Raw genomic sequence first — 56225 nt, forward strand, 5'->3', positions numbered from 1 at the left:
CTGTCCCATTCATGCTTTCAGTTTAGAACCTGCAACAGCTAACTCCGACAGCGCCTTTTTTAAGGGGAAGGCCAGGACTTACTGAACGGCGCCGAGGCGCGCGGCAAACAGGGACCCAGAGTCCGCAGGGAACTGATAGCGGGCAAATGCGCCATTGATCTGATCCAGATCGCGCTCGCCAGTACGCTCCTGGAAGCTGATCCCGAGTGGCCTGCCATGCAGGGCCAGGGTCATGAAGGCAAAGCGCCAGCGCTGTGTTTCAGCCAGCCGCTCACGCAATGCAAGTTCGTTGGTGATTTCGATGCCGGCGGCCTTGATCGATTCCAGGAACTCGGAATAGGTTTCGTCGCAGATCTTACCCATGGTCTCATCCTTAGTTTAGTCGCCCCTTGATCGGGGTCTCCGTGCAGCAATTAACGCGGCAATCCGCATCGGGTTGACAGCTTCTCCTGGCTTTCAGACGGCGCTCGGGGCCAGCCTGCGGCGCAGCAAGGAGAGCCATGCCCCAGCCCCTCCAAGCAATGCCCCGCCGTAAGCATCCAACGCCACATGCTGACGCGTGGCCAGCGTGGACCACACGATCAGCCCGCACCAGAGCAGGTTTACCCAGACCAGATAGCGTGGTGCCCCACTTTCGCACAACAGTCGCTGCAGCCAGACGGCAGAAAAAACAGCCGTGGCCACATGCAGTGAAGGACAGGCATTACCTGCAGCATCTACCCCCTTGAGGAACGCCACGCCGGGATAGCGCGCCCAGTCAATGTCGGCAGGCGGCACCGCAGTCGGCCAGAAATGGAAGATCAACAGCCCAAGCAGGCAAACCGCCCCAATTCTCAAACCATAGCTGATCAGTTCGCTTGCGTTGACCAAGAAGAGCGGCGGTAGGGAAACATAGGCCCATAACGACAAGTAGGGCACCAGCGCCAGGGGGCTGAACGGCACGACCCTGTCCAGCCAGGTCAGCGGCACCTCGGTCACGGGATAGGCAGGATTCTTCAGCAGGTAGATGTAGGCCACGAAGAACGCAGCGGTGAACCCCATGGTTCCCAGACTCTTGAGCCAGAACTGCTTGCAGAGCACGGACATGAAACGCGACCACCACTGGTCGCCAGAGCGGGGTTCGTTGCGCAAGCGTGACCTCCAGGACAGGATAATTCCGGAACGGGTACCCGGTGGCGAGCGACCACGGCAGGGCGCGCGCATTGTGCCAAGGCTTCACGCCGATCACCAGCATCCGCAGACGACCGATTCAAGCCTATTGCTGCCGCAGCCGTAGACGGTGATAGTCACGAGACGCGCACAAGCGAGCAGCATGCGCGGGTGACCGCTGGATGCTGCCGCAAAAAACGCCACTCTGGAAGGAGACCCAGGTTTGGCACACCCCGGAAGCATCATGGTCGGCAGCATTGTGATCGCCATCGGCGCCGCGGCACTGGGCAGCTGGTTTGCGGACGCAGGCCTGTTGATCCCGCTGGCAGTCGCCGGTGCGGCCTTGCCACTGCCACTCCATGCCTGGTGGCGAGCCTACCATCACGGCAGGAATCAGCGGGCTACCAGTGAAGCCCTGATACAAACCTTGCTTGAGGTCATTCCGGAACCGGCCTATCTGAAGGACGCGCAAGGCCGCTATCTCATGGTAAACACGGCCTTTACGCGACAACGCCAGCAATCGCCCGAGCAGATCCTGGGACGCACGGCGTTCGAACTGGCGCCTGACGAAGACACCGCACGCTTCGTGCAGGCAGAGGACGAAGCCGTGCTGGCCGGCCAGATCGTCTACAACGAGGATCTCACCCGCAACGCCTACAGCGGTGATGAATGTCTGCGGCTGATTTCCAAACGCAGCAGCCTGTGGCTGGACGGCCAGCGCGTGATCGTCGGCGCCAGCTTCGACATCAGTCAGGTCAGGCATACGGAGACACGCCTGCAGCAAGCGCTGGACCGGCAGACCGAGATCGCCATCAATACGGTCAATTTCGTCCAGCGCCTGCTGAACGTGATCCCGGAGCCGGTCTACATCAAGGATGCACAGGGGCATTACGTCTTCATCAACGAAGCCTTCGCCCGCCAGCGCAATCAGACCGCCAGCGAGATCCTCGGCCGCACGGCCACCGAGCTGGCGCCCGATGGCGCGACCGCAGCACTGGTGGCCCACGAGGATGCCGAGGTGCTGTCTGGACACAGTATCCACAAGGAAGACCAGAAGCCCCACCCCGTCACCGACGACATCATCCATCGCATCGTGACCAAGGGTGCATGCCTGGATGCCGAAGGTCGCCCCGTGATCATCGGCGCAAACTTCGACATCACCGATCTCCGCCGTGCGCAGGCGGACCTCCAGGAAGCCCTGGCACGCGAGCGCGAGTAGCACAGGCTGAGCCTGGAGTTTGTCCAGCGCGTGCTCGACCAGCTCCCCTACCCCGTCTACGTCAAGGATGCCCATAGCCGCTATCTAACGGTCAATCAGGCCATGGCCGACGAGCACGGCGCGAGTCGCGAAACCTTGCTGCAACAGACAGGGATCAGCTCCCAGGAAGGCTCTGCCGGTCTGCGCGTCATGCTCGACGAGGACGCCCGGGTCATCGATGGCGAACGCATCCGGCGCGAGGAACATGGCCCGCATCCTCTCACCGGCCAGGAACGCTTCCGTATCGCGACCAAGAGCACTTGCCTGAACGCACTCGGCGAGCCGGTCATCGTAGGTACGATGGTTGATCTGACCGAACTGCGCCAGGCCGAGCGCGAGATCCGCGAGGCGCTGGCGCGCGAAGTGAAGCTGCGGGAGCGTACGGAAGAATTCATCCAGCGCCTGATCGACGTGATTCCCGATCCGGTCTACGTCAAACGTGCCGACGGCCGATATCTGATCATCAACGACGCATTCGCCGAGTACCAGGCACGCAGCCGGCAGGCACTGCTCGACGATCCGGCCTATTTTCCGCACCTCTCGGAAGAGTCCCAGCAGCTATCCAACGCCGAAGATCAGGCCGTACTCGGCGGCAGCGAAGTCTTCAAGGAAGAGCACACCATCCGCCGCGCCACGGGTGAAGAGATCTTCCGAATCGTCACCAAGCGGCGCAGTGCCTATGTGGATGGCGAACCGGTAGTGATCGGCGTGGACCGCCATACCACCAAATGGCGTCTGGCCGAGCGCGAACTCAAGGCCGCGCTTGATCGCGAGGTCAACCTGCGCGAGCGCACCCAGGCCTTCGTGCAACGACTGATCGACGTGATTCCCGACCCGGTGTACGTCAAGAAAGCGGACAACCACTATGTGATGGTCAATGAAGCCTTCCTCCAATTCCATCGCAGAGCGCGTGGAGAGGTACTCAACAACCCGAGGATCATGCTCTGGGGGCGGGAAGAAGACCGCCTGAACGCCTTGAGTGAAGACAGGACGGTCCTGGACGGTGGAGAGGTCATCAAGGAAGAACACACCGTCCGCGTCGGCACCGATGAGGAAGTATTCCGCATCGTCACCAAACGGCTCAGCTCCTATTTCGACGGCGTGCCGGTGATCATCGGCATCGACCACCACATCACACGCTGGCGCGTGGCCGAACGCGAATTGTTGCGCCTGGCCCAGCAGGATACGCTCACGGGCCTATCCAACCGCCGCCATTTCCGCGATCTGGCGGAATCCGCGATCGCACGCGCGACACGATACGAAGAAGCGCTGTCACTGCTGATGCTGGACATCGACCACTTCAAGACCATCAATGATCGCTGGGGACACGGCATTGGCGACGAAGTCCTGATCCAGACCGTGCACATCTGTCAGACAGTGCTGCGAGCGACGGACCTCTTCGCACGCTGGGGTGGCGAGGAATTCATCGCTCTGCTCCCTCACACCCGGCTGGAAAACGCTCAGCAAGTCGCCAACCGGCTGGCACAGGAACTGGCTGGAACTCCCGTTCCGACCAGCCAGGGCATGCTGAAGGTCACCCTCAGTGGCGGCGTGACGCAGTGGCAACCGGGCGAAAATCTGGACCAATTGGTCTCGCGCACCGATGCTGCGCTCTATCGCGCCAAGGAGGCCGGCCGCAACCGGGTGCTGTCGGCCACCTGCTGAAGGCTTCAGGACAAAAGCATGGCTTGCGACAACTCGCGTGCCTTGGGCGCCCCGACCAGCAGGGTCACCAGCTCCAGCGCGAACACCGCGCTGGTGCCGGGGCCGCGCGACGTGGTGACCAGGCCATCGGTCACCACGTTGTAGGCCGCGATTTCCGCGCCGCCCTCGCGCAGCGCATCTTCGCACCCTGGAAAACAGCAGGCCCGGCGCCCCTGCAGAACCCCCGCCGCAGCCAATGCAGTAGGCGCCGCACAGATTGCAGCCACACGCCCGCCAGCATCGATTTGCGCGCGCAAACGCTGAGACAATGGCTCGCTCTCACGCAAACGGCGAGTACCGGGACCGCCCCCCGGCAGCACGATCATGTCCGGCTGGGCGCCAATATCCGCGAAACCAAGATCGGCCTCAAGCACGATGTCATGCGCACCGCGCACGCTCTTCTGCCCGTCCAGCGAGACCAGCCGGGTTTCCACTCCGGCGCGACGCAAGACGTCTGCCACCGTCACCAGTTCGGTTTCCTCGAAGCCTTCGGCCATGTAGATATCAACGCTCGGCATGTCTGATCTCCGGATGAAAAGAAAAAGATAGCCCGTCTTCAGCGCGGGCGCGACTCCCAGATCTTCTGCAGGCGTTTCACGCTGACCGGCATCGGTGTTTTCAGCTCCTGGGCAAACAGGCCCACGCGCAATTCCTCCAGCAGCCAGCGAAAATCCTCCAATTGCGGATCGCTGACACCAGCCTTGAGCTTGGCCAGATGCTCGCGCTCCCAGGGGCCTGCCAGCGATTTCCACTCCGCCATCAGTTGTGCGTCGCGCGCTGGGTTGTTGCGCATTTTCTCAATGCGCACGTCGATGGCCTTCAGATAGCGCGGGAAAAGCGACAGCTTCTCGAACGGCCAGGCGACCAGGAAATTCTTCGGCAACAAGCGGCCCACCTGCGCCTGCACATCGGCAAGCAATTCGGGGAAACTCTTCAGACTGGCGAAACGCTTCTGCAACGAGGCATGCTCGGCCAGCAAAGTGCCTGCCAGCCGCATCAGTTCCTGGGCGATCAGGCTCACGCGGGTCTTGGCCTCCAGCGCACGCTGGTTGAAATCCGTCGGATTCACCGGCAACGGCTCCATCAGACAGCAACGCACCAAGGTAGCCTCGACAAGCTGGGCTTTCAGCTCGGCTTCGGTACCGAAGGGCATGAACTGCAAGGCCAGCGGTCGCAGACCGGGCAAACGCTCCACCGCGCGCACCTGATCCTTGAGGTTCAGTGCGAACAGACGTACCAGCCCCTTGCGATGCACGCGTACAGCCTCTTCCTCCGTATCGAAGGGACGCAGGCTGACCGAATCGCCATCATCATGAAGCGCCGGAAAGCCGATCAGGTTACGGTTGCCGATCTTCACTTCCAGCAATTCCGGCAGCGGGCCAAAGCTCCAGGTGGTGATGCCGGAAAACTGCGTGTGCAAACCGTTCTCGTCGCGCATGTCACGGGTGGCCGCATGAATGCTGCCCTGCGAGGAAGCGATTTCTGCCTTGCCTGCTCCGTTTTCGTGGACTTCATCCACGCCCGTTGCCGTCTTGCCCTGCACATTGAGCGCGGCCAATTGGGCGCCCATCGAACCTTCGATCTGCGCGGCACGGAAAGCCGCCGCCGCTGAATCCTTGAGCGAGAGGCGCAATGCGGCGAGATCGCGCGACTGATCCAGTACGCGGCCATGCTGATCGATCACGCGGAAATTCATGAAACAGTGCGGGTTCAGGTTCTCATTACGGAAGCTGGCCATGTCCAGCTTGAGGCTGACGCGCACCTCCACGAAACGCTGCAACGCGCGGATGATCGGCTCATCCTGCTTGAATTCGCCAGCCTCCACCGCCTCGATGAAGGCACGTGCGCTCTCGCCGATGGGCTGCAGGCGATGGCGATGCTTCTGCGGCACGGTCTTCAGCAAGGCCGTGACCTTTTCCTCCAGCATGCCCGGCACCAGCCACTCGCAGCGGTTGGCAGGCACCTGATTGAGCATCGCCACCGGCACGGTCAGCGTCACTCCGTCGTCAGCCTCGCGCGGTTCATGCACATAGCTGAGCTTGAGCTTCTGGCCCATCACCTCGAAGCTCGCCGGAAACTTGTCGCTGGTGACACCCGCCGCCTCATGGCGCATCAACTGCTCGCGCTCCAGGTGCAGGCATTTCGGATCCTTGCGTTCAGCCTGTTTGCGCCAGGCCTCGAAAGCACGCAGATCGGTCACTTCTGCCGGGATCTGTGCCTCGTAGAAAGCTTCGATCAGGGCTTCGTCGACCAGCAGATCCGGGCGGCGCATCTTCTGCTCCAGCCGCTCGATCTCGGCCACGAGGCGCCGGTTGTGCAGGAAGAACGGCATGTTCCTCGCGGCGGCATCCTCGATCTCACCAACCACGAGACCATCCCGGATCAGCAGTTCGCGACACAAGGCCGGATCGACCTCGGCGTAGCCGCAGGGTCGCCGTGCGTAAAGCGTGATGCCATGCAGCACGCCACGCTCCCAGGCCCGCACCACGCCCTTCGTTTTTTCCCAATGCGGTTCAAACACACTTTTCCGGACCAGATGCGCACCGACTTCTTCCAGCCATTCCGGCTCGATCCGCGCGATGCAGCGGGCGAAGAGCTTTGACGTGTCGATCAGCTCAGCAGCCATCAACCATTTGCCGACGCGCTTGGCCATGAAGAAGCCTGGATGCGGCCAGAACTTGATGCCGCGCGCGCCCTGGAAAGCGCCCACCCAAGGTCCGCTGGCGTCCTCAAGTCGCAGGCCGATATGGCCCAGCAGTCCGGTCAGCAACGCCTTGTGGATGGCTTCGTAGCTGGCTGGTTTGACATCCTTGGCCGCAGCCTCATCCTTGCCTGGCTTGTGTATCCAGCCATGCTCGGCACACAGCTCGTGCAACTGAGTATGAATGTCTCGCCATTCGCGCATGCGCAACCAGTTGAGAAAGTTCGTCCTGCACCAAACCTTCTGCTTGCTGGAGGACTCCTTTCGCCAGACTTCGTCGGCTGCTCGCCAGAGATTCCAGTACCAGAGGAATTCGCTGCGCGGCTCGCCCTTCTCGTCGGGCGCCAGGCGAAAGCGCGCATGTGCCTGGTCCGCGGTACCGGGTGACTCCGGCGGACGCTCGCGCGGATCCTGCACGGAGAGTGCTGCAGCGATCACCAGCACCTCGGCCAGCGCACCGCGATCACGCGCGGCCAGGATCATGCGACCGATCTTCGGATCCAGCGGCAATTTCGCCAGCTCACGGCCCACTGGCGTCAGTTCGTTGTCGTCATCCACGGCGCCCAGCTCGTTGAGGAGCTGGTAGCCATCGGCGATCATTTTCGGGCTCGGCGCATCGATGAAGGGGAAGGCCTCCACTGCGCCGAGCTTCAGCGACTTCATGCGCAAAATCACGCCGGCCAGTGAGCTTCTCAGCACTTCGGGGTCGGTATGCGCCGGGCGACGGTTGAAATCCTCCTCGTCGTAGAGGCGGATGCACACGCCATCCTGCACCCGCCCACAGCGCCCCGCCCGCTGCTTGGCAGCACTCTGCGCGATCTTCTCGATCTGCAGCAGCTCCACCTTGTTGCGGTGCGAGTAGCGGTTGATGCGTGCCAGGCCTGCATCCACCACATAACGGATGCCGGGTACGGTGAGCGAGGTTTCGGCAACGTTGGTGGAAAGCACCACACGGCGGCCGTTCGAGCGCGAGAACACGCGCGCCTGCTCCTGCGCCGACTGACGCGCATAGAGCGGCAGGATCTCGGTGCCCGGCAGATGATCGTGGCGCAGCGCGTCGGCGGCCTCACGGATCTCGCGCTCACCGGGCAGGAACACCAGCACGTCGCCGGGGTCTTCGCGCTGCAGCTCGCCGACGGCATCGACGATGGCTTCGTACAAATCCTTCTTGGGCTCGTGACTGCGTCTGTCGTCGCGGCGCTGCAGGCGGCGGTCGGTGGCCGAACGCTGCTGTACCGGTTCGTCTTCCTCGATCGGCCGGTAGCGGATCTCGATGGGGTATAGCCGGCCCGAAACCTCGATCACAGGTGCGGGCTTGCCATCGAGTGCAAAATGTTTCGCGAAGCGTTCGGCGTCCAACGTCGCGGAAGTAACGATCAGCTTGAGATCGGGCCGGCGCGACAACAACTGGCGCAGGTAGCCGAGCAGGAAGTCGATGTTGACGCTGCGCTCGTGTGCTTCGTCGATGATCAGCGTGTCGTAGGCGGAAAGCGCCGGGTCACCCTGTGTCTCAGCGAGCAGGATGCCATCGGTCATCAGCTTGATATAGCTTTCGGGCTTCGTGTGGTCGGTAAAACGCACCTTGAAGCCCACTGCCGTGCCCAGCTCACTGCCGAGTTCCTCGGCAATCCGGGCTGCGGTGGCGCGCGCGGCCAGCCGGCGAGGCTGGGTATGACCAATCAGACCTGCCTCGCCACGGCCGAGTTCGAGACAAATCTTGGGAAGCTGTGTGGTCTTGCCGGAGCCTGTCTCGCCACAGACGATCACGACCTGATGCGTACGGATCGTCTCGGCAATCTCCTCACGGCGCTGATTGACCGGCAATTCACCCGGAAAAGTCGGCCGGGGACGCCTTTCGCGGCGCTGAGCACGCGTGGCAATGGATTGCTCGAAACGCTTTTGCAATGCCTCTGGCAATGCGGAAAGCTGGCGCGGACGTGGTTTAAGCTGGAACAACTGACGGCGCAAGGCCGGGCGGTCACGGGTCAGTACGAGGTCGAGCAGATCCGGTTCAGGCATCAACAAGGCTTTAGGCAGGCGGAGTGAAGCGCGCCATTCTACCTGCCAGCAAGAAACCTTCAGCGTCGACGCTGGGTCGAGGCAGGGCCAGGGCCGCGCCCTTCGATATGGCGGAACGTGATACGGCCCTTGGTCAGATCATAGGGCGACAGCTCCAGCGACACTTTGTCGCCCGCCAGAATACGGATGTGATGCTTGCGCATCTTGCCGGAGGTATAGGCAATCAGCTGGTGACCATTTTCCAGGGTCACGCGATAACGGGAATCAGGCAACACTTCATCAACCGCACCATTCATCTCGATCAGTTCTTCTTTAGCCATGCGGGAATCTCCTTCTAGATCACAACAAACGAAAAAGCCCGGCAAGGCCGGGCTCTTCCGAGAACCGACGCGATGCAACAAGCGCATGCGTCTGTCAAAATCACTCGGGACGGATGTTCGAAGCTTGCTCACCCTTCGGGCCAGTCACCACATCGAAGCTCACGCGCTGGTTTTCCTGCAGGGTCTTGAAACCACCGCCTTGGATTGCGGAGAAGTGAGCGAACAGATCCTTGCCGCCACCGTCAGGGGTGATGAAACCGAAACCCTTGGAATCATTGAACCACTTCACGATACCAGTTGCCATGTCTTGAAACTCCAGAAAAAAATAGAAAGGGAAGTCCCCCAGAACTCGATCCAACGTGGACCAGAGATTCTGCGAAGCTCAAGAAGCGGGCGGTGAAGGGAGAAATTCCGGGAAAAACCTAGACTTACGCCGGACAACAGACAGCAGAACTTGAAAATCGCGCAGGCACTTTGCCCCATTCCAGGGCGCAACGCAAGAAAAATCGATCCATTTCTGCATAAATAGACCACATGTTCAAAAAAAGCCTGCCAGCCAGGGTGACGTAAGCAGCATCAAGATGCCTGCGATGATCATGGTCAGGCTGGAAATCACGCCCTCTTCCGGGTCACGACGATGCGCCGTGACGGTGCCTACCGCATGCGCACCGGCGCCGAACATTGCTCCACGCGCCAGGGCCGAACGCACATTGAAGCGCAGCAGCAACAACTCGCCGATGATCATGCCGCCCAGGCCCGTGATCACCACGAAAATCGCGGCCAGGTCGGCCTGCCCCCCCAACTCCGGCGCAGCAGCCAGCGCGAAAGGCGTACTGATCGAGCGCACCGCCAGACTGCGCTCGATCAGTACCGGCAGCCCGAAAAGCCGGCTCAGGATCACCGTGCTCAGCACCGCGGTGATCATGCCAGCCAGCACGCCAGCGCTCAGGCTCAGCCAGTGCCGCCGGATCACGCCACGATATTCATAGATCGGCAATGCAAAAGCGATGGTGGCCGGGCCCAGCATGGCACTGAGCCAGTGGCTCAGCGAGTTGTACTCCTTGTATGAACTCCCCGTGACCAGCAACAACACGATCAGCAGCAATGGCGCCACGATCAGGGGCGACAACCAGGTACGCGGGTAGCGGCGATACAGCATGCGTGCCCCGGCATACAGGATCACTGTGAGCAACAGCCAGACAAGGGCAGAAAGGCTCAGCATTCTTCGTCCCTCCGCCAGCGAGCCTCGAGTTTCCAGGTGAAATCGACTACCCAGGCTGTCACCAGCATCACGCAGAGAGTGCTCAACAGGATCACCGTCAGGACAGCTGGCAGATTGCTGCGCAGCAGATCGAGGTACTGCACCACGGCCACCACGACGGGGATGAAGAAAAGCAGCATTTCGCGCAGCAGGAAGCCGGCGCCAGCGGCAAGCCAGTCAGTAGGGAGAACGCGCAGCCCCAATAGTGCCAACAGCAAGGCAATGCCAAGCACCGTGGGGGGCAATTGAGGCAGGATGCTGGAAAGGCTGGAAACCAGCCACCAGACCAGGACCAGCAGCAGAATCTGCGCCAGGACTTTCAGCGCAGAGCGAAAACCCGCAGAACGAAAACCGTGTGACACGAACCACTCGATACAAAAAGCCGTCAGCCAGCTCGAACAGCACTCCCTGCAGCAATATCGCCCACCAAGCGGACTTCACGCTGCGGGAAGGGAATGTCGATACCTTCGGCACGGAAGGCGGCAAGGATAGCGCGATTGAGGTTCGAGCGCAAGCCGAGACTGCCATTGAGCGGATCCCTGATCCACATCCCCAGCTCCAGCGTGATGCCGTTGTCGTCGAAGGAAACCAGATAGGCCGCCGGCGCCGGATCCCTGAGGACACGCGCCTCCTGCAAGGCAAGCCCTTCCAGCAACTTCAGGGCGTGCTCCACGTCACTGTCGTAGCTGACCTGTACGCGCAGACCGATGCGGATATTGGGATCAGTGAAACTTTCATTGACCACCGTGGAGCCGATCAGGGTTTCGTTCGGAACCAGGCAATGCGCGCCGCCGGAGGCTTTGAGCACGGTGTAACGCGTGGTGATGCGCATCACTTCTCCGCGCTGGTCTCCCACCTGGATCAGGTTGCCGATACGGATCGAGCGATCCAGCAGGATGATAAAGCCGGAAACATAATTGCTGGCGATCTTCTGCATGCCAAAGCCCAGCCCCACGCCCAACGCGCCTCCGAAGACCGAAAGCGTGGTGATGTCCAGCCCGACCATCTCCACGCCGACCAGGATGGCAATCAGCGTGAGCACCGCATTGGCCACGCGCGAGATCACCACCTGCACGCTCGAATCCAGCCCCGAAGCACGCGCCAGCCTGCTCTCGATCACGCCGCCCAACCACAAGGCCACCACCACCGCTGCAAAGACAGAGACGACGCCCTGCAGCAGATCCCACAGACTGACCTGCGATTTGCCCAATGGCAATTTCTGGCTGTCCAGCCAGGTGATCAGGTCTGGCAACAGTCCCAGCAGATCCAATGCAACGACGCACCAGACGATGGCCGCGATGCTGCGCGAGAAACCCGCCAACCAAAGCGCGCGCGGAAAGGCCTGACTCGCCGCGACCACCACCATGCGAATGATCACCATCGCCCACAGCAGGCGCGTGGCAATGACGGCGAAATGCAAGGTCCAGTCGAAATGCTGCGCCAGGAAAATCAGCGCGCTGAGCAACAGGACGCCCAGCAAAGGAAACAACAGCGATGGCGTTCCCTTGACCGGCAGCCGCCCAGCCAGACGAGGCGCGACCATCCGCTGCTGCACGCTTCGTGCGAGCCGCCACGCCACCAGCAGCAGCAGGGCGATGACCGACAATTCCAGCCACGCCGTACCATGGGTCAACTGGGCGATCAGGCTGGAGAAGTTGTCACGCATGACGGGCTCCGCAGGAAAAGAAAAGATCAGGCCGTACGTTCGAAGGCTGCCGCGAAGAAACCGTCTGTGTTGTGCCGCAACGGATCCAGATGCAGACGTTCGCCAGTTTCCAGCGCGACGCCTGCCTGCTTGAGGATCTCCTCTGCCGCCACCGGCCGGAACTGCGGCTGTGCGGCGAGGAAGGCATCGACAATGCCGTCATTCTCCTCACGCAGCAGCGAACAAGTGGCATACACCAGGCGCCCACCCGGCTTCACAAGGCGCGCGGCGGCGGCCAGGATACTGGCCTGCTTCTGCGTCAGCGCAGCCAGGGCAGCCTCGGTCTGGCGCCATTTCAGGTCCGGATTGCGTCGCAACGTGCCGAAGCCGCTGCAAGGTGCGTCGACCAGCACGCGATCCATCTTGCCGGCCAGGCGTTTGATGCGAGCATCGTTCTCGTGATCGATGGTCACCGGATGCACATTCGATAGTCCCGCACGCGCCAGCCTCGGTTTGGCTTTCTGCAGCCGCTTTTCCGAAACATCGAAAGCATAGAGGCGCCCGGTAGAGCGCATCAGCGCACCCAGCAGCAAGGTCTTGCCACCCGCGCCGGCACAGAAATCGGCCACCATCTCGCTGCGACGGGGCGCCAGCAGCAGGCCGAGCAACTGGGAGCCTTCATCCTGTACCTCGATGCTGCCGTCGGTGAACAAAGGATGCCGCTGTAGCGCGGTGCGCGCATCCACACGGATGCCCAACGGCGAATACGGTGTGGGCTGGGCAGTGATGCCATTGGCCAACAGGCGCTCCAGTGCCGCATCACGCTCGATCTTGAGCGGATTTACGCGCAGATCCAGCAGCGCGGGGCGATTGAGCGCACTGGCCAGAGCCATCACTCGCGTTTCATCCGACTGGGCCAGCAGACGCTCGGCCAGCCAATCCGGCAGGTTGGTGCGCTCGCCCAGGCTGACGGGCTGATAGCTGGAAGCCTTGAGTTCCCCCACCCACTCGGCTTCGCCGCGCGACAACAAGGGGGCCAACTGGCGCTGCGACAGGCCCTCGACACGCAGCAACCAGGCCAGCACGAGCTTGCGCGCACGCGTGGACTCCCCCACCACGGCACGCAGTTGGCGCAGATTGCGCAACACGCCATACACGGCTTCGGCGATGAAGGCGCGATCGCGTGCGCCAGCATTGCGGTTCTTGCGGAAGAAACCGGACACGACGCTGTCGGCCGGGAACTGGAAACGCAGCACCTCGTCGAGAAGGTCGGCGGCGGCGTCGAGCTGAGCGGAAGTGATATTGGTCGTCATGGCGTGGATTATCCCATCGGTGCCGCACGCCAGATAGCGCGCAGGCCCGAAATACAGTGGTTCAAGAGTTGATCAACGAGGGCCCAGGGCTTCTAGCTGGGCCTGCGCAAAGCACAGGTCTTCCCATGCACGCGCCTTGTCGAGCGGATTGCGCAGCAGATAGGCCGGGTGATAGGTCACCACCAGCGGCGTTTCGCCGAAATGGAAAACCTTGCCGCGCGCCGCACCGATCTTGAGTTCGCGTGCCAGCAGCGCCTGCGCGGCAGGCCTGCCCATGGCCACGATCAGGCGCGGCCGCACCAGCTCGATCTGCCGCAACAGGTAAGGCTTGCAGGCATCAATCTCAGCAGCTTCCGGCGTACGGTTACCCGGCGGCCGGCACTTCACGGCATTGGCGATGTAGACGTTTTCACCACGCTGCATGCCCAGCGCCGCCAGCATGGCATCGAGCAACTTGCCCGCAGCCCCCACGAAGGGCTCGCCGCGTGCATCCTCCTCCGCGCCAGGCCCTTCCCCCACCAGCATCCAGTCGGCCTGATGATCGCCCACCCCCAGCACCGTCTGCTTGCGACGCTGACACAGGCCACAGCGCTGGCATGCCGCCACGGTAGCCGCCAGATCGTCCCAACCCATGTCCGCCAGCCCGGGCACCAGCGGCAAACCGGCATCCGCCACGGTCGGCGTACTGGCGGGCTGCCGTTCCGGCATCACCATGGCAGGACGTGGCGGACGCTCAGGCTCGGCGATACGGTGGCCAGGAGGCTCCGGCTGAACAGCGGCCTCGGCCATCGCTGGCGCCTCCGGCGCAGCCGCTTCCTCATGAGCACGCAAGCGCCACAAAGGCTTGACACCCAATTCGGCCAGAACGGAGAGGGTTTGAGATGTCATGGCACGCACCTCAACACCAGGGCATCTTCACGCAGGCCACCAGGCGCCGGGTAATAGGACTTGCGCCGGCCGACCTCCTCAAAACCACAGGTGCGATACAGCGCAATGGCGGCTTCATTGGAGGCGCGGACCTCCAGGAAAAGCTGGGCCACGCCGACTTCGCGTGCATGCGAACGCAGATGCGCCAGCAACTGACGGGCGAAGCCACGCCTGCGCCATTCCAGCGCCACGCTGATGATCAGAAGATGCGCTTCATCCAGCACATTCATCACGACAGCCTGCCCCACCAGTTCACCATCCCGGCGCATGAGCCAGCAAGCGTAGCCGGCAGCAAGGGAATCTGCAAAATGCTGCCGTGACCATGCGAAAGCCGTGGCCCGCGCTTCGCAGGCCGCCACTTCGTCCAGATCTTCTTCTTGCATCGGCAGCACCACCGACATCGGCAACGCGATCATGCGCGTCCTCCGGCGGCCAGACGCTCGGCCGTGGTGAGTGCAACACGGTCACGCACATACAAGGGCGCGAGCAAGGCTGCGTCCCGTGCTTCGACGTAGGCTGCCAGTTCCAGCAAGGCACGCGCATCGGGTACGGCCTGAGCGTCGATGCCGCTCAAGCGCTCTTGCAGACGGGCCGTCTGTTCGGCGTAAGCCTGAAAGGCCGTGCCAGCGCCGAACCAGCCGGCCTCGACCCCGGGCATAGCCTCGGGCGCCACGCAGCACGGTTCCAGTACGGTATCCCAGCCCTGGGCAGTTTTCCGATACTGAGCGGCATAGACCTCTCCCATCCGCGCATCCATCGCGACATACACTTGAGAAGCCGCTTGCGCTTGCGCCAGCACCAGCAGACTGCATACGCTGGCCACCGGCAGGTCCGCCCCCAATGCCAGCCCCTGCGCCACGCTGCAGGCCAGCCGAACGCCGGTGAACGCCCCCGGCCCGATACCGCAGGCCAGACGATCGAGCGCCGACAGCGAAGCCCCCGCTTCGGCCAGCAGGGCATGCAACGCCGGCAACAAGGTGGCCGAATGTGCGGGCGGACTGGGCAGCCGCACGCTACGCACTTCGTCGCCCCAACGCAGGGCAAGAGATGCAACTTCGGTAGAGGATTCGATGGCTAGGATTTTCATGGCCGGCGGATTCTACCGCAGCCGGCCACGCTCACGCGGCGCATCCTGCGCCAGCGCCGCATGCGACAGCAGGACACAACAAACAGGCAGCAGCAGGAAAGGGAAAGACTTCATAGGAATCCATGCTCGGGGATTCACCCCTGAGCCGCATTATCGGCAAACGGCCCAGGCAAGGCCGCAGTCATCACAGGCAAGATGTAAGCACATGTTGCCAAACCCCGGGACATAAACAAATTCTTACCACAGGCCCTCCGCTCGGACGGCACCAACGCTGGCGCGGCAATCCGCGCCGAATTAGGATGCCGCCATGGAAGAACGTTACCGCATTCTCGTCGTCGATGATGACGCCCGCCTGCGCAGCCTGCTCGATCGTTATCTCGGCGAGCAAGGGTTCCAGGTCAAGGCCGTGGCGGATGCCGCGCAGATGGATCGTGCGCTGGCACGCGAACACCACGACCTGATCGTGCTGGACCTGATGCTGCCTGGGGAAGATGGGCTCTCCATCTGCCGCCGGCTGCGCGCCTCGCGCAACGAAACCCCCATCGTGATGCTCACTGCGCGTAGCGAGGATGTGGATCGCATCATCGGGCTGGAGCTGGGGGCCGACGATTACCTGCCCAAACCCTTCAATCCCCGCGAACTGCTTGCACGCATCCATGCCGTGCTGCGTCGCCGGCCACGCGTGCAGCCAGGGGCGCCAGTCGAAGGCGGCGTTGTGCGCTTCGGCCAGATCGAAGTCAACCTGACCACGCGCGAACTCCGTCGCGATGGCCAGGCACTTTCGCTGACCACCGGGGAATTCGCGCTGCTGAAGGTGCTGCTGCAACACCCCAAGGAGCCGCTCTCCCGCGACAAGCTGATGGAGCTGGCGCGCGGGCGTGAATACGATGCCTTCGACCGTGCCATCGACGTACAGATCTCCCGCCTGCGCAAACTCGTGGAACCGGACCCGGCCAAGCCGCGCTACCTGCAGACAGTCTGGGGGTTCGGCTACGTCTTCGTACCTGACGAAGCAGCCTGACGAACCATGCATTTTCGTCCCTGGCCGCGTACCCTGCTGTGGCGCAGCTTCCTGCTGATCTCGTTGCTGCTGGGCGCTTCCCTCTTCGCCTGGATGCAGATCTACCAGCAGTTCGCGCTCAAACCGCGCTCCGAACAGATTTCGCGCCTGGTGGTCAGCGTGGTGAATCTGACGCGCGCCGCGCTCATCGCGGCGGATGCCGGGCAGCGCCTAGCGCTGCTGCGCGATCTGCGCCACGAGGAAGGCATCCGGGTATTGCCGGCGGAAACTGACGATGAGACCACAGCGCTGCCGGACAACGAGGCCATGCTGTTGCTGGAGCAGCGCGTGCGTGCCCGCCTGGGCGGCTACACGCGTTTTGCCGCCAGGCTCAACGATCAGCCGGGCTTCTTCGTCAGCTTCCGTGTCGATGAGCAGGACGAGCAGGACGAATACTGGCTGATGCTGCCTTCCGAGCGCGTCGAACGCGCCTCGGCGGCCCAATGGCTGGGCTGGGGGCTGGTTGCCGTGCTTGCCTCCCTGCTGGGCGCCTATCTGCTGGTGCTGGGCATCGCCCGCCCGCTCAAGGCCCTGGAACGAGGTGCGCGCGCCATTGGGCGTGGTGAACGCCCTGGCCCGCTGCCGGAGCAGGGAGCGCAGGAGATCGTCGCCGTGGCACAGGCCTTCGAACAGATGTCGGACGATCTTGCGCAGCTGGATTCAGACCGCGCCCTGATCCTGGCCGGCGTATCGCACGACCTGCGCACGCCGCTGGCGCGCTTGCGTCTGGGAATCGAAATGTCCGGCGCACCGCGCGCGGATATCCGGCGCACCGCGCGCGGATATCGAAGCGATGGGTGAGGACATCGACGAGATGGATCGCATCATCCGTCAGTTCCTCGATTTCGCACGGGATGCGCAGAATGAAAATTCAGCCACCACCGATCTTGCCGCCCTGCTGGATGAACTCGCTGGTGCCTATCGGCGACGCGGCGCCAGCATCCAACTCGAAACCACACGACTGGATGCACGGGTGCGCCCCGAATCGCTACGCCGTGCCATCACCAATCTGATCGACAATGCCTTACGCTATGCCGGCGAGGACAAACCGCTGGATCTTTCCCTGCGCCGTGCGGGCAGGAAGCTGGAAATCGAAGTGGCTGACCGCGGCCCCGGCATTCCGGCCAGCGAGGTCGAACGGATCAAGCGCCCCTTCACCCGCCTGGAGGCCGCCCGCACCGATGCACGCGGCTCGGGGCTGGGTCTTGCGATCGTGGAGCGCATCGCGCGCCATCACGGTGGTAGCCTGGCGCTGTTGCCACGCCCTGGCGGCGGTTTGCGCGCTATCCTGCATCTGCCTCTATCGGATTGAACTTCGCCGCCAGACGCGGCTTCCAAGGCAACGCCCCTCGTCTATAATCGCCCGCCACATGAAGCTATTCTTCGATCTCTTCCCGGTAGCGCTCTTCTACGCCACCTTCCAGTACGCACGCGCAAATGCCGAACTTGCTGCCGCCAAGGCGACCGCCTGGTTCGGTTTCATAGTTTCGGGCGGCGTGGTAGGCCCCAAGGAAGCACCGACCATTCTCGCCACCGTGGTGGTGGTACTGGCCATTGCGGCGCAGATCGCCTGGCTGCTGGCCAGACGCAAACCCGTCAGCGCGATCCTGTGGGTCAGTCTGGCAGCGGCAGCCGTATTCGGCGAAGCCACCGTCTGGTTCCATGATCCGGCCTTCATCAAATGGAAGTTCAGCCTCGTCTATTGGCTGATGGGGATCTCGTTCTGGGTCAGTGCGCAATTCTTCGGCAAGAATCTGATCAAGGCCCTCATGGCCGAAAGTCTCGCCTTGCCCGATACAGGCTGGCGCAGCCTGAATCTGGCCTGGATCGCGTTCTTCCTGTTCATGGGTGCCCTCAATCTGCTCGTGGCCTACAACTTTTCAGAGAATGTCTGGTTCAACTTCAAGATGTTCGGCAGCATGGGCCTGATGTTGCTGTTCGTGCTCGGCCAGGGGCTCTATCTGAGCCGCTACCTGAAACAGGAAGCAACGGACAATCAAGGGCAGGCCTGACCCCTCGATGAGCACACTCGAAGAAATCCGTACCAGCCTGGCCACGTTGCAACCCAGCGTGTGCGAGATCGAGGACGAAAGCCATCGCCATGCCGGTCATGCCGGCGCGCGTGGCGGCGGCGGTCATTTCCGCCTGCGTATCGTCTCCGCACATTTCAATGGTCTGCCGCTTCTGGCTCGGCACCGCCTGATCCATACGACATTGGGCGCCCTCATGCAGGGCCCCATTCATGCATTGAGCATTACCGCTTCGACACCGGAAGAGGCGAGCAGCCACTGACCGCCCTGCCCTTTCAATTTCCTCCCACCCACTCCGGGAAACCATCCATGAAGACCAAGCTGAGTCACCTTGCCATTGCCCTCGTTCTCGCCGCAACCGGCGGCCATGCCGCTGCTCAGGCGACCAAGCCTGCTGCCACAGCCGCCGCCACTGCGCCTAAGGCTGTTGCCAAGGTGAATGGCACCACGATCACGGCCGACGTAGCCGAGCTGATGATCCAGGAACAACTGTCTCAGGGCGCGCCGAACAATGAAGAACTGCGTCAGGCCGTTCGCAACGAGCTCATCCAGCGTGAAGTGCTGGCCCAGGAAGCCCGTCGCCTCGGTTTCGAGAAGCGCAACAATGTTGCCGCACGCCTGACACTGACCCGCCAGGGCGTACTCGTCGGTGGCTACATCGATGACTGGATGCGCAAGAACCCCATCAGCGATGCCGCCCTGCAGGCTGAATACGGCCGTCTCTCTGCAGCCATGGCCCCGAACGAATATCAGGTGCGCCACATCCAGACGGAAAAGGAAGACGCAGCACGCACCATCATCCAGAAACTGCAATCGGGCAGCCGTTTCGAAGACTTGGCCAAGGAATCGATCGACGAGGGTTCGCGTGACAAGGGTGGCGAGATCGGCTGGATTTCTCCGCGTGGTGTTCCAGAAGCTTTCGCCAAGGCCATCGAGAGCCTGGAAAAGGGCAAGTTCACGCCCACGCCGGTACAAACTCCGTTCGGCTTTCACGTGATCAAGCTCGAAGACGTACGCAAGAGCACGCCACCGAAGTTCGAGGAAGTGCGTGAGGAAATCCGTTCGCGCCTGTCGCAGCAACAGCTCAACAAGCACATTCAGGAACTGGTCGCCAAGGCCAAGGTGGAGTAAGAACCTGTTCAAAGTCTGTAGCGAGAGGCCGTCAGCGGGGGCGTAGGCAGCAAACAGCAGAGCGCAGCTCTGCGCTGCCGCAGCCGGTTTGCTATGCAAAGCAAACCGTGGAAAAGAGCAGCGCAGGAACCGGAGTGTAAGGGGATACATGAGGATTCCGAGCAGCGCATGAGCCCCGATCACGGACTCGCAGTAAGACTATGAACAGGTTCTAAGAAACGGTTCAGGATCTGTAGCGAGAGACAGTCAGGGGGCCGAGTAGTGCATAAGCCCCCGATCATGGACTCACCGTAGGGTCATGAACTTCTTCTGAAGACGCAGGGCGTGCCATTCAACCGGTCATGGGCTGGCTGAATGGCGCAGCTATAATCGCGCTCCTTCGAAAATAATACCTGGAGACGGAGAATGGGTTTTCTAGCCGGCAAGCGGATCCTGATTTGTGGTCTGCTGAGCAATCGTTCGATTGCTTACGGGGTTGCCAAGGCCATGCATCGCGAAGGTGCCGAGCTCGCCTTCACCTATCAGCACGAACGCTTCAAGGATCGCGTCAGTGAAATGGCGCATGAATTCGGCAGCGAGCTAATCTACCCCTGTGACGTTCAGGAGGATGAACAGATCGCTGCACTGATCACCGCATTGGAGCAGGACTGGAACGACGGCTTCGACAGCATCGTGCACTCGCTTGCCTTCGCCCCTGGAGAGGCCCTGCACGGCGATTTCCTTGAAGGTTTCTCGCGTGAAGCCTTCCGTACTGCACATGAAATCAGCAGTTACAGCTTCCCCGCGCTGGCCAAGGCGGCCCGGCCGTTGATGCGTGGTCGCAAAGCCAGCCTGCTGACGCTCTCCTATTTGGGCGCGGTGCGCACCTTGCCGAACTACAACGTGATGGGATTGGCCAAGGCCAGTCTAGAAGCTTCTGTCCGTTACATGGCCAACGCTCTCGGGCCGGAAGGCATCCGTGTGAATGCCATTTCCGCCGGGCCGATCCGTACACTGGCCGCTTCCGGTATTGGCAGTTTCGGCAAACTGCTGGCATTCAACGAGCGCAATGCGCCGCTACGCCGCAACGTGACCATCGAGGAGGTCGGCAATGCCGCAGCTTTCCTGTGTTCCGACCTGGCGTCCGGTACCACAGCCGAGATAATGTACGTTGACGGCGGCTTCAATTCGGTTGCCATCGGTACCGACGAACCACTCTGAGACCTGCCACCGCCATAACGAAAGGGCTCGCCTGCGCGAGCCCTTTTTCATTGCCGTGAAGGAATATTCAAAGGCGCTTGTAAGCGATCTCCTTGGTTCCGCCACCGCAACTGCCGACGACCTTGGTGTCCGCCGGGGCCTGCCCCTTGTCCACGATCTCGAGACTGAAACTGGGCACGCCATTGGCCTGGATCTTTGCTTCGATCTCGGCCTTGAGCTCATCGCAGGACTTGGCGGCCAGAGCCGGCGTTGCCAATACGCCCAGACCCAACGCGAACATCAGAATCTTCATCTCTTTCTCCCTTCGAGCAAAGTTTCAGGACTACCCGCGGAGCGCTTTTCCGCAGACGCCAGGATCCAGTCTAGGTCAGCACTGTTGCGCCAGCGCGCAGACCATCAGGCATGACAGGAGGCTTGCGCCCCGCAGACCGCACAGCTCGCATCACGCCCATAGCGGACTTCACGCCAGCGCATGCGCAGGCCATCGAGCAACAGCAGGCGCCCCTGCAGGCTCTGCCCGAATCCCGCGATCAGCTTGAGTGCTTCGGCAGCCTGGCTGGCGCCGATGATGCCGGTCAGCGGTGCGAAGACACCGGTGACGGCACAACGCAATTCCGCGACCTCTTCGCCATCGGGAAACAGGCAGTGATAGCAGGCCGAACCTTCATCACGCAGATCGAACACGGCCAATTGCCCGTCAAAACGGATCGCCGAGCCGGAAACCAGTGGCTTGCGCGCCTGCACGCAGGCGCGATTGACGGCATGGCGCGTCACAAAATTGTCGCAACAATCGAGTACCACATCCACCTCGGCGACATGCTCGATCAGCGTGTGGGCGTCCAGCCGCTGCGGCAGGGCATGGACACGCACCAACGGATTGATCCTTTCCAGCGCACGTTTGCCGGACTTAGCCTTGTTCTCTCCCACGCTCGCCAGTTCGTGCAGGATCTGACGCTGCAGGTTGGAAAGATCCACCTCGTCGCCATCGCACAACACGATCTGTCCGACACCCGCGGCAGCCAGATACAGCGCTGCCGGTGAGCCAAGCCCGCCAGCGCCAACGATCAGCACGCGTGCCGCGCGGATTGCCTCCTGCCCGGCCACGTCGATCTCGGGCAACAGGATATGGCGCGAATAGCGCAGCAGTTCCTGATCATCCATGAAACGTCAACTCGATGAACGCGAACGGGAAAGGGCGACCCCGATGGCAGCCATCACCCTGGCACTGTTGAACGGTTTGACCAGATAGCCATTTGCCCCACCATCGATGGCGGCCTTGACCGTATCCCGATCGGTGGAACCGCTGATCATCAACACTCGTATATCCGGCTGCTCAGTCTTGATCCGGGTGAGAACCTCGATGCCGCCAATACTGGGCATCATCACATCCAGGCAGACCAGTCCCGGCCGCTGCTTGCGCACCAGTTCGATGGCAGTGTCGCCATCTCGCGCTTCTCCGATCACATTGAGGCCCTCGGTACGCAGGATCGCGCGCAACATCGCACGCGTGGTGTCATTGTCATCGACGATGAGCACCGAAACCCTGCTGAACCGGTTCCCGTCGCTCAATCCCGGCCCTCCCCGGGGACTGCCGCATGAACGCGGTTACGCCCTGCCTGCTTGGCGCGGTACAGCGCAGCGTCGGCATCCGCCAGCAACCGGGCACTGGTATAGCCATCCCGGCGCGGCACCACGCTCGCTGCGCCGATACTCAAGGTGACCAGACCTGCAGGCGATGCGTCATGCGGAATCGCGCGTGCTTCGAGTGCACTGCGGATTTCCTCGGCCACGCTGAGTGCGCCGTCGAGTTCGGTATCCGGCAGAATGGCCACGAACTCCTCGCCGCCGTAGCGTGCAATCAAATCTGCAGGCCGGCGCACGCCTGACTCCAGCACCTGAGAAACCTGGCGCAGGCATTCGTCGCCGCGCTGGTGTCCGTAACGGTCGTTGTACTGCTTGAAGCAATCCACATCGCACATCAGCAGGGACAGTGACGCCGACGTACGGATACCACGCGCCCACTCCCGGCGCAGGCTTTCATCGAACTGGCGGCGGTTGGCAACACCGGTCAACCCGTCGACCAGTGACAGGCGCAGCAATTCACGATTCGCTTCGTCAAGCCGCCGGGTCAGTACCACCAGGGAATGACGCATCTGCGAGATGCGCTGCATGGCGCGCACCTTGGCGGTCAACACCATCTCGGAAACAGGTTTGACGAGGAAATCATCACTGCCGACGGAAATGGCACGTTCCAGCTCTTCATCGCTGGCCCGGGATGCCAGGAAGATGATGGGAGTCCATTCGCCATCGCGTTCGAGCTGACGTAGCCGTCTGGCGGTCTCGAATCCATCCATGCCAGGCATCTGCACATCCAGCAGGATCAACTCGGGGCGCAGCTCCTTGAAGAGCTCGATTCCCGCAGGCCCATCGCTGGCCACCAGCGGCTCGATGCCCATGCAGCGCAACTGGTGGCTGATCACCGTGGCGCTTGTGAGCATGTCGTCAATGACCAGAGCTTTCATCGTTTCGTCAACAAATAGTCCCTGGCCGCACAGTGCAACCCGGAAAAGGGCTACATCCCGCGATCTGGAGTGCGGGACGGAGAGTTGGCGAATGGTAACGCGCGGCACGCATGCCCGGGCGATACAGACCGTCAAAATATGCGGCGGACGTGCTGCTGTTGCCGCGCATCAAGCCGTATCGACCCGGCATCTCCTCCGGGCGAAGCGGATTGTCAGGCCAGCCCTGCCGGCCGATGACGCATGAGCAGATTGCCGATCCAGGCACCGACGAGCAGCCCCATACCCATGGAACCCACGATGAAGCCGGATTTGAAGAGATTCGCCAGCGTGGAAGCCACCAGACCGGCAGGTGCGCCGCCACCGGCCAGTGCGATCTCCATCGCCCCTCCGATCGAGCGATACATCAGCACCCCCGGCATCATCGGTACTGCCCCGGCAAAGGCCACGGCCGCGAACGGGATGCGCATGCTCACCACCCAGCGCGAAGCCATCAGACCGATGGGAACGCAGGCCAGCAGGGTCGAGATCTCCTGCGGCATGCCATTCACGTCCATGCAGATGTAACGGATGCCGTGCCCGACCATGCCGCACAGGATGGAAGTCCACAACACCCGCCAAGGAGCGTTGTAGAACGCACCGAAAGCGCAGGAAGCGACACCGGCGAGCAGCACGTCCAGCCACAGCGGCACAGTGCCGGCAACCGTTGCCCAGGGCGGCACCGTGGTCATGCCCAGCGTCAGCCAGCCGCCCAGGAAGATCCCCATCGCGGCAGCAATCAGAATACCGGTCGCCAGCCCTAGACGCGGAATCCCGGTCTGCATCTTGTTCTCGAGCATGTCGTAGAGACCATTGATGAGATGCGGCCCCGGTACCAGCATCAGGGCGGGAACGATCAGGCAGATGCCTGGGGTCTGCGTCCAGCCCATCAGGATCACGCCCCCTCCCATCAGTGAACCGATCAATGCAGCGACGAAGGGCAGCGCGAACAGCACAGGGTGAAAACGGTGCATTTCCTGGCGTGCCAGCATACCCAGGGCGGACGACAGGGAAATCACGGCCATCGCGCCCCAATCGGCAGACAACAGCCAGGCCAGCGCACCGGCCCCCAGACCGAACATCAGAGAGAGCGTCCAGCGGCCGTGCCGACCGGCGGTCTTCTCCACCTCATCAAGCAGCACGATGGCCTCGTGCAGCGGCAATCGGCCCAGACAGACACGATCGATGATGCGATTGACCTCCGCGCTGACAGCGATGTTGATGCGGAATTCCGGTGCCTGGGCATGTACATGTACGCCATCGGCGGTATACACCGTTACCGTGCGGTAGCCGATATGCACCTGCAGTGGCAGCCATAACGCATTGCCCACCTCCTGCAAGCGCTTGCGCAAGCTCTCGGTGCGCATGTTGTAATGCAGCAGCAGACGCGCCACGCGCTGGATGAACCGCAACTCGTCGGACTCGACGGGCAGGCATGGCTTGTCTGCAGGCGGCGGAACGACATCAATCTCGGGCTGGCTCATGGCGGTTCGACTCGGAGGGCGGAAATTCGGCTCGGATGCTCAGACGACGTGCCGGGGCGCGAATGCTACACTGCCGGCCTTTCAAGAGCAGCCCTGCCGCACCATATATAAGCCATGCGTTTTCACCCCCACTGGATGCTACCTGCCTTTTCACGCCAAAAGCACGGTTGGAGCGTAACCCGGTGAAAACATGGCTGAAAAGAGGGGCGGCCCTTCTCATCACACTGGCTCTGCTGGGATGGATCGCCTCGGGAGCGCACTGGCGCAGCGTGATCGACAAGCTGCTCGGGCTGGATGCACTGGCACTTCTGCTGGCGCTGGCAGCTTTCGCAGCCAGCTACCTGTTGCGTGCCGCACGCGTGCATGACGAATTCGCCGCGGAGACCGGTGCCGGCTTCGCCGCCTTCCTGCGCCTCACGCTGCTGCACAACGCCTCGATCAACGTACTGCCCTTCCGCAGTGGCGAGGCAACCTTTCCCCTGCTGCTCAACCGCTGGTTCGGCGTACCGACCACGCGTGCGGTGGTTGCCCTCCTCTGGCTGCGCATCCAGGATGCTTTCGTGGTGCTGGCGCTGGCGGCATTCGTCTGGCCTGGCCTGCACTGGCTGCTGCGCCTGGGCTGGATCGGCATGGTTGCGATCGCAGCCTGGGCCATTCCGGTCTGGGCCAGACGCCATCCGGAGCTTGAGATCCAGGCCGGCCGCTTTGCCGCCACGGTCCACCGGATCCGTGCCGCGCTGGCCGAATCCACCCGGCGCAATACCCGCAGCTGGATATGGACGATCGCCAACTGGTCAGTCAAACTCGCGGCCCAGGCTTGGCTGCTCGCGGCGCTGCTTGGCAGCCAGCTGGCCACCGGCCTGGCTGGCGCACTGGGTGTGGAACTTGCCGCCATCCTGCCGATCCAGGGTGTTGCGGGATTTGGCACCTACGAGGCTGGTGGTGCCGCGCTGCTGGCCCCACACGGGGTGCCCTTTGCCACCGGCCTGAACGCAGCGTTGGCGCTGCACCTTTTCGTGATTGCCGCCGCGCTCGTCGCTGGCGGCCTGGGCGCAGCCCTGCTGCCAGCCCCGAAACCCAGACAATCTTCCGACGGTTCATCATCATGAGCGAAAACATCTCCATCCCCGCCCACAGTCTCTCCATCGTGATTCCGATGTACAACGAGGCCGAAAACGTCGAACCGATGATCACCCGCGTGCATGAAGGCTTGGCGGCTTATCCGCATCCCTGGGAACTGATCCTGGTTGACGACGGCAGCGCAGATGCCACGCCTGCCGAACTCAGGCGTGTCGGCGCGAAGTTCGGCGCACACGTACGCGTGGTCGAGCTGGCGCGCAACTTCCGCCAGACGGCCGCCATGCAGGCCGGCATCGATGCCGCGCGCGGCGACGTGATCGTGACCCTGGACGGCGATCTGCAGAATGACCCCAAGGACATCCCGCGCATGGTCGCACGCCTGCTGAACGAAGACCTGGACATGGTTGCCGGTTGGCGCAAGAACCGCCAGGATGGTCTGTTCCTGCGCAAGATCCCCTCGCGTATCGCCAACCGTCTGATCGCACGCATCACCGGCGTGAAACTCAACGATTACGGCTGCAGCCTCAAGGCCTTCCGCGCCAGCGTGCTGAAGAACGTACGTCTGTATGGCGAGATGCACCGCTTCATCCCGGCCTGGCTGGCCACCGTGACCACACCGCGCCGTATCGCCGAGGAAGTCGTCACTCACCATGCACGCCAGTTCGGTGAATCCAAGTACGGCATCTCGCGTACCTTCCGCGTGATCCTGGATCTGATCTCGGTGTACTTCTTCATGCGCTTCCGTGCCCGCCCCGGCCATTTCTTCGGCGGCGCTGGCCTGATCCTCGGTGCCATCGGCAGCGCGATCCTGGCCTACATGGGTTTCCTCAAGCTGGTGCTGGGGCAATCCATCGGAACCCGTCCGCTGTTGCTGGTGGGCTTCTTCTGCATCGTCATGGCCGTGCAGTTCATCCTCTCCGGCGTACTGGGCGAAACCCTGGCGCGGATCTATTTCGAATCCGGAGCCGGGCGCCTCTACACGGTGCGCAATCCGGACCAGCCCGGACCGGACGAAGCTTGGCATCAGGTCTGAGCGGATACCGCCGCCGCCATCATTCAGTTTTCTGCAGCAGCCGCGCGGCCAGGCCGTGATAGACCGGCTGCTGACGACAGAGACGTGCCGTCATCTGCCCGATGACGGCCGCTGCCATCAAAGGGATCAGCAGCGCATGGTTGTCCGTCATCTCCATCACCACGGTGAAGGCCGTGATCGGCGCATGCGTCATGCCCGAGAGATAGGCCACCATGCACAGCAACGCCAGCACGCTGGCGGACACACCCGGAAATAGTCCGGCGGCCAGCGCGGATAGCCCGGCGCCGATGGACAACGAAGGCGCGAAGATCCCCGCGGGAATGCCGGACATGAAGGTCAGCAGCGTGGCCAGCAATTTTGCCGGCGCGTACCAAAGTGGTACCCCTGCTTCACCGCTGACGACGCCATGCGCCGCTTCATAGCCTGATCCAGCCACCAGACCGGCACTGGCCCAGGCCAACAAGCCGGCGCCGAGCCCGCACAAAGCCGCGAAAATGAACGCACGCCGACTGGCGAAACCCAAGACACGCACGGGCAGGAGGCGCTGCCAGTTCAGCGCCAGCCAGGAGAACAGGCCCCCACCAGCGCCACCCAGCGTGCCGCAGACGATCACCACGGGCAATTGATGCAGGATATCCAGACTGTCATGACTGCGGCCGAAGTACAGGTAGTTACCCATCAACGCCAGGGAACACAGCCCGGCCATGATCACAGCCGACAAGGTGGCTGCATTGGCGTGGAAGCGATGCTTCTCGCTGAGTTCTTCGATGGCAAACATGATGCCGCCCAGCGGCGTGTTGAAAGCTGCCGCGATCCCCACGGCGCCGCCCGCCACCAGCAACTGGCGCTCCGAGGCGATGCGCCGGATCACCCGCCAGCGATGGCCCGCATGCATCAGCGCGGCACCAACGAAGACACTGGGCCCTTCACAGCCTGCGGAAGCCCCGAAAGCCAGCGACAGCGGCGTCAATAGCAGTTTGCCTACTGCCCGCCACCAACCGACGCGCCCCGCGTCCGTGGGTAGCCGGTGACCATCCCGGATCTGTGCAATCACCTGCGGGATTCCGCTCCCTTCCACTCCCCCGAAGAACCTGGCGGTCAACCAGCGGTTGAAGGCAAAGCCGGCCGGCATCAGCAGCACCGGCAACCAGAGCAGGTGGCTTGTCATGAAGCCATACAGGCTGGCTGCGGCATCGGCCAGCAAAGCCAGGGCAACCACAGCCAGGCTGGCAGTCAGAGCCAACAAAACGAACAGCATGCGCGCCCACCAGCTACCGGGCGAAACTGCGAGATAGAGACGGGAATCGAGGCTGGAGAACAGGCGTCGCAGAGCGGCGAGGAAGCGGACAGGGCGGGACATGGGCGAAAAAATGCTGCGATTACCCGCCTATTGTGTTCCAGACGACCGGTAAGGTCACTGCGCCGGCTCAGACTTCGGCAAGGAATTCGTCAGATAACGCAGCACGAAATCCGCAGCGCTCAGAGGGGGGCTGAACAGATAACCCTGGCAGGCATCGCACCCCTGCTCTTTCAGGAATGCGAGCTGGGATTCGGTTTCTACGCCCTCGGCCAGCACCTTGATGTTCAGGCTGCGTGCCATGGCGATGATAGTCGCGGCCAGCTTGGCATCCGCGAGATTGGCGGGGATCTCGGTGATGAATCTGCGGTCGATCTTGAGCTTGTCGACAGGCATATGGCGCAGATAGGCCAGTGAGGAATAGCCGGTACCGAAATCGTCTATGGACAGTCGTACTCCCATGGCCCGCAATTCCTCAAGGAACCCCCGGGAATGTGGCCCCTGCTCCATCAGGCCTGATTCCGTCAGTTCTATTTCCAGCATCTCTGCCGGAAAACCTGTTTCCTTCAGCACCCGACGCAGTCGGCCTGCATACTCGCCCCTGCGGATTTCCAGCGGCGAGACATTGATCGCCAGACTTCCGAAGTTCATTCCCTCATCCAGCCAGCGGCGCCCTTGCTCGCAGGTCTTGCGCGTCACCCAGTCGCCGAGTTTCACGATCAACCCGGTTTCTTCCAGCAAGGGGATGAAAGTCGCCGGGCTGATGGGCTCCACGCCCGGCGGTTGCAGACGCACCAGTACTTCGGCACCGAGCAGGCTGTTGTCAGCCATGTTGATCAGGGGCTGGAAGTGCAGGCTGAACTCATCGTTGTCAAAGGCCTGGCGCAGACGTGCCTCCAGCTCCAGGCGATAGTTGGCAGCGGCGGTCAGCGCCTCGGTATAGAAACGATAGGTGCTGCGCCCGGCGCGCTTGGCCTGATACATCGCGGCATCGGTCTGACGGATCAGCTCGGCGGCGTCAGTGCCGTCATCGGGATAGACACTGATGCCGATGCTGACGCGCACGTAGAGCATGTGCCCGGATTGCAGCACCACAGCCTCGTCCAGTGCCGAGAGCAGATCCACCGCGACCAGCGCGGCATCCTGCGGAACGTTCAGCGCTTCAAGGATCAGCAGGAATTCGTCGCCTCCCAGACGACCCAGAGAATCCTGCCGGCGCAATCTGGCTCCCAGGCGCCGTGCGACGGCGATCAGCAACTCGTCACCCGCGGCATGTCCCAGGGCATCGTTGATGTGCTTGAAATTGTCCAGATCGATGAACAGCACGGCCAGATACTGGCCTTGCCGTTTGGCGAGTTCCAGGGCATGGGTCAGATGCGCGTTCAGGAACATGCGGTTGGGCAGATCGGTGAGCGGATCGAAATGGGCCAGGTGCTTGAGTTGCTCCTCGGTTTCCTTCAGATGGGTGATATCGGTGAACACCGCCACGAAGTGCTCGGTACTGCCAGCAAGATCCTGCACTGTGCTGATCGACATCCATTGCGCATAGAGACCGCCATCCTTGCGCCTGTTCCAGACCTCGCCTTGCCAGGCGCCTACGCGCTTGAGCTGATGCCACATCTCGGCATAGAAAGCCTTGCTGTGCCGTCCTGAATTCAGCAAGGCAGGGGTCTGTCCGACGGAATCCGCCTCTTCGTAACCGGTGATGCGCGTGAAGGCACGGTTGATGTAAAGGATCTGCGCATCCAGATCCGTGATCATGACGCCATCCTGGCAACTCTCCAGCGCAGCGGCGAACAGGCGCATGCACCCTTCCACCTCCCGCTGCTGCGCCTCACGCGAGAACAACGTGACCGCGTAGGAGATGTCGATTCCCACCTCGCGCAGCAGCGCCAGCTCCTCTGCATCCTGAGGATCGATTTCCTCACCCAGCAGATTCAGTACGCCAACCACCACGTTCTGGTCGCGCAACGGGATGCCGGCATAGGCAGGCAGCCCTCCGGCCAACGCCTGCGTACACCAGCTGGGCATGCCGGCCGGCTCCAGGCGATCGAGCAGCAGCACATCACCACCGAAGAACACCTGGCTGCCCGGCCCGCCACCCTCCAGCTTCAGTACCTCCCCTAGTGTTTCGTCAGCGATTTCTTCCCCGCCGGCACGGACCACCATGTCCAGTCCCGTGGCCCCCTTGTTGCGCCAGCTGACCCAGGCCAGACCGAAGCCGCCGATGGACACGGCTGTGCGGCAGATGGTGGAAAACAGCAGGTCGCGGTCTCGTGACCAGACGATGGCCTGATTGACGTTACTGAGGAACTCGTACAGGCGCTTGAGCACATGGACGCGTTGCTCGGCCTGCCAGCGCGCACTCACATCCCAGCTCACCCAGACCACATGCGAGCCATCGCCCAGCGGACAGATCCGCCCTTCGAAATGATGTTGCAGCCCTCCGTGCACAGGAAGCGAATACTCGATCTGGCGGGGCTCGTTGCTATCCAGCGCATCGACGATCAGACGCACGCTGCGTTCAGCCAGATGCAACGGCAACACATCATGCAGACGCCGCCCCAGCAGGCTTTCCTTGGGCGCCCCGAACAGGGTGTCGTCACTGCCATAGACTCCGTCATAGCGACCGCTGCGATCGAGCAGGAAGCTCATGCCCGGCACCGCCTCGGCAAACGCCCGCAACTGCGCCTCACTGTGCACCAGAGAAACATAGGCAGCCTCGTTGCGCGCCTGGAAAAGCCCCAGCAAGGCGATACAGACGAGATACAACAAGCCCGCCCCCAGAATGTTCAGCCCATCGAGCATGCGCTGCTGCTGGCGCAATCCCGAGAGCTCTCGCAACAGCAGCGCTTCGACAGCTTGCGCGGCGGCATCCACCTGCGCGTATTGCGGACGCAGATCGAGCGGCGACACGGTTTCCGGCACACGCAGCCGGCTCTGCACCTGGCGCCCTGCGTCCAGCAGGCTTTGCTCGTAGCGCTGCAGGGCAGCATCCAGTGCTGCGAACGGCTGACGCCCCTGCATGCCGGCCAGCGTGCCTTCGCCTGAGCGCATGCCTCGTACGAATACCAGCGCACGTGCCAGATCGCCGGCCAGCTGTTCCGGATTGGCCGTAGTCGGTGATGACACGGCCCGCTCCAAAAGCAGTTCCGCACTCGCTACGGCAGCGCGTGACTGGTTAAGGCTGTCCAACTGAACCAGACTGGTCTGGATGGCGCGATCCCAGCTCACATGCGACCAGGCCATCAAACCGATCACCAGGATGCCCACGACACCGATCACCAGCGCCAGGCCGCTGCGGGGCAATCCCGGCCTCATGGCGCTCTCTCCGGGATATCCGCTGCCGTGAAGCCAAACTCGGCAACCGCGGCAAGATGCTCGGCACTGCCCAGATACTCTGCCAACACGCCATCGACCGCATCGCGCAGGCGGCGGTCCGATTTGCGAAAGACCAGGGCGGGACGACCAGGCGCAGCCTCGGGCATGGCTTCATCGACCAGGACGAAATGCCCTTCGGGATACATCCATTCCAGATAACGCAGGGACACCGAGGACAGCGCCATCGCCTCCACCCGGCCGTTCTGCAATGCCTGCAACGCACTGGCGGCATCCGGATAGGCCAGCACGCGCTCCGGGCTCAGGCCGGCCTCTCCTGCCAGAGTCAGCTCCACCGCGCCAGCCAGTACGCCCAGGCGGCGATCCGGATAGCTGCGCAGGTCTGCTAGGTTTTTGGCGGGCGGATCCATGCCCTCCAGTTGCAGCATGCCCGTCCGCACATGCGCTGTCGGTCGCGAGAACAGCACGCGTACTTCGCGTGCCGGCGTGATGTACATGCCGGCGGCGATGATGTCGATGCGCCCGCTTTCCAGCTCATGGATCAGGCTACCGAAATCGGAACGCAGCCATTCGACGCGGTTGAACCCCAACCGCCCGAGTACCGCACGCAGCACCGTGGGCGCTTCACCGCCGACGCCGGCCTCGCGCAGCTCCGGATCGTTAGCGACGACCTGCGGTGACAGGATCACGAAGGGGGCTTCCAGCGCGTAACCCACGCGCAACGTCCTACCCTCCCGTGCCCGTACCAGCGCATCCTCACCCGTCGGCAAAAAAATCCAGCCCAGCACCGCCGTCATGGCCAGTGCCAGCGCAAGCGCCGCCATCCCGTAACTACGCCGCATCCGCCGTACCCCGGAACACTCGTGTAAGTTCAGGAAATAGCTGAAATCCCACGGTCTGGCAACCATGCCTGCGTCGTCTGCCCGTACAGTCGCGGCAGACACGGCACTTCACCCGGCATCATCCTTCGACAGGGTCAGCGGACGGTCGGCAAAAACCTGCCGGCAGGTGTCAGACTGGTTCCAGCTTTGCCAATCCCAGCAGCAGCCACTTCATGCCGGCGTCACCGAAGTTGATCTGCAGCTTGGCATCCTGTCCGCTGCCTTCGGCGGCCACGATCACGCCTTCACCGAACTTGGCGTGGCGCACCAGTTGACCGACGCGCAGCCCCGCCAGATCGCGGCTTTTCTGCACGGGCGCGTTCACCGGGCTGCGTGGCACGGCATCCTGGCTACCGCCGTAATAGCGCGCGCCACCACCGAAGCCCGCCTGCACACGCGGAGTCAGCCACTTCATCAGTTCCTCGGGGATCTCGTCGAGGAAGCGGCTGCGGATGGCGTAGCGCGTCTGGCCGTGCAGCATGCGGCTTTGCGCCAGTGTGAGGTAGAGGCGTTGGCGCGCACGCGTGATCGCCACGTACATCAGGCGTCGTTCCTCTTCCAGACTGACCAGGTCGTTCATGCTCTGTTCGTGCGGGAAGAGGCCGTCTTCCACGCCGGTAATGAACACGGCATCGAACTCCAGCCCTTTGGCCGCATGCACCGTCATCAGCTGCACGGCGTCCTGTCCGGCCTCGGCCTGATGATCGCCGGCCTCGAGCGAGGCATGCGCCAGAAAACGCGAGAGCGGGTCGCCCGGCATCGGCTCTTCGCCTTCCGCCACCGGCTGATCCATGTCGTTCAGGAAGTAGCGCGCCGCACTCACCAGTTCGTCCAGGTTCTCCAGGCGCTCCTGGCCTTCGCGCTCGGCCTGGTAATGCTTGCGCAAACCCGAAGCGTCCAGGATGTGATCGACCACCTCAGGCAGCGGCAGCTCGCGCGTGGTCTGGCGCGCCTCCTCGACCAGACGCACGAAGGCACCGATGGCCACGGCAGGTTTGCCGGAAAGATGCGGCACCGTGGCATAGAGACTGGTGTTGAAGCTGCGGGCGGCGTCCTGCAACTGCTCTACCGAACGCGCACCGATGCCGCGTGTGGGGAAATTCACCACGCGCAGGAAGGCGGTGTCGTCATCGGGGTTGGCCAGCAGGCGCAAATAGGCCAATGCATGCTTGATCTCCTGCCGCTCGAAAAAACGCAGGCCGCCATATACCTTGTAAGGCACACCGGCGGAGAAGAGCTGCTGTTCGAGCACGCGAGACTGCGCGTTGCTGCGATAGAGCAAGGCGATATCCGAGCGGCTCGCGCCGTCGCGGATCAGTTGCTGGATTTCCTCGACAATCCAGCGCGCCTCGTCGATATCGGTCGGCGCTTCATACACGCGGATCGGCTCGCCGCTGCCCTGATCGGTCCACAGATTCTTGCCCAGGCGCTTCGAGTTGTTGGCAATGATGGCATTCGCCGCATCGAGGATGTTGCCGTGCGAACGGTAGTTCTGCTCAAGACGGATCACCCGTGAAACACCGAACTCATGCTCGAAATCGCGCATGTTGCCGACTTCCGCGCCACGGAAGGCGTAGATGCTCTGGTCATCATCCCCCACGGCGAAGACGGCAGCCCAATTGCGGGCCGCGCCATCGGCGTGCTCAAGACTCTCCTCGTCCGTCAAGGGAGAGGGACTGTGGGAGCGAGCAGGCTCGCCATGCCCGGCGAGCAGCTTGAGCCACAGGTATTGCAGGCGGTTGGTATCCTGGAACTCGTCGACCAGAATATGGCGGAAGCGCAGTTGATAATGGCGGCGCACTGGCTCGTTGCGTGACAGCAGTTCGTAGCAGCGCAGCAGCAGTTCGGGAAAATCAACCACCCCTTCGCGCTGGCACTGATCGTCATATTCCTTGTAGAGCTCCACGCGCATGCGCGTGTAGTCGTCCCAGGCCTCGACCTGCGCCGGCCGGTAGCCGGCTTCCTTGTTGCCATTGATGAAATGCTGCAGCTCGCGCGGCGGAAACTTCTCGTCGTCGATATTGAGCGTCTTCAGCAGGCGTTTGATCGCGGCCAGTTGATCCGTCGTATCGAGTATCTGGAAAGTCTGCGGCAGTGCGGCCTCGCGGTAGTGCGCACGCAGCAGCCGGTTGCACAGACCGTGGAAGGTGCCGATCCACATGCCGCGCGTGTTGATCGGCAGCATGGCGCCCAGACGCGTAAGCATTTCCTTGGCAGCCTTGTTGGTAAAGGTCACGCCCAGAATGTTCGCTGGCGTGGCCTGCCCGGTCTGCAGCAGCCAGGCGATGCGTGTGGTGAGCACACGGGTCTTGCCCGAGCCGGCACCCGCCAGGATCAGCGCCGGCTGCGGCGGCAGGGTGACGGCGGCGAGTTGTTCGGGATTGAGGTTTTCAAGCAGCCTGGACATGGGAAGATGCTCTTGTGAAGAGCGCGCATTGTACCGGCTCAACCCCCTCCCACCCCGCTACGTCCCGCAGCCTATTCCCCGATCCCGCCAAAACAGAGGTACTTGAGCTCCACGTATTCCTCGATGCCGTAATGCGAGCCTTCGCGGCCGATGCCGGATTGCTTGATGCCGCCAAAGGGGATCACCTCGCTGGTGATGAGCCCGGTGTTGATGCCTACCATGCCGGTTTCCAGCGCTTCGGCCACACGCCAGCAACGCGCTACGTCACGGCTGTAGAAATAGGCTGCGAGCCCGTATTCGGTGGCGTTCGCCGCCTCGATCAGCTCGGCCTCGCGCTCGAAGCGGAACAGGGCAGCCACCGGACCGAAGGTTTCCTCGTGCGCCAGCCGCATGCCGGCGTGCGCATCGGCGATCACCGTCGGCTGATAGAAACAATGACCGAGCGGATGCCGCGCCCCACCGGTGAGCAACTGGCCGCCTTGTGCCAGCGCATCGGCCACATGCGACTCCACCTTGCCCAGAGCCCGCGTATCGATCAAGGGCCCGATCTGCACGCCTTCCTGGCTGCCGATGCCGACCTTGAGCGCGGCAGCAGCCTCGGCAAGCCGCCGGGCGAACGCATCGTAAATACCCGCCTGCACATAGATGCGGTTAGCGCAGACGCAGGTCTGACCGTTGTTGCGGAACTTGGAGGCAAGCGCGCCAGCCACAGCGGCATCCACATCGGCATCGTTGAAGACGATGAAAGGTGCATTGCCGCCCAGTTCCAGCGACAGCTTCTTGATGGTAGGCGCACACTGCGCCATCAGCAGCCGACCGGTGACCGTCGAACCGGTGAAGCTCAACTTGGCGACCGCAGGATTGGAAGTCAGCTCGCCACCGATGGCTACCGCGTCGCCGGTCACCACGTTCAGCAAGCCGGCAGGCAGGCCCGCCTGCTCGGCAAGATACGCCAGCGCCAAGGCCGAGAAAGGCGTCTGGGGCGCAGGCTTGAGAATCACCGCGCAACCGGCGGCCAGCGCGGGCGATGCCTTGCGCGTCACCATCGCACTGGGGAAATTCCAGGGCGTGATCGCCGCCACCACGCCGACGGGCTGTTTGATCACCACCACGCGCTGCTCACGCGAAGGCGACGGGATGGTGTCGCCATACACGCGTTTGGCTTCTTCGCTGAACCACTCGATGAAACTCGCGCCATACGCGATCTCGCCGCGAGCCTCGCCCAGCGGCCGCCCCTGCTCCGCACACATGATGCGCGCCAAATCCTCCTGATTCGCCATCACCAGTTCGAACCAGCGCCGCAACACCGCAGCACGCTCACGTGCCGGGCGGGTCTTCCAGGCACGCATCGCATGCTGCGCGGCCGCGATGGCACGCACGGTCTCAGCAGCCCCCATCAAAGGCACCCGACCGATCAGGAGTCCCGTGGCCGGATCGCGGATTTCGCTGTACCGGCCACTCTCAGCCTCGCACCAGGCTCCATCGATGAAGGCCTGCTGGCGAAACAGGAACGCATTGCTGAGCTCAGGCATGATGGCACTCCCGAAAAAGACAGGGCGCCAGCTTAGCGCCCTGTCCTGAGGATGAGGAGAGGAATGCCCGGGGAGCGCATGCCCTCAGATACGGGCCTGGCCCGTATCAGTTCGACAGACTGCGCGAATACTCCACGAACTCATCCAGCTTGCGACGGGCAGCACCACTGCCGATGGCATCGAGTGCCTTTTTCACGCCGTCGGCCAGACTGGCTGCCTGGCCAGAAACGTAGATGCTGGCACCGGCGTTGAAAGCCACGATATCGCGCGCGGCAGGTAGCCTGCCTTCCAGCGCGCCAAGCAGGATCTCGCGGGATTCATCCACCGAGCCTGCACGCAGCTTCGAGGCGGCATGCAACGGCAGGCCGACATCTTCGGGCGAAATGCGGTACTCGTGCACTTCGCCATCGCGCAGTTCGCCGATCAGTGTGGGCGCCGAAATCGAGATTTCGTCCAGACCTTTCATGCCATAAACGATCATCGCGTTACGTGCTCCCAGGCGCTGCAACACGCGCACCTGGATGCCGACCAGATCCTGATGGAACACGCCCATCACCTGGTTCGCGGCCCCCGCCGGGTTGGTGAGCGGGCCGAGGATGTTGAACAGGGTACGCACGCCCAGCTCACGGCGTACAGGGGCTGCATGCTTCATGGCGGCGTGGTGGTTGGGTGCGAACATGAAGCCCAGGCCCAGGGTATCGATACACTGGCCGATCTGCTCGGGCGTGAGCGACAGGTTCACACCCAGCGCTTCCAGCGCATCAGCAGCGCCGGAGCGCGAAGACACGGCACGCCCGCCATGCTTGGCCACGCGCGCACCAGCAGCGGCAGCCACGAACATCGAGGCTGTGGAGATGTTGAAGGTATTCGCGCCATCACCACCGGTACCCACGATATCGACCAGGCTCGCGCTGTCCTTCACCGGCACCTTGGTAGCCAGCTCGCGCATCACGGTGGCAGCGGCGGCGATCTCGCCGACGGTTTCCTTCTTCACGCGCAACCCGATGGTAATGGCGCTGATCAGCACCGGTGATACCTGCCCGGACATGATCTGACGCATCAGATCCACCATCTCGTCATGAAAGATCTCACAATGCTCGATCACGCGTTGCAAGGCTTCTTGCGGGGTCATAACTCACTCTCCATGAAAAACGGAGTCGCAGGGCGGCTCATCACTCTTTGGTAACGGAAGATGGTTGCGCGGAGGCTTCATCCGCAGCAAGCAGGCTGCGGCTCTGCAGACTGCCATAGGTCAGAAGCAGGGCTCCCATCAGGATTACCAACATCAGGCTGGCCACCGGGAACGCCTCCAGGCGCTGAGATTCGGGAATGCTCATGAACAACAGCACGGTGATCAGGCCACGCGGCGCAAACCACAACAGGGGCTGCGCCCGCTCGCGCGCAACGCCACGCAGCAAAGCCCATCGCGGCAGCAAGCTGCATCCCATCAACAGTACGGCCATAACCCAGGCTGGCGCAGACAGCAGCTCGCCGGCACTCACACCGAAACCCAGCAACACGAAGAAGAAGCTGCGCACCACGAAGGTGAACTCCACGGTGAGATGTTTGAAACTTTCCAGATCCTGTTCGAACTGCGCACGCTCGGCCAGACGCCCACGGGAGAATCGCGCGATCAGGTGGCTGTTGTTGAGCAGCAGCCCCACCAGAACCACCATCACCAGCGGCGCCAGATGCAGGATCTTGCCCAGCGAATACAGCAAGGTGATGCCGAAGATCATCGGCAACACGCGCACATGGTGTTCGATGCGTTGGATCAGCCAGAAAATCGAGAGGCCCATGACCAGCCCGACAAATACCGACAACAGCAGCTCGCCGCCCAGCGAAAAGACGAAATCCAGCGGCCCGGAATATTCACGCAGCAATGCGTAGAAAAGCACCACGCCAACAATGTCCGAGATTGAACTCTCATAGATCACGAATTCGCGCAGACGCTCGGAAAGCGCTACGGCCGCCGGAATCACCACGGCAGAACTGATCACCGCGAATGGCAACGCATGTACCACCGCAAGCTGCCAGCTGGCGCCCAGCCACAACACCAGCACGCCAGCAAACAATGCGCCGGTCAGCACGACGCCCAGGGTTGCGCAGCCTGCTGCACGCAGAATCATTGGTACGCGCTCGCGCGTGAGGCGCAGATCCAGTGTGCCTTCGAGCACGATCAGGATCAGACCGAAGGTCCCCAGCACCGGTAACAGACCCGCAGGCAGCGCCAATTGCCAGCCGACTGCATCAGCCACCGCACGCAGAACCAGACCTGTGAAGATCAGCGAGACCACGGCCGGAACCCGTGTGAAGCGGCCGAAGAAGTCGAACAGATAGGCCACGAGCACGATCAGGCTCAGCACCACCATCGTCCAGGCTTGATCCATTCCGTCCTCCTGTCATGCAAAGGGCCGCTTGCGCGGCCCCGGCAATTCAACGCTCAAGGAAATTCTGCAGCAGGCGATGACCATGCTCGGTACAGATCGATTCGGGGTGGAACTGCACTCCCTCGATCGGCAGCGTCTTGTGCTGCACCCCCATGATTTCACCGTCCTCGGTCCAGGCGGTGATTTCCAGACTGTCCGGACAACTTTCACGCTCGATGGCCAGCGAGTGGTAGCGCGTGGCGATGAAAGGATTCGGCAAGCCCTGAAACACCCCTTTGTCGGCATGCAGGATGGGAGAGGTCTTGCCGTGCATCAGTTGCCTGGCATGCACGATCTTGCCGCCGAAGGCCGCGCCAATGCTCTGGTGCCCGAGGCAGACGCCGAGGATGGGCAATTTGCCGGCGAAATGGCGGATGGTTTGCACCGAGATGCCGGCCTCGGCTGGCGAGCAGGGTCCGGGGGAAATCACGATGCGCTCGGGCGCCAGCGCTTCGATCTCGGAAACAGTGATGGCGTCGTTGCGATACACGCGCACGTCGGCGCCAAGCTCCCCGAAATACTGCACCAGGTTGTAGGTGAAACTGTCATAGTTGTCAATCATCAGCAGCATAAGCGTCGTATCTTCTTGATTTGCAAGGCCTTCGTTCCTGCTTATTGGGCTTGATACCCGCTAGGATACCCGCAAATTTTTTGATGCCCTGCGCCGACGGTCGGGAACTGCCCGGACGAAAAGCCCATTTTCTCACGTATCGGCGTTCGTATAAACCGCTGAAAGCAGACCCGGCCACCTACTTCTTCTTCTGCTTCGCCTGTTTTCGATACTCGGCTTCAACTTCCTGCACCAGTTCAGCAGCAGAAACGCCCAGCGCCAGACCAAGCCCGACGAGCGTTGTAATTGTGGGTTGCCGGATGCCGCGCTCAATTCGCGATACGAACGTTCTATCTACGCCCGCCCGGAAGGCAAGTTCTTCCTGCGATACGTTCATATCGGTACGATAACGTCGTAACACTTCGCCAAAAATAGGGCCAAGATTGGGTATTTGCGAATTTGCCATGCGGCAAATTTCGTCTTATTGTAGCCTATGGGCCACGGCCCATAGGCACACACCTACTTATTCGAACGACATGGAGGATTCGATGGCGCTACTAAAATGCACTGAATGCGGCGGCAACGTCAGTTCTACAGCAAAAAATTGCCCACACTGCGGCGCTGAACCGCCCAAAGCATCGGCGGTTTCGTCGGCGAAGCCTGCGACGCCACAAAAGAAGAAACGCCGTATCTGGCCTTGGATACTCGGGTCTTTCATCGTGTTCGTAATCTTCGCCGGAAACCGCGACCTTACGCCCGCAGAACAGGCGGCAAAGGAACAACGCAAAGCCGAACGAGCCGCAGAAAAGGCAAAGGAAGACCAAGCAGACACAGCCAAGAAAGCGGCGCGCGACAACGAGGTTAAAGAAATGGTATGGGTCGAAAAAGGAAAGGACGCCGTAAAGGCAAGACTTAAAGACCCTGATTCGGCGCAGTTCAAGGACGTGTATTTCTTTCGCGGAAAAGACAACATCCCCATGACATGCGGCCAAGTTAATTCGAAGAATTCCTTCGGTGGATTTAGCGGCTTTCAACACTTTGTTTCCGGCGGATCATCCGAACTGACGTTTCTTGAAACCGAAGTTAAAGATTTTTACAAGGCTTGGAATCGCTACTGCACGAAGTAAAAAAAACCCGGCACGAAGGCCGGGCAAAAGTCCCTACGATGGCACTCGTAGTTCGGTCAGACCTCGACGCGAAGCTTTGCCTTCGCCGCCAAAGCCGGGTTATAAAAGCTTGTCCGCACGCTGTTGATAGCCTTGTCGTACTTCGCCGGAAGATCACGAAGGGCTAGGCTATCAACTACTTTCTTGTACGCATCAGGCAAGTGCTGTTCGAGAACTTCGACCTTCAACTTCTGATGGTTCGCCGGGTTTATGTCCAACAGGAACGAAGGCGAATGCCATACGACGCCCGCAACGTTCTTATCCTTCATGGCTTCGCGAATCTTCATCATGCCTTCCGGCTTTCCGGCCTGTTCGCGAAGGTATTGCCGGATTTCGCCGTCAAGCGTTCCACGGTCAGACTTCGGCGCAAAAGTAAGTTCGGATTGTGTAACCGCGCTGTTCCAAAGTTCATTCGCGCGGCTTTCGATTGACGCTTTCGACTTTTCCAGCGCCTGAACGGTGCGTTCGGCCAGAACTGCGGCGGCTTCGTGCTTTTGAACTTCGGTGCGGGTCGGGTCGTTCTTCAACGCAGCAACCTTCGCCACATTCTGACGAAGTGCGATGCCTGCGTTTGCAATATCCGGCCCTGCGCCCGACTCGAATTGTTCAGGGTCGCCCAAAAATGCGGCACTGCCGGTATTCGTGGAAGCAAGTTCCATGAAGCTTTCAGCCTGCGGGCTTTCAACGAGACATGTATTCATGTTATTTCCTTGGGTTAGCGTTTAAAAATCGCTTTCAGACCGCCCGGCGTTTCGTTGGCTTCTTCGTCAAGAAACTTGCCTGTTTCACGGTTAAAAATACGTTTGTCATTAAGCTCTATAAATCGCCCCCTCTTGGTTCCGGCCAGTAACGGCGCGGCTTCATTGATTGCTTCGCGTTTGGTGCCCACACTTACCGGGGCCGCTTTAGCTGGCTCGTTGGTTCTGCTTCGTGCCAGTGCGACAAGTTCGTTTTGATGCTTCAAAAGAGCCGTTTCCCATGCCTCAAAGCTGCAATATCGCGGGCAAAGCATTACCCGCCTGTTAAGAATGCCCGCGTAACGCGCCAGAAAGGCCGCAGGCGCGTTTTCTGCCCTTGGGGTAGGGGTAGATAGCCAAGCGGCAACTTCGGGGTCTATAGCCACGCCTGTCGCGTCAATCTCATATTCCAGCGCAAGGCGATTCACGCGGCGTTTGCTTTGCCGCTTTTCAAGTCGTTTCAACTTCGATTTCAAACCAACGCGGGCCATTTCAATAATTCCGTTCTTCAAGTGCGATCAAACGTTCTTCAATCTCGCTATCCATTCGAATTTTCGATAGCGTCGAAAGAACGTAGGTCAATTTCGTTCCGACATTCGGGTCAAGTTCGCCCGATTTCATGGCCCGATACACCCGCGCCAATTCCGCCGCAATATCGTTCGCACTGACAAGCTTTGCCCTTGCGTAACGCTTCTTCGGCACTAGCTCGCCGCTTGTGGCACTGGCAACCCCCATACCCTCTTGGGATTCTTCAACGCTGGTGCCGGTTTGCTGCGACCAAGGTTGCAAAACTTGCTGGCTCATGATGCTGTTTCCTTCAAAAATTACTTGCGTTGCGCGGCAATGGCGGCGTCAATCTGGCAAACGATGCCGCGTTGCCGTTCGCGTATCTTGTATTCGCTTTTTACTTCGTCATAATTTGCGGCATGTACGAATAAAGTTGTAAGCGCCTGCATCAATGTTCCGTCAATTACGCCTTTTTGCTTTGTTACGCGCTCTGTTAGATTCATCGCTTCCATTGCCAGCAATTCAGCGACGCAACTTTGTTCTTTGATTAAGTTGTGTATGTCTTCGAAGTGTTCGTACATAGCCATTTCATTTCTTTAAAAAGTTCGTTATCTGTTGCCCACATAGGGCGGCTTGCCTGCCGCGTCCGGCTGTTTCAATCAACAAAAACAATTCGTCTTGAAACCGCAACACCCTGCTAAAGCAGGGGGTGTGTTTCGGTGTTTCAGGCGGTACTGTTCCGGTACTGTTCCGCCGCGATTTCGGTGTTTCAAGACACAAGCTTTTTCACGTTGTCGGGCAGGTTCCGGCCTATTGCCTCAATGTTGATAACCGCGTGTTGTTTGCTGCCGCGCTTGACCTGCATACTGTCTCGATTAAATTTCAAGAAGCCTTCGCTATCCAGCGCCTTCAAATTCCGATTGAATATCGTTCTTAGCGTGTCCGGCGATGCGCTTTGGTTGATTCGGCTGTACTTTTCTTGAAACTTCTTCTTTAGATTCGTTTGATCGACGATGGCTATTCCGAAATGCTCTACGCTTCGGTTTTCGGCTGCGCATTCTTCGAAGGTCTGCATCATCAAAGCCTTGTTTTCTGAAAGTTCGACCGGCTTAAAGGCGCTGCGGGCGGCTGCGTTTGATGATTCTTCGGGCACTACGACGCAAGACGTAAGCGCCTTGCCGTCTTTGTCGATGCCGATTTCAACGACATTCAAACGGAAATAATGCGTATCGCCGTCGCGCCCATCTTTCGCCTTATCGACCTTCCAGCTACGCGCATCTCCTTTGCGGCTAACAAGGATTGCGGCGTCAAGCGCGGCGAACAGGCTTGAATGCCCGCGAAGCCCCTTTGCTGAATCTTTGCCAGTGTGGGCAACAAGAACGACTAACCCGCCAATCAAGCGTTGAAGCGCCTTCAATCATTGCGCCCATATCTTTCGATGAATTTTCGTCCATGCCCGGCGCTGCCCTGTTTAACGTATCGATGAATACGACGCTGCCGGACGGGCAAACGGCGGCAAGGTCGGTCACGTCCTGCGGGTCAGTAATTCGAAAGGGCTGCGGCAAGAAACGCACGTTATCGGGCATAGCGCGTCCGTGGTGACGCTGCCACGCAATCACGCGCCCCCGAATACCGCCTTCGCCTTCAAAAACGACATAACCGACAGGGGCAGGCTTGGTGTTGTGGCCGAAGAATGGCAAGCCTTCGGCAATAGCTGCGGCCATGTCCAAGCCTAGAAACGACTTGCCAGATGCCGACGCACCATAGAGCGCGGCTAGACCTACGATTGGCAATACGCCCTTGATTCGACTGTTCGGCGCGGTCATTGCTTCCAGCATTGCGGCGGAAAGCGGGCTAAAGCGCGGTCTTTGATTTTTTGCAGCGTTGTACTGTTCTAGCAGTTCTTCGAATGCGTCGGATTCGGCCTTTTCTTTGCTCCAAATCCATTTCGCCCGATGCGAACGAATACCGTACTTCTTTGCGAATTCAAGAAAAACCGGCTCAAAATCAGCGCCGTTAGTTTTCAACGCTTGCGCAACAGCGCGTATGTCTTCGTCTTTTTGCTTCGGTCGTACAGGGATAAACGCCAGTATTTCGCGCCAATCATTTCGACGTTCTTCTAGCGATTTCGGGCCAAATCCGAAGTCTTTCGCTGGAATGCTGGCTTCTGCCATTACTTCGCCCCTTATGCCGATGCAATCAGGGAACGAATGTCTTCAACACGCCATGCGGTAACGCGCGGGCCGAGCTTGACAGGCTGCGGAAAGTGACCTTCCTTGACGCCTTGCCACCATGTTGATTTTTTGACCGGGATAATCGGCGGAATGCCCTTGTCAGGGCTGCCTATGATTTGCGACAGCCTAAGAAAGCCCGCTTCAGGAAGTTGATTCATTTTTGCGTCCATCCTTATCCGTTAGGGAATGGGCGCATTTTTTACCGTCTGATTTATACGAATAAGGGTAAGTCGAAAAGTGAACTTAACCCTACTGATTTACTTGATATTTTCCAAATCTCGTTTCCAGTTCTTAAGGTACGTTTTCACTGTTTCGGGTTCCATTTTTAGCGTTTCCGAAACTTCGTTTATGGCGGCGTACTTCGACAGCCTGTTTTCCATATGTTCGAATACGCGATAGCAAATTGCAGCTTCCTGCCGTTGCTGCGAACGTTTCCGACGAACAGGCGGCAGGCTGTTGCCGCGCAAGTGTTCGGCAATCATCTTCCTAGCAAGGTCTGGTAACGGTTCGCCGCGTTCAATCATGTCGGCAAAGCGTCGCCAATCGCCGCTTTCGGCCTCCAGATAGGGTTCATGTACTTGTTCCAGTGGTTCGCGTTTTAGTCTTGGCATTGCTCGCCTCCTTCTTTCGGCTTCATCATGTTTTCGACCATATCCGCCCATTCTTGCATCATGGTTCGGCGGTCTTTCATGTATTCGGCTTGGTTGTAGCTGGTGCGAACCTTGTTGCGTTCGGCGTGCGCTAACTGGCGTTCGATTACGTCGGACTGATACCCCATTTCGTTAAGGATGGTCGAAGCGGTCGCCCGGAAGCCATGCGCCGAAAAGCCGATGCTGTCTTTGCCGTTGAAGCCCATGCGTTCAAGCGCCCGGTTAAGGGTTGTCGCCGTCATACACTCTTTAGGGTTGCGATAGTTCGGGAACAGCAAGCCGCGCCCGCCAGTGTGGGTATGCAGTTCGCGCAGCAATTCGACGGCCTGCCGGGATAGCGGGACTATGTGCGGTTCGCGCATCTTCATTCGTTCTGCGGGTATCCGCCATTCGGCCCGGTCTAGGTCAAATTCCGACCATTCAGCCTTACGAAGTTCGACGGTTCGAACGAAGGTAAGCAACATCAGGCGCAGCGCAATAACGGTTGTTCGATACCCGCCGTATTCGTCAAGCGCGGTCGCAAATTCGGCGATTTGTTCGCGGGATAGCGGCTTGCGGTGTTCGACCTTCGGGCGATGAATCGCGCCTTTCAGGGCTGCGGCGGGGTCGCTATCAGCGCGAAGCGTTGCGACGGCATAGCGAAAAATGGCCGAAGACCATTGCCGCACCAACAGGGCGACCGTTTCAGCGCCCCGGCCTTCTATGCGACGGATGATTTCCAGCAAGTGCGCAGCCGTTACGCTGCGAATCGGAAGCTTGCCCACATAGGGGAACACGTCGCCCGACAGGAAGTTTTCAACTTGGCGCAGATAGTACGGCGTCCATCCTGCCGACTTCTTCGCCATCCATTCGCGGGCTACGGCTTCGAAGGTGTTTGCGTTCGCGGCGTTGTTCGCCAGCCGTTCGGCCTGCCGATTGTGCGAAGGGTGAATGCCTTGTTCGACCAAGCCCCGCGCCTTGCGGTGCAGTTCGCGTGCGTCTGAAAGTCCGATGTTCGGATAGTCGCCGATGGCAAATACGTTCTCTTTGCCTGCAATGCGGTAGCGATAGCGCCAAAGCTTCGCGCCGGTCGGTCGAACCTCAAGGTACAGCCCGCCGCCGTCTGCAAGCTTCTGCGGCTTGTCTGCGGGCTTCGTGGTGCGGATTTTGGCGTCAGTTAGTGGCATGGCTGCGGGTATCGCGGAATTGATACCCGCAAAAATACCCGCAATTTTGCCGGATTACAATAGACAATGCCGGTTGTTGATGACCTTCAAACCCTTGCCTTTGCTAGCTTTTTGCTTGGGTATCGGACTTAATTGGATTTTGCTGGATGCTAATGATGATTATCGATCATCAGCAGCATGCTGTTCTCCATTGCACGTGGGCCGCGCCACGCTGGCTTTCATGTTCTGACCGGCCAAGATTCATCCGCAGCCCCGCTTGCGCCGCCTGGTTCGGAAATGGTCCGGAATTTCCCCGCTAGGATGGTGCGCGCCGGGGATACGCGCGCAAAGGATGGCTTGGCGGCTAGCGCCACCAGCGGAACAGCGAGGATCTGCGAAGGAGGAGGAATTTGCGTCGCATGACGGGGCACATTCTAGCCCGGATTGCGGGCGGGCAGACAACTGCTCAACGGCGCCAGCCGCGCTTTTCCAGCGCGTCCTGGCAGCGAGAGCAGCCTTCCCAGGGCAGACAATCGCATTCTAGGGGAAGATACGCCGCGCCGGTGACGCTCAGGCCAGCGGAGCGATCCTGCCGGGGGGCCTTGCCAGAACCGCTGCGGGAGCCCGCAGGCTGAACAGCCCCCGGGGCGTCGTCGTCAGACAGCCAACGGCGGAAGATCGCCAGATTCGCCGGATTGGTGACATACCAGAGCCGCTTTGCAGGGTCCCAGCGGGCGCCCAGGCGCTTCGCCTCATCCTTCTCCGCGAACGGAACCTGAAGATCGACTCTCATGCTTTACCTGCCTGCGTATCGGATGCCACGGGGCCGGCAGGATGCACTCATACGGTTCTGCATTCAAGCGTGGAACGAGCCAAACCAACGGTTTTATACGTCTGAAGGCAGAACAGCATCAAGACACGCGATGCGCCAGCCCAAGATAGGCAGCCCCTCGCATTTCGATCAGGCGCGATACGGTGCGCGGAAACTCCTGTGCGTTCGGCCCCTCTCGATACAGGTCAGCGGCCTCGGCCTGCGCGCTGATGAGCAGCTTCACACGGGCTTTGTAGCAGACATCCACCAGCCAGGTGAAGCGGCGCGCCTCGTTGCCTTGCTCCCGCTTCATCACAGGTACATCCGAAAGGATCAGGGTGTGGTACTCGCGGGCGATCTCCAGATAATCGGCCTGGGCACGCGGCCCGCCGCACAGGGTGGCGAAATCGAACCATACAACACCGGGTGCCACACGCCGCACCGGCAACTGACGCCCCTGTACCACGATCTCGCCGGGCTTGCCGGCATTCGCCGCCATGCGGCCGAAATGGGCAGCCAGCTCCGCATCGGCGGCAGCATCCGCAGGCACGATGAAGATATCCATCTGCACCAGCGAGCGCAGGCGATAGTCGGTGCCGTCCTCCACTTCCAGCACGTCGAACTGCTGCTTGATCAACGCAATCGTGGGCAGAAAGTTCTGTCGTTGCAGGCCGTTCGGATACAGGCCGTCGGGCGGGTAATTGGAGGTCATCACGAAGACGACTCCACGCTCGAACAAGGCCTGCAGCAAGCGCCCGAGGATCATCGCATCCGCAATGTCGGCCACGTGGAATTCATCGAAGCACAACAGCCGCGTGGCTTTCGCGATGTCATCCGCCACGCGTGCAAGCGGATCCTCCTGCGTCTGATGCACACGCAATGAGGCGTGGATCTCCTGCATGAAGGCATGGAAATGCACCCGACGCTTGCGCTGATAGGGCACCGCGTCGAAGAAGCAATCCATCAGAAAACTCTTGCCGCGCCCAACCCCGCCCCACAGATAGACACTGCGCGGCAGATCGGGGTGGATGAGCAGCTTGCGCAACCTGTTGCGTCGCCTTGCCTTGAACTCCAGTAGTTCGGCATACAGGCGCTGCAATCGTTCGATGGCCTGCCGTTGCGCCGCATCGGCCCGATAACCACGGATCCCCAGCGCGGCGGCGTAGGCATCACGCACGCCGAATTCACGATTCACCGAACTCAGATTTCCAGCAGCAGGCGCGAGGGATCTTCCAGCGCCTCCTTCATCGTCACCAGCCCGAGTACGGCTTCACGGCCATCGATGATGCGGTGGTCGTACGACATGGCGAGATAGTTGATCGGGCGGATCACGATCTGGCCGTTCTCGACCACCGGGCGGTCCTTGGTGGCATGGATACCGAGGATCGCCGATTGCGGCGGGTTGATGATGGGCGTGGAAAGCATGGAGCCAAACACGCCACCATTGGAGATCGAGAAGGTGCCCCCGGTCAGCTCTTCCAGCGAGAGCTTGCCGTCCTTGGCCTTGGCACCGAATTCGGCGATCTTCTTCTCGATCTGGGCGATGCTCATCTGGTCTGCATTGCGCAGGATGGGCACCACCAGACCGCGCGGACTGCCCACCGCGATACCGATGTCGAAGTAGCCGTGATAGACGATGTCGTTGCCATCGACCGAGGCGTTCAGCACCGGGTACTTCTTCAACGCGGCCACGGCAGCCTTGACGAAGAAGGACATGAAGCCGAGCTTGATACCGTGTTCCTTCTCGAACTTATCCTGGTACTTCTTGCGCAGCTCCATCACCGGCGCCATGTTCACCTCGTTGAAGGTGGTGAGGATGGCGTTGGTCGCCTGGGACTGCAGCAGGCGCTCGGCCACGCGGGCACGCAGGCGGCTCATCGGCACGCGCTGCTCGGGGCGATCGGCCAGCGCATTCTCGACCTCGGGCGGTACGGGCGGTTGCGGCAAGGCATTGGCCTGCTGCGCCGGCGCAGCAGCCACGGGTGCGACGGTAGCGGAGCTTGCGGCAGGCGCCGGGCGTGCCAGCCCCAGGGCATCTGCCTTGGTGATACGTCCGCCGGGGCCGGTGCCCTGTACGCTTGCCGGATCCACCCCCTGTTCGGCCAGCAGCTTGCGTGCAGCCGGGCCAGTGCCCGCAGGTGCTGCAGCGACGGCAGCCGGTGCGGGCACGGCGGCCTTGCCAGCGGTTGCGGCGGAGGCAGGGGCGCTTGCGCCAGCCTTGGCCTCGGTATCGATCTGGGCAATCAGCTCACCGCTGGCGACCGAGCTGCCGTTGGCCTTGATGATCTTGACCAGTACGCCATCGGCGGGCGCCGGGGTTTCCAGCACGACCTTGTCGGTTTCGATGTCGATGAGATTCTGGTCGCGCTTGACGGCCTGCCCCTCCTGCGCATGCCAGCTGACCAGCGTGGCCTCGGATACGGATTCCGAGAGCTGCGGCACTTTGACTTCGATGATCATGTTCTGTTTCTCCTGGTTTTCTTGTCAGGCCGGGCTCAGAAGCGCGGCGCCTGGTCTTGTCCGAGAGGGCCGAAAGCACCTTCGATGACTTCACGCTGCTGGGCGCTATGCACGGCGTAGTAACCGACGGCGGGCGAAGCTGAGGCCGGACGGCTCACCAGGTGCAGCGTGTGCTTGGCGCCCATGGAACGCGCCAGATGCTGACGCGAGGCGATCCAGTACCAGGCGCCCTGATTGCGCGGTTCCTCCTGGCACCAGACGACGTCCTTGGCGTTCGGATACTTCGCCAGCTCGGTCGCGAAGGCGTCGTTGGGGAAGGGGTATAGCTGCTCCAGGCGGAGGACCACGGTGTCCTTGAGCTCCCGCGCACGACGCTCGGCCAGCAACTCGTAGTAGAGCTTGCCGGAGCACACCACGATGCGCTTGACCTTCTTGGCGTCGAACTTGTCGACCTCGCCGATCACCGTACGGAACTGCCCGGTCGCCAGTTCATCCAGCGACGACACGGCGTCCTTGTGGCGCAGCAACGACTTGGGCGTCATGACGACCAGCGGCTTCCTGAGCGGGCGCACCATCTGGCGACGCAGCAGATGGAAGATCTGAGCCGGCGTGGAGGGTACGCAGACCTGCCAGTTGTTCTCGGCGGAGAGCTGCATATACCGCTCCAGACGACCTGAAGAGTGCTCCGGCCCCTGCCCTTCATAGCCATGCGGCAACAGCAGCGTGATGCCGGCCTGACGGCCCCATTTGGCTTCGCCAGAGGAGATGAACTGGTCGATCACCACTTGAGCGCAGTTGCCGAAGTCACCGAACTGCGCCTCCCAGACCACCAGATGATGAGGCTCGGCCGTGGCATAGCCGTATTCGAAACCGAGGATGCCGGATTCGGACAGCACGGAATCGATCACCTGGAAAGGGGCCTGCTCGGGCTGGATGTTGGCCAACGGCACATGGATGCCGGCATCCCATTTCTCGCGGTTCTGGTCGTGCAGCACGGCATGGCGGTGGAAGAAGGTTCCCCGGCCGGAGTCCTGCCCCGAAATGCGCACGCCGTAGCCCTGCGCCACCAGCGAGGCGTAGGCAAGATTCTCGCCCATGCCCCAGTCCAGCGGCAGTTCGCCCGCGCCCATGGCCTTACGATCCTCGATGATCTTGGCCACACGCGGATGCAGCACGAAGCCTTCGGGTGCTTCGGTCAGGCGGGTCGCCAGACGCTGCAGCTCGGAGAGCGGTACACCGGTGGCACACTCGTCGGTGTATTCCTTGCTGACGAAGGGGCTCCAGTCCTGCGCGAACTTGCGGCTGTGGCCGGAAAGCACCGGGTTGTAGAGCAATTCACCACGATCCAGGTGGTCGCGGTACTGGGCGATCATCGCGTCAGCTTCGTCCGCCGCGATCACGCCAAGTCCGGCAAGCTTGTCTGCATAAACCTTGCGGGTGCCAGGGTGCTGACCGATCTTCTTGTACATCAGCGGCTGGGTGACCATCGGCTCGTCCTGCTCGTTGTGGCCGAGCTTGCGGTAGCAGACGAGATCGACCACCACATCCTTGCGGAAGGTCTGGCGGAATTCGATGGCGAGCTGGCAGGCCAGCGCCACGGCTTCGGGATCGTCCGCGTTGACATGGAAGATCGGCGCCTCGGCCATCTTGAAGATGTCCGTGCAGTACAGCGAGCTGCGCGCATCGCGCGGGTCGGAAGTGGTGAAACCAATCTGATTGTTGATCACCAGATGTACCGAGCCGCCGGTGCCGTAGCCCCGGGTCTGCGAGAAGTTGAGCAGCTCCTGATTGATGCCTTGCCCGGGCACGGCGGCGTCGCCATGGATCAGCAACGGCAGCACCTGGTTTTGCGCACCTTCGCCACGGCGACGCTGGCGGGCGTACACGGAGCCTTGCACCACGGGATTGACGATCTCCAGATGCGAGGGGTTGAAGGCCAGCGACAGATGTACCGGACCTCCCGGGGTATTCACGTCGGACGAGAAACCCATGTGGTATTTCACATCTCCGGCAGAGAGATCGGCGACGTGCTTACCCTCGAATTCCTCGAACAGCATCTTGGGCGATTTGCCCAGCGTGTTGACCAGCACGTTCAGCCGCCCGCGGTGGGCCATGCCGACCAGTATTTCCTGCACGCCCAGACTGCCGGCGGTGTTCACGAAGGTATCCATGGCCACGATGGCGGACTCACCGCCTTCGAGCGAGAAACGCTTCTGTCCGACGTAACGGGTATGCAGGTACTTTTCCAGGGTTTCGGCAGCGGTCAGACGCTCGAGGATGCGCTTGCGCGTCTCCACCTCGAAGCTCGGCGTGGAGCGGATCGGCTCCAGGCGGCTCTGGATCCAGCGCTTCTGCTGCACGTCGGCCATGTACATGTACTCGACCGTGAGCGTGCCGCAGTAGGTTTGCCGCGCGGCTTCCAGAATCTCGCGCAGCGAGGCCTGGCTACCTTCCTGGAACTGGAAGGAGCCCATGTTGAAACGTGCAGAGAGGTCCGCTTCGGTAAAGCCATAAAATGAGGGCTCCAGCTCCGCGATGGGCGGGCGCTCCTGACGCTTGAGCGGATCGATCTGCGCCCAGTGGTTCCCGAGGAAACGGTAGGCGTTGATCATCTGCAGCACGCCGATCTGGCGCTTGTCCGCCATGCCCGGCGAGGCCACCGCACTGGAAAGCGGTTTTCCCTGCTTGGCGATCTGTGCGAAGGAGGCGATCACTGGCGCATGCGCCACGTCGCGCCCGGCACCGGGCAGGTTCTGCAGGGAGTCGAAGTAATCACGCCACTGGTCCGACACGCTGGCCGGATTCTCGAGGTAGGTCTCGTAGAGTTCCTCGATGAAAGGCGCATTGGCTCCGAACAGGTAGGAGTTGAGCTGGAACTGTCTCATCTGGTTGGGCCTCTCTGGTTACGGACGCGGTACATCCCGCGCCCGACAGCATGCTTCTCTTTGTTTCAGCGCTCCGTCATGGGCTTCACATCGCGGCGCGGCTCGCCGGTGTAGAGCTGACGGGGACGACCGATCTTCTGCTCAGGATCTCCGGTCATCTCGTGCCATTGGGCGATCCAGCCGATGGTACGGGCCATGGCGAAGATGCCGGTGAAGAGCGACACGGGGATTCCCATCGCCTTCTGCACGATGCCCGAGTAGAAATCGACGTTCGGATACAGCTTGCGGGAAACGAAGTATTCGTCTTCCAGCGCGATCTTTTCGAGCTCCATGGCGAGCTTGAACATCGGGTCGTTCTGCAGGCCCAGTTCGCCCAGCACCTCGTGGCAGGTTTCGCGCATGAGCTTGGCGCGCGGGTCGTAGTTCTTGTAGACGCGGTGCCCGAAGCCCATCAGCTTGACGTTGGAGTTCTTATCCTTCACTTCCTTGATGAACTCGCCGATCTTGGCCACGCCGCCACGCTTCATGATGTCGTCCAGCATTACCAGGCATGCCTCGTTGGCGCCACCGTGCGCCGGGCCCCACAGGCAGGCGATGCCAGCGGCGATACAGGCGAAGGGGTTGGCGCCAGATGAGCCGGACAGCCGCACCGTGGAGGTGGAAGCGTTCTGCTCGTGGTCGGCATGCAGGATCAGGATGCGGTCCAGCGCGCGGGCCAGCACCGGGTTCGGCTCGTACTTCTCGCACGGCGTGGCGAACATCATGTGCAGGAAGTTCGACGCGTAATCCAGATCATTGCGCGGGAACATGAAAGGCTGACCGACCGTGTACTTGTAGGCCATCGCAGTGATCGTCGGCATCTTGGCGATCAGGCGGGTCGCCGCGATGAAGCGGTGATCCGGATTGTTGATGTCCAGCGAATCCTGGTAATAGGCCGCCAGCGCGCCGACCACGCCGACGAGGATGGACATCGGGTGCGCGTCACGACGGAAGCCCTGGTACAGGCGCGTGAGCTGCTCATGCACCATGGTGTGGCTGCGTACGACCTTTTCGAATTCCAGATACTCGCTCTTGCTGGGCAGCTCGCCGTTCTTCAGCAGATAACAGGTTTCGAGATAGTTGCAATGCACCGCAAGCTGCTCTATGGGGTAACCGCGATACAGCAGTTCGCCCTTGTCGCCATCGATGTAGGTGATGGACGACTTGCAGGCCGCTGTAGACATGAAACCGGGATCGAAGGTGAAAGCGCCGGTCTTGCCGTACAGCGTACGGATGTCGACGACATCGGGGCCGATACTGCCGGAAATCACCGGGAACTCGTAGGACTGGTCGTTGAATGACAGTTTGGCGGTTTTCTGCGTCGTCATACTTGCTTTTCCTTCTCTAGAAGAACAGTTTCCTGTGATGTGTCCGGAGCGCTCCGTCGCAGCAGCGCGATAAGCGGCTGCCAGCGCTCGACACTGCATTGTGCCTTGCCATTGAGCATTGCCCACAACTCGTGATCGTCGCTTTCGAGCAATTCGAGCAGAGTCTGCAGGCTTTCCTCGTCCAGTCGTGCAAGCCCCTGGTCGATGAAGCGCTGGAAGAAAAGATCCAGCTCCAGCAGCCCTCGCCGGGCACGCCAGCGAACCTTCGCCTGCAAGGCGGCCAGTGTCTCCATATTCATACCGCCCGCGAAAGCATCAGTTCCTTGATCTTGCCGATCGCCTTGGTCGGATTCAGATGCTTGGGGCAGACATCCACGCAATTCATGATGGTGTGGCAGCGGAACAGGCGGTACGGATCCTCGAGGTTGTCCAGACGCTCGTTGGTGATCTCGTCACGCGTGTCGGCGATGAACCGGTAGGCGGCCAGAAGACCAGCTGGACCGACAAACTTGTCGGGGTTCCACCAGAAGCTCGGACAGCTCGTGGAGCAGCAGGCGCACAAGATGCACTCATAGAGACCATTGAGTTCTTCACGCTGTTCGGGCGACTGCAGGCGCTCCTTTTCAGGGGCCGGTGTGTTGTTGACCACGTAGGGCTTGATCGAGTGGTACTGCTTGAAGAACTGCGTCATGTCCACGATCAGATCGCGGATTACCGGCAGCCCCGGCAACGGGCGCAACACCACCGGCTGGGCCAGGCTATCAATATCGGTCAGACAGGCCAGCCCATTCTTGCCGTTGATGTTCATCGCATCCGAGCCGCAGACGCCCTCACGGCAGGAACGGCGGAAGGCCAGCGAATCATCCTGCGCCTTGAGCTTGACCAGCGCGTCGAGCAGCTTGCGGTCGGTGGGGTCCAGCTCGATCGACAGCTCCTGCATATAGGGCTTGGCGTCGCGGTCAGGATCGTAACGATAGATCTTGAAGCTGATGGTGCGGTTTGCCATGTCTCTTCGACTCCTCGGCGATCAGTAGGCGCGCTTCTTGAGCGGAACGCTGTCGACGCTAAGCGGCTTGAGCGTGACCGGCTTGTATTCGAGGCGATTGCCATCGCGGTACCACAGCGTGTGCTTAAGCCAGCTGGCGTCATCCCGCCCGTCCGGATGCTCGGGCGTGTCCGGCGCGTCATCGCGCACGTGCGCACCGCGCGATTCGGTACGTGCGTTGGCCGACACCATGGTCGCCTTGGCGACCTCGATGAGGTTCTCCAGTTCCAGCGCTTCCATGCGTGCGGTGTTCCACACCTTGGATTTGTCTCGGATCTGGATCTGTGCCACATCTTCGGCAATCGCCAGGATCTTGCCCACGCCCTGCGCCAGCATCTCCTTGAAGCGGAACACGCCGGCATGGTTCTGCATGGTGCGCTGCATCGCCAGACGGGTTTCGTGTACATCCGCGCCCTCTTTCTGACCATCCAGCCGCGCCAGCCGGGCCAGCGTACGGTCGATTTCGGCCTGCGGGATCTCCGGCTGCGCAGCCGGCAGCCGGCGGATGTACTCGATCATCGATTGGCTGGCACTCTTGCCGAATACCAGCAGATCCAGCAGCGAATTGGTTCCCAGCCGGTTTGCACCGTGAACCGAGGCACAGGCGCATTCTCCTGCCGCATAGAAGCCTGGTACGGCTTCGCCATGCACCACCACCTCGGCGTTGTAATTGGTGGGGATGCCTCCCATCTGGTAGTGGCAGGTCGGCACAACAGGAATCGGCGCCTTGATCGGATCCGTACCGGCAAACTGGATCGAGATCTCACGGATGCCGGGCAGCCGCGTCATGATGATATTCGGATCCAAATGGGTGATGTCCAGCAGCACGTGGTCCCTGTTCGGCCCGCAGCCACGCCCTTCGTTGATCTCGGTGACCATGGCGCGCGAAACCACGTCGCGCGAGGCGAGATCCTTGGCGTTGGGTGCATAGCGCTCCATGAAGCGCTCACCCGAGGCATTGCGCAGGATGCCTCCTTCGCCTCGCACGCCCTCTGTGATCAGCACACCCGCACCAGCCACGCCCGTCGGGTGGAACTGCCAGAACTCCATGTCTTCCAGCGGAATGCCGGCACGCGCTGCCATACCCAGGCCATCGCCGGTATTGATGAATGCGTTGGTCGAGGAGTGATAGATGCGCCCCGCCCCGCCCGTAGCGAACAGCGTGGCCTTGGCCTGGAAGAGGGTCAGCTCGCCGGACTCCAGCTCCATGGCGATCACGCCCAGCACGCGGCCATCTGCGGCGCGCAGCAGGTCCAGCGCCAGCCACTCGACGAAGAACTGGGTGTTGGCACGCACGTTGCGCTGATACAGCGCATGCAGCATGGCGTGGCCGGTCCGGTCGGCGGCCGCACAGGCACGACGCACCGGCTTGCCTTCGCCGAAGTTCGAGATATGACCACCGAACGGACGCTGATAGATCTTGCCGTCATCGGTACGGTCAAAAGGCATGCCGTAATGCTCGAGCTCGATCACGACTTCCGGCGCCTGTTTGCACATGAATTCGATCGCGTCCTGATCGCCGAGCCAGTCGGAACCCTTGACTGTGTCGTACATGTGCCAGCGCCAGTCGTCCGGCTCGGAATTGCCCAGCGAGGCCGAAACCCCGCCCTGGGCAGCCACGGTGTGCGAACGCGTGGGAAACACCTTGGAGATCACCGCCGTCTTCAGGCCGGACTCCGCCAGACCAACGGCGGCACGCATGCCGGCACCGCCGGCCCCCACGATCACTGCATCGAAATTACGCTTGGCGATGTTCACTCAGAGCCTCCACAGAATCTGTGCGACCCAGCCAGCGTAGCCGACCAGGGCCAGAAGGGTCAGTA

Annotated in this window: 58 protein-coding genes (1 of these 58 running past the window's edge); 13 read left to right on the top strand and 45 right to left on the bottom strand. The window is 61.3% G+C overall.

Translation table 11 applies throughout. The annotated features are described in order from the left end of the window. Positions 1-78: 78 nt before the first annotated feature. On the bottom strand, positions 79-363 hold the full coding sequence (locus BGI27_RS02785) for a hypothetical protein (RefSeq protein WP_095523396.1): 285 nt from the start codon (positions 361-363) through the stop codon (positions 79-81). Between the two features lie 93 nt (positions 364-456). Next, positions 457-1131, bottom strand: a complete 675-nt coding sequence (locus tag BGI27_RS02790) for a phosphatase PAP2 family protein (RefSeq protein ID WP_223871558.1) — start codon at positions 1129-1131, stop codon at positions 457-459. A gap of 262 nt (positions 1132-1393) precedes the next feature. On the opposite strand from BGI27_RS02790, the gene BGI27_RS02795 reads away from it, so the two are divergent. Both BGI27_RS02795 and BGI27_RS02800 read left to right on the top strand, forming a co-directional pair. Then, positions 1394-2368, top strand: a complete 975-nt coding sequence (locus BGI27_RS02795; RefSeq protein WP_095523397.1) for a PAS domain-containing protein — start codon at positions 1394-1396, stop codon at positions 2366-2368. Between the two features lie 30 nt (positions 2369-2398). Continuing rightward, positions 2399-4072: a sensor domain-containing diguanylate cyclase gene (locus BGI27_RS02800; RefSeq protein WP_095523398.1), complete on the top strand. Its 1674-nt coding sequence runs from the start codon at positions 2399-2401 to the stop codon at positions 4070-4072. Between the two features lie 5 nt (positions 4073-4077). Here BGI27_RS02800 and BGI27_RS02805 read toward each other — a convergent pair whose 3' ends face one another. The 11 genes from BGI27_RS02805 to tsaB all read right to left on the bottom strand — a co-directional run bounded on the left by BGI27_RS02805 (position 4078) and on the right by tsaB (position 15384). Next, positions 4078-4629 (bottom strand): DJ-1 family glyoxalase III, encoded by a 552-nt coding sequence (locus BGI27_RS02805; RefSeq protein ID WP_095523399.1) that lies wholly within the window; start codon positions 4627-4629, stop codon positions 4078-4080. Between the two features lie 38 nt (positions 4630-4667). Continuing rightward, a complete protein-coding gene (gene hrpA / locus BGI27_RS02810; RefSeq protein WP_095523400.1) occupies positions 4668-8831 on the bottom strand; it encodes an ATP-dependent RNA helicase HrpA in 4164 nt (1387 codons plus the stop codon). Positions 8832-8890: 59 nt separating this feature from the next. Next, on the bottom strand, positions 8891-9151 hold the full coding sequence (infA, locus tag BGI27_RS02815) for a translation initiation factor IF-1 (RefSeq protein ID WP_095523401.1): 261 nt from the start codon (positions 9149-9151) through the stop codon (positions 8891-8893). A gap of 100 nt (positions 9152-9251) precedes the next feature. After that, complete coding sequence (locus BGI27_RS02820) at positions 9252-9455, bottom strand: cold-shock protein (protein WP_095523402.1); 204 nt, start codon at positions 9453-9455, stop codon at positions 9252-9254. 234 nt (positions 9456-9689) lie between these two features. Further along, positions 9690-10373 carry an LrgB family protein gene (locus BGI27_RS02825; protein WP_095523403.1) on the bottom strand — a complete coding sequence of 228 codons (684 nt, stop codon included), beginning with the start codon at positions 10371-10373 and terminating at the stop codon, positions 9690-9692. After that, positions 10367-10774 carry a CidA/LrgA family protein gene (locus BGI27_RS02830; RefSeq protein WP_223871559.1) on the bottom strand — a complete coding sequence of 136 codons (408 nt, stop codon included), beginning with the start codon at positions 10772-10774 and terminating at the stop codon, positions 10367-10369. Before BGI27_RS02830 ends, BGI27_RS02825 begins: the two co-directional genes overlap by 7 nt. 23 nt (positions 10775-10797) lie before the next feature. Further along, a complete protein-coding gene (locus BGI27_RS02835) occupies positions 10798-12078 on the bottom strand; it encodes a mechanosensitive ion channel family protein (RefSeq protein ID WP_095523404.1) in 1281 nt (426 codons plus the stop codon). A gap of 26 nt (positions 12079-12104) precedes the next feature. After that, positions 12105-13370, bottom strand: coding sequence for an RsmB/NOP family class I SAM-dependent RNA methyltransferase (locus tag BGI27_RS02840; RefSeq protein ID WP_095523405.1), 1266 nt, complete (start codon positions 13368-13370; stop codon positions 12105-12107). A gap of 72 nt (positions 13371-13442) precedes the next feature. Next, a complete protein-coding gene (locus tag BGI27_RS02845; RefSeq protein WP_095523406.1) occupies positions 13443-14258 on the bottom strand; it encodes a uracil-DNA glycosylase in 816 nt (271 codons plus the stop codon). Next, positions 14255-14713, bottom strand: a complete 459-nt coding sequence (rimI, locus tag BGI27_RS02850; RefSeq protein WP_223871560.1) for a ribosomal protein S18-alanine N-acetyltransferase — start codon at positions 14711-14713, stop codon at positions 14255-14257. The genes BGI27_RS02845 and rimI overlap by 4 nt, the downstream gene beginning before the upstream one ends. Then, positions 14710-15384 carry a tRNA (adenosine(37)-N6)-threonylcarbamoyltransferase complex dimerization subunit type 1 TsaB gene (tsaB, locus tag BGI27_RS02855; RefSeq protein WP_095523407.1) on the bottom strand — a complete coding sequence of 225 codons (675 nt, stop codon included), beginning with the start codon at positions 15382-15384 and terminating at the stop codon, positions 14710-14712. The genes rimI and tsaB overlap by 4 nt, the downstream gene beginning before the upstream one ends. 307 nt (positions 15385-15691) lie before the next feature. Between tsaB and ompR the strand changes: the two genes are divergently transcribed. The 7 genes from ompR (at position 15692) to fabI (ending at position 20805) form a co-directional block, all read left to right on the top strand. Continuing rightward, positions 15692-16405, top strand: coding sequence for an osmolarity response regulator transcription factor OmpR (ompR, locus tag BGI27_RS02860; protein WP_095523408.1), 714 nt, complete (start codon positions 15692-15694; stop codon positions 16403-16405). 6 nt (positions 16406-16411) lie between these two features. After that, positions 16412-17245 carry a HAMP domain-containing protein gene (locus tag BGI27_RS17820; protein ID WP_223871561.1) on the top strand — a complete coding sequence of 278 codons (834 nt, stop codon included), beginning with the start codon at positions 16412-16414 and terminating at the stop codon, positions 17243-17245. After that, entirely contained in the window at positions 17238-17756 is a 519-nt protein-coding gene (locus BGI27_RS17825; protein ID WP_223871562.1) for a sensor histidine kinase, read from the top strand. The genes BGI27_RS17820 and BGI27_RS17825 overlap by 8 nt, the downstream gene beginning before the upstream one ends. Before the next feature lie 58 nt (positions 17757-17814). Next, positions 17815-18456: a septation protein A gene (locus BGI27_RS02870; RefSeq protein ID WP_095523409.1), complete on the top strand. Its 642-nt coding sequence runs from the start codon at positions 17815-17817 to the stop codon at positions 18454-18456. Positions 18457-18463: 7 nt separating this feature from the next. Beyond that, positions 18464-18736 (top strand): BolA family protein, encoded by a 273-nt coding sequence (locus BGI27_RS02875; RefSeq protein ID WP_095523410.1) that lies wholly within the window; start codon positions 18464-18466, stop codon positions 18734-18736. A 47-nt stretch (positions 18737-18783) separates the two neighbouring features. Continuing rightward, positions 18784-19605 carry a peptidylprolyl isomerase gene (locus BGI27_RS02880; protein ID WP_095523411.1) on the top strand — a complete coding sequence of 274 codons (822 nt, stop codon included), beginning with the start codon at positions 18784-18786 and terminating at the stop codon, positions 19603-19605. A gap of 405 nt (positions 19606-20010) precedes the next feature. Then, positions 20011-20805, top strand: coding sequence for an enoyl-ACP reductase FabI (fabI, locus tag BGI27_RS02885; protein ID WP_095523412.1), 795 nt, complete (start codon positions 20011-20013; stop codon positions 20803-20805). A 67-nt stretch (positions 20806-20872) separates the two neighbouring features. Here the strand turns inward: fabI and BGI27_RS02890 are convergent, their stop codons facing one another. From BGI27_RS02890 to BGI27_RS02910, 5 genes are all read right to left on the bottom strand, one after another. Then, on the bottom strand, positions 20873-21097 hold the full coding sequence (locus BGI27_RS02890; RefSeq protein WP_095523413.1) for a DUF1161 domain-containing protein: 225 nt from the start codon (positions 21095-21097) through the stop codon (positions 20873-20875). 104 nt (positions 21098-21201) lie between these two features. Continuing rightward, the gene (locus BGI27_RS02895) at positions 21202-21966 is read right to left on the bottom strand and encodes a HesA/MoeB/ThiF family protein (RefSeq protein ID WP_095523414.1); all 765 of its coding nucleotides are present in this window, start codon (positions 21964-21966) and stop codon (positions 21202-21204) included. A gap of 6 nt (positions 21967-21972) precedes the next feature. Beyond that, a complete protein-coding gene (locus BGI27_RS02900) occupies positions 21973-22341 on the bottom strand; it encodes a response regulator (protein ID WP_223871563.1) in 369 nt (122 codons plus the stop codon). Positions 22342-22370: 29 nt separating this feature from the next. Further along, positions 22371-23327, bottom strand: a complete 957-nt coding sequence (locus tag BGI27_RS02905) for a diguanylate cyclase (RefSeq protein WP_095523416.1) — start codon at positions 23325-23327, stop codon at positions 22371-22373. 212 nt (positions 23328-23539) lie between these two features. Further along, entirely contained in the window at positions 23540-24847 is a 1308-nt protein-coding gene (locus tag BGI27_RS02910; protein WP_095523417.1) for a threonine/serine exporter family protein, read from the bottom strand. A gap of 182 nt (positions 24848-25029) precedes the next feature. Here BGI27_RS02910 and BGI27_RS02915 point away from each other — a divergent pair, with 182 nt between their 5' ends. Together BGI27_RS02915 and BGI27_RS02920 are read left to right on the top strand one after the other, a co-directional pair. Next, complete coding sequence (locus tag BGI27_RS02915) at positions 25030-25956, top strand: lysylphosphatidylglycerol synthase domain-containing protein (protein ID WP_095523476.1); 927 nt, start codon at positions 25030-25032, stop codon at positions 25954-25956. Continuing rightward, the gene (locus BGI27_RS02920) at positions 25953-26960 is read left to right on the top strand and encodes a glycosyltransferase family 2 protein (protein WP_095523418.1); all 1008 of its coding nucleotides are present in this window, start codon (positions 25953-25955) and stop codon (positions 26958-26960) included. The genes BGI27_RS02915 and BGI27_RS02920 overlap by 4 nt, the downstream gene beginning before the upstream one ends. A gap of 19 nt (positions 26961-26979) precedes the next feature. On the opposite strand, the gene BGI27_RS02925 is transcribed toward BGI27_RS02920, so the two are convergent. From BGI27_RS02925 to BGI27_RS02965, 9 genes are all read right to left on the bottom strand, one after another. Next, positions 26980-28320, bottom strand: coding sequence for a chloride channel protein (locus tag BGI27_RS02925; protein ID WP_095523419.1), 1341 nt, complete (start codon positions 28318-28320; stop codon positions 26980-26982). Between the two features lie 54 nt (positions 28321-28374). Beyond that, the gene (locus BGI27_RS02930) at positions 28375-31578 is read right to left on the bottom strand and encodes a sensor domain-containing protein (protein WP_095523420.1); all 3204 of its coding nucleotides are present in this window, start codon (positions 31576-31578) and stop codon (positions 28375-28377) included. Next, positions 31575-32438 carry a transporter substrate-binding domain-containing protein gene (locus BGI27_RS02935; RefSeq protein WP_170942966.1) on the bottom strand — a complete coding sequence of 288 codons (864 nt, stop codon included), beginning with the start codon at positions 32436-32438 and terminating at the stop codon, positions 31575-31577. Before BGI27_RS02935 ends, BGI27_RS02930 begins: the two co-directional genes overlap by 4 nt. Before the next feature lie 169 nt (positions 32439-32607). Continuing rightward, a complete protein-coding gene (locus tag BGI27_RS02940; RefSeq protein WP_095523422.1) occupies positions 32608-34884 on the bottom strand; it encodes a 3'-5' exonuclease in 2277 nt (758 codons plus the stop codon). 71 nt (positions 34885-34955) lie between these two features. Beyond that, positions 34956-36416, bottom strand: coding sequence for an NAD-dependent succinate-semialdehyde dehydrogenase (locus BGI27_RS02945; RefSeq protein WP_095523423.1), 1461 nt, complete (start codon positions 36414-36416; stop codon positions 34956-34958). A gap of 106 nt (positions 36417-36522) precedes the next feature. Continuing rightward, on the bottom strand, positions 36523-37548 hold the full coding sequence (gene trpD / locus BGI27_RS02950; RefSeq protein WP_095523424.1) for an anthranilate phosphoribosyltransferase: 1026 nt from the start codon (positions 37546-37548) through the stop codon (positions 36523-36525). A gap of 40 nt (positions 37549-37588) precedes the next feature. Further along, positions 37589-38806, bottom strand: a complete 1218-nt coding sequence (locus BGI27_RS02955) for a cation:proton antiporter domain-containing protein (protein WP_095523425.1) — start codon at positions 38804-38806, stop codon at positions 37589-37591. Between the two features lie 46 nt (positions 38807-38852). Further along, positions 38853-39416, bottom strand: coding sequence for an anthranilate synthase component II (locus BGI27_RS02960; protein ID WP_095523426.1), 564 nt, complete (start codon positions 39414-39416; stop codon positions 38853-38855). 178 nt (positions 39417-39594) lie between these two features. Next, on the bottom strand, positions 39595-39861 hold the full coding sequence (locus BGI27_RS02965; protein ID WP_095523427.1) for a helix-turn-helix domain-containing protein: 267 nt from the start codon (positions 39859-39861) through the stop codon (positions 39595-39597). 82 nt (positions 39862-39943) lie between these two features. Between BGI27_RS02965 and BGI27_RS02970 the strand changes: the two genes are divergently transcribed. Next, a complete protein-coding gene (locus tag BGI27_RS02970; protein ID WP_141239727.1) occupies positions 39944-40522 on the top strand; it encodes a hypothetical protein in 579 nt (192 codons plus the stop codon). A gap of 56 nt (positions 40523-40578) precedes the next feature. On the opposite strand, the gene BGI27_RS02975 is transcribed toward BGI27_RS02970, so the two are convergent. The 9 genes from BGI27_RS02975 to BGI27_RS03015 all read right to left on the bottom strand — a co-directional run bounded on the left by BGI27_RS02975 (position 40579) and on the right by BGI27_RS03015 (position 45855). After that, on the bottom strand, positions 40579-41262 hold the full coding sequence (locus BGI27_RS02975; protein WP_095523430.1) for a hypothetical protein: 684 nt from the start codon (positions 41260-41262) through the stop codon (positions 40579-40581). Between the two features lie 14 nt (positions 41263-41276). After that, positions 41277-41810 carry a hypothetical protein gene (locus BGI27_RS02980; RefSeq protein WP_141239726.1) on the bottom strand — a complete coding sequence of 178 codons (534 nt, stop codon included), beginning with the start codon at positions 41808-41810 and terminating at the stop codon, positions 41277-41279. Further along, positions 41791-42102: a hypothetical protein gene (locus BGI27_RS02985; RefSeq protein ID WP_095523432.1), complete on the bottom strand. Its 312-nt coding sequence runs from the start codon at positions 42100-42102 to the stop codon at positions 41791-41793. Before BGI27_RS02985 ends, BGI27_RS02980 begins: the two co-directional genes overlap by 20 nt. A 20-nt stretch (positions 42103-42122) precedes the next feature. Then, the gene (locus BGI27_RS02990; protein ID WP_095530349.1) at positions 42123-42392 is read right to left on the bottom strand and encodes a hypothetical protein; all 270 of its coding nucleotides are present in this window, start codon (positions 42390-42392) and stop codon (positions 42123-42125) included. 182 nt (positions 42393-42574) lie between these two features. Beyond that, positions 42575-43204 carry a P-loop NTPase family protein gene (locus BGI27_RS02995; RefSeq protein ID WP_141239725.1) on the bottom strand — a complete coding sequence of 210 codons (630 nt, stop codon included), beginning with the start codon at positions 43202-43204 and terminating at the stop codon, positions 42575-42577. Next, positions 43113-43979 (bottom strand): ATP-binding protein, encoded by an 867-nt coding sequence (locus BGI27_RS03000; RefSeq protein ID WP_095523435.1) that lies wholly within the window; start codon positions 43977-43979, stop codon positions 43113-43115. The genes BGI27_RS02995 and BGI27_RS03000 overlap by 92 nt, the downstream gene beginning before the upstream one ends. Before the next feature lie 11 nt (positions 43980-43990). After that, complete coding sequence (locus BGI27_RS03005; protein WP_095523436.1) at positions 43991-44197, bottom strand: helix-turn-helix transcriptional regulator; 207 nt, start codon at positions 44195-44197, stop codon at positions 43991-43993. Between the two features lie 99 nt (positions 44198-44296). Next, positions 44297-44650, bottom strand: coding sequence for a hypothetical protein (locus BGI27_RS03010; RefSeq protein ID WP_141239724.1), 354 nt, complete (start codon positions 44648-44650; stop codon positions 44297-44299). Beyond that, entirely contained in the window at positions 44638-45855 is a 1218-nt protein-coding gene (locus BGI27_RS03015) for a tyrosine-type recombinase/integrase (RefSeq protein ID WP_095523437.1), read from the bottom strand. The genes BGI27_RS03010 and BGI27_RS03015 overlap by 13 nt, the downstream gene beginning before the upstream one ends. Here BGI27_RS03015 and BGI27_RS03020 point away from each other — a divergent pair. Beyond that, positions 45854-46084: a hypothetical protein gene (locus BGI27_RS03020; RefSeq protein ID WP_141239825.1), complete on the top strand. Its 231-nt coding sequence runs from the start codon at positions 45854-45856 to the stop codon at positions 46082-46084. The genes BGI27_RS03015 and BGI27_RS03020 overlap by 2 nt on opposite strands. A gap of 216 nt (positions 46085-46300) precedes the next feature. On the opposite strand, the gene BGI27_RS03025 is transcribed toward BGI27_RS03020, so the two are convergent. The 9 genes from BGI27_RS03025 to sdhD form a co-directional block, all read right to left on the bottom strand. Then, the gene (locus BGI27_RS03025) at positions 46301-46627 is read right to left on the bottom strand and encodes a DUF5710 domain-containing protein (protein ID WP_095523438.1); all 327 of its coding nucleotides are present in this window, start codon (positions 46625-46627) and stop codon (positions 46301-46303) included. 118 nt (positions 46628-46745) lie between these two features. Further along, positions 46746-47840, bottom strand: coding sequence for a cell division protein ZapE (gene zapE, locus BGI27_RS03030; protein ID WP_420886911.1), 1095 nt, complete (start codon positions 47838-47840; stop codon positions 46746-46748). Between the two features lie 5 nt (positions 47841-47845). Next, complete coding sequence (gene odhB, locus BGI27_RS03035; RefSeq protein WP_095523439.1) at positions 47846-49105, bottom strand: 2-oxoglutarate dehydrogenase complex dihydrolipoyllysine-residue succinyltransferase; 1260 nt, start codon at positions 49103-49105, stop codon at positions 47846-47848. A 35-nt stretch (positions 49106-49140) separates the two neighbouring features. Next, positions 49141-51990 (bottom strand): 2-oxoglutarate dehydrogenase E1 component, encoded by a 2850-nt coding sequence (locus BGI27_RS03040; protein WP_095523440.1) that lies wholly within the window; start codon positions 51988-51990, stop codon positions 49141-49143. A gap of 65 nt (positions 51991-52055) precedes the next feature. Next, positions 52056-53357, bottom strand: a complete 1302-nt coding sequence (gltA, locus tag BGI27_RS03045) for a citrate synthase (protein WP_095523441.1) — start codon at positions 53355-53357, stop codon at positions 52056-52058. Next, positions 53354-53656: an FAD assembly factor SdhE gene (locus BGI27_RS03050; protein ID WP_095523442.1), complete on the bottom strand. Its 303-nt coding sequence runs from the start codon at positions 53654-53656 to the stop codon at positions 53354-53356. The genes gltA and BGI27_RS03050 overlap by 4 nt, the downstream gene beginning before the upstream one ends. Continuing rightward, complete coding sequence (locus BGI27_RS03055; RefSeq protein WP_095523443.1) at positions 53653-54363, bottom strand: succinate dehydrogenase iron-sulfur subunit; 711 nt, start codon at positions 54361-54363, stop codon at positions 53653-53655. Before BGI27_RS03055 ends, BGI27_RS03050 begins: the two co-directional genes overlap by 4 nt. Before the next feature lie 21 nt (positions 54364-54384). Next, on the bottom strand, positions 54385-56160 hold the full coding sequence (gene sdhA, locus BGI27_RS03060) for a succinate dehydrogenase flavoprotein subunit (RefSeq protein WP_095529757.1): 1776 nt from the start codon (positions 56158-56160) through the stop codon (positions 54385-54387). Then, positions 56161-56225, bottom strand: partial view of a succinate dehydrogenase, hydrophobic membrane anchor protein gene (gene sdhD / locus BGI27_RS03065; protein WP_095529756.1) — the end only. 283 nt of this gene lie beyond the right edge of the window; 65 of the gene's 348 nt are visible here — the last part of the coding sequence; the start codon falls outside the window, past its right edge; its stop codon occupies positions 56161-56163.

Origin of the sequence: Candidatus Dactylopiibacterium carminicum (assembly GCF_014736495.1) — a bacterium.
Classification (GTDB): domain Bacteria; phylum Pseudomonadota; class Gammaproteobacteria; order Burkholderiales; family Rhodocyclaceae; genus Uliginosibacterium; species Uliginosibacterium carminicum.

What these genes read in the sequence shown, in the direction of transcription:
- BGI27_RS02785 (WP_095523396.1), bottom strand. Translation starts at nt 363, where the DNA reads ATGGGTAAGATCTGCGACGAAACCTATTCCGAGTTCCTGGAATCGATC.
- BGI27_RS02795 (WP_095523397.1), top strand. Translation starts at nt 1,394, where the DNA reads ATGGTCGGCAGCATTGTGATCGCCATCGGCGCCGCGGCACTGGGCAGC.
- BGI27_RS02805 (WP_095523399.1), bottom strand. Translation starts at nt 4,629, where the DNA reads ATGCCGAGCGTTGATATCTACATGGCCGAAGGCTTCGAGGAAACCGAA.
- hrpA (WP_095523400.1), bottom strand. Translation starts at nt 8,831, where the DNA reads ATGCCTGAACCGGATCTGCTCGACCTCGTACTGACCCGTGACCGCCCG.
- infA (WP_095523401.1), bottom strand. Translation starts at nt 9,151, where the DNA reads ATGGCTAAAGAAGAACTGATCGAGATGAATGGTGCGGTTGATGAAGTG.
- BGI27_RS02820 (WP_095523402.1), bottom strand. Translation starts at nt 9,455, where the DNA reads ATGGCAACTGGTATCGTGAAGTGGTTCAATGATTCCAAGGGTTTCGGT.
- BGI27_RS02825 (WP_095523403.1), bottom strand. Translation starts at nt 10,373, where the DNA reads ATGCTGAGCCTTTCTGCCCTTGTCTGGCTGTTGCTCACAGTGATCCTG.
- BGI27_RS02835 (WP_095523404.1), bottom strand. Translation starts at nt 12,078, where the DNA reads ATGCGTGACAACTTCTCCAGCCTGATCGCCCAGTTGACCCATGGTACG.
- BGI27_RS02840 (WP_095523405.1), bottom strand. Translation starts at nt 13,370, where the DNA reads ATGACGACCAATATCACTTCCGCTCAGCTCGACGCCGCCGCCGACCTT.
- BGI27_RS02845 (WP_095523406.1), bottom strand. Translation starts at nt 14,258, where the DNA reads ATGACATCTCAAACCCTCTCCGTTCTGGCCGAATTGGGTGTCAAGCCT.
- rimI (WP_223871560.1), bottom strand. Translation starts at nt 14,713, where the DNA reads ATGATCGCGTTGCCGATGTCGGTGGTGCTGCCGATGCAAGAAGAAGAT.
- tsaB (WP_095523407.1), bottom strand. Translation starts at nt 15,384, where the DNA reads ATGAAAATCCTAGCCATCGAATCCTCTACCGAAGTTGCATCTCTTGCC.
- ompR (WP_095523408.1), top strand. Translation starts at nt 15,692, where the DNA reads ATGGAAGAACGTTACCGCATTCTCGTCGTCGATGATGACGCCCGCCTG.
- BGI27_RS17820 (WP_223871561.1), top strand. Translation starts at nt 16,412, where the DNA reads ATGCATTTTCGTCCCTGGCCGCGTACCCTGCTGTGGCGCAGCTTCCTG.
- BGI27_RS17825 (WP_223871562.1), top strand. Translation starts at nt 17,238, where the DNA reads ATGGGTGAGGACATCGACGAGATGGATCGCATCATCCGTCAGTTCCTC.
- BGI27_RS02870 (WP_095523409.1), top strand. Translation starts at nt 17,815, where the DNA reads ATGAAGCTATTCTTCGATCTCTTCCCGGTAGCGCTCTTCTACGCCACC.
- BGI27_RS02875 (WP_095523410.1), top strand. Translation starts at nt 18,464, where the DNA reads ATGAGCACACTCGAAGAAATCCGTACCAGCCTGGCCACGTTGCAACCC.
- BGI27_RS02880 (WP_095523411.1), top strand. Translation starts at nt 18,784, where the DNA reads ATGAAGACCAAGCTGAGTCACCTTGCCATTGCCCTCGTTCTCGCCGCA.
- fabI (WP_095523412.1), top strand. Translation starts at nt 20,011, where the DNA reads ATGGGTTTTCTAGCCGGCAAGCGGATCCTGATTTGTGGTCTGCTGAGC.
- BGI27_RS02890 (WP_095523413.1), bottom strand. Translation starts at nt 21,097, where the DNA reads ATGAAGATTCTGATGTTCGCGTTGGGTCTGGGCGTATTGGCAACGCCG.
- BGI27_RS02895 (WP_095523414.1), bottom strand. Translation starts at nt 21,966, where the DNA reads ATGGATGATCAGGAACTGCTGCGCTATTCGCGCCATATCCTGTTGCCC.
- BGI27_RS02905 (WP_095523416.1), bottom strand. Translation starts at nt 23,327, where the DNA reads ATGAAAGCTCTGGTCATTGACGACATGCTCACAAGCGCCACGGTGATC.
- BGI27_RS02910 (WP_095523417.1), bottom strand. Translation starts at nt 24,847, where the DNA reads ATGAGCCAGCCCGAGATTGATGTCGTTCCGCCGCCTGCAGACAAGCCA.
- BGI27_RS02920 (WP_095523418.1), top strand. Translation starts at nt 25,953, where the DNA reads ATGAGCGAAAACATCTCCATCCCCGCCCACAGTCTCTCCATCGTGATT.
- BGI27_RS02925 (WP_095523419.1), bottom strand. Translation starts at nt 28,320, where the DNA reads ATGTCCCGCCCTGTCCGCTTCCTCGCCGCTCTGCGACGCCTGTTCTCC.
- BGI27_RS02930 (WP_095523420.1), bottom strand. Translation starts at nt 31,578, where the DNA reads ATGAGGCCGGGATTGCCCCGCAGCGGCCTGGCGCTGGTGATCGGTGTC.
- BGI27_RS02935 (WP_170942966.1), bottom strand. Translation starts at nt 32,438, where the DNA reads ATGCGGCGTAGTTACGGGATGGCGGCGCTTGCGCTGGCACTGGCCATG.
- BGI27_RS02940 (WP_095523422.1), bottom strand. Translation starts at nt 34,884, where the DNA reads ATGTCCAGGCTGCTTGAAAACCTCAATCCCGAACAACTCGCCGCCGTC.
- BGI27_RS02945 (WP_095523423.1), bottom strand. Translation starts at nt 36,416, where the DNA reads ATGCCTGAGCTCAGCAATGCGTTCCTGTTTCGCCAGCAGGCCTTCATC.
- trpD (WP_095523424.1), bottom strand. Translation starts at nt 37,548, where the DNA reads ATGACCCCGCAAGAAGCCTTGCAACGCGTGATCGAGCATTGTGAGATC.
- BGI27_RS02955 (WP_095523425.1), bottom strand. Translation starts at nt 38,806, where the DNA reads ATGGATCAAGCCTGGACGATGGTGGTGCTGAGCCTGATCGTGCTCGTG.
- BGI27_RS02960 (WP_095523426.1), bottom strand. Translation starts at nt 39,416, where the DNA reads ATGCTGCTGATGATTGACAACTATGACAGTTTCACCTACAACCTGGTG.
- BGI27_RS02965 (WP_095523427.1), bottom strand. Translation starts at nt 39,861, where the DNA reads ATGGCAAATTCGCAAATACCCAATCTTGGCCCTATTTTTGGCGAAGTG.
- BGI27_RS02970 (WP_141239727.1), top strand. Translation starts at nt 39,944, where the DNA reads ATGGCGCTACTAAAATGCACTGAATGCGGCGGCAACGTCAGTTCTACA.
- BGI27_RS02975 (WP_095523430.1), bottom strand. Translation starts at nt 41,262, where the DNA reads ATGAATACATGTCTCGTTGAAAGCCCGCAGGCTGAAAGCTTCATGGAA.
- BGI27_RS02985 (WP_095523432.1), bottom strand. Translation starts at nt 42,102, where the DNA reads ATGAGCCAGCAAGTTTTGCAACCTTGGTCGCAGCAAACCGGCACCAGC.
- BGI27_RS02990 (WP_095530349.1), bottom strand. Translation starts at nt 42,392, where the DNA reads ATGGCTATGTACGAACACTTCGAAGACATACACAACTTAATCAAAGAA.
- BGI27_RS03000 (WP_095523435.1), bottom strand. Translation starts at nt 43,979, where the DNA reads ATGGCAGAAGCCAGCATTCCAGCGAAAGACTTCGGATTTGGCCCGAAA.
- BGI27_RS03005 (WP_095523436.1), bottom strand. Translation starts at nt 44,197, where the DNA reads ATGAATCAACTTCCTGAAGCGGGCTTTCTTAGGCTGTCGCAAATCATA.
- BGI27_RS03010 (WP_141239724.1), bottom strand. Translation starts at nt 44,650, where the DNA reads ATGCCAAGACTAAAACGCGAACCACTGGAACAAGTACATGAACCCTAT.
- BGI27_RS03020 (WP_141239825.1), top strand. Translation starts at nt 45,854, where the DNA reads ATGGCTGCGGGTATCGCGGAATTGATACCCGCAAAAATACCCGCAATT.
- BGI27_RS03015 (WP_095523437.1), bottom strand. Translation starts at nt 45,855, where the DNA reads ATGCCACTAACTGACGCCAAAATCCGCACCACGAAGCCCGCAGACAAG.
- BGI27_RS03025 (WP_095523438.1), bottom strand. Translation starts at nt 46,627, where the DNA reads ATGAGAGTCGATCTTCAGGTTCCGTTCGCGGAGAAGGATGAGGCGAAG.
- odhB (WP_095523439.1), bottom strand. Translation starts at nt 49,105, where the DNA reads ATGATCATCGAAGTCAAAGTGCCGCAGCTCTCGGAATCCGTATCCGAG.
- BGI27_RS03040 (WP_095523440.1), bottom strand. Translation starts at nt 51,990, where the DNA reads ATGAGACAGTTCCAGCTCAACTCCTACCTGTTCGGAGCCAATGCGCCT.
- gltA (WP_095523441.1), bottom strand. Translation starts at nt 53,357, where the DNA reads ATGACGACGCAGAAAACCGCCAAACTGTCATTCAACGACCAGTCCTAC.
- BGI27_RS03050 (WP_095523442.1), bottom strand. Translation starts at nt 53,656, where the DNA reads ATGAATATGGAGACACTGGCCGCCTTGCAGGCGAAGGTTCGCTGGCGT.
- BGI27_RS03055 (WP_095523443.1), bottom strand. Translation starts at nt 54,363, where the DNA reads ATGGCAAACCGCACCATCAGCTTCAAGATCTATCGTTACGATCCTGAC.